Source organism: Chryseobacterium takakiae (assembly GCF_900129385.1).
GTDB classification, from domain to species: domain Bacteria; phylum Bacteroidota; class Bacteroidia; order Flavobacteriales; family Weeksellaceae; genus Chryseobacterium; species Chryseobacterium takakiae.
Genome location: NZ_FQVO01000004.1, coordinates 1 through 57,671, shown reverse-complemented (window position 1 = coordinate 57,671; position 57,671 = coordinate 1). Strand labels below are relative to the sequence as shown.

At 36.5% G+C, this 57,671-nt stretch carries 46 protein-coding genes (1 of these 46 running past the window's edge); 30 read left to right on the top strand and 16 right to left on the bottom strand.

All coding sequences use genetic code 11. The features are described from left to right. Together recF and BUA76_RS06900 are read right to left on the bottom strand one after the other, a co-directional pair. Positions 1–1,040, bottom strand: partial view of a DNA replication/repair protein RecF gene (gene recF, locus BUA76_RS06905; protein ID WP_072884069.1) — the 5' portion only. The gene continues 40 nt to the left of window position 1, outside the view; 1,040 of the gene's 1,080 nt are visible here — the first part of the coding sequence; the start codon lies at positions 1,038–1,040; its stop codon lies off the left edge, out of view. A gap of 3 nt (positions 1,041–1,043) precedes the next feature. Beyond that, a complete protein-coding gene (locus BUA76_RS06900; protein WP_072884068.1) occupies positions 1,044–1,799 on the bottom strand; it encodes a UbiA prenyltransferase family protein in 756 nt (251 codons plus the stop codon). An 18-nt stretch (positions 1,800–1,817) separates the two neighbouring features. Between BUA76_RS06900 and BUA76_RS06895 the strand changes: the two genes are divergently transcribed. Then, positions 1,818–7,730, top strand: coding sequence for an alpha-2-macroglobulin family protein (locus tag BUA76_RS06895; RefSeq protein WP_072884067.1), 5,913 nt, complete (start codon positions 1,818–1,820; stop codon positions 7,728–7,730). 78 nt (positions 7,731–7,808) lie between these two features. On the opposite strand, the gene BUA76_RS06890 is transcribed toward BUA76_RS06895, so the two are convergent. Then, a complete protein-coding gene (locus BUA76_RS06890) occupies positions 7,809–9,662 on the bottom strand; it encodes a T9SS type A sorting domain-containing protein (protein ID WP_072884066.1) in 1,854 nt (617 codons plus the stop codon). A 258-nt stretch (positions 9,663–9,920) separates the two neighbouring features. Between BUA76_RS06890 and BUA76_RS06885 the strand changes: the two genes are divergently transcribed. From BUA76_RS06885 to BUA76_RS06825, 13 genes are all read left to right on the top strand, one after another. Continuing rightward, the gene (locus BUA76_RS06885) at positions 9,921–10,376 is read left to right on the top strand and encodes a DinB family protein (protein ID WP_072884065.1); all 456 of its coding nucleotides are present in this window, start codon (positions 9,921–9,923) and stop codon (positions 10,374–10,376) included. A 20-nt stretch (positions 10,377–10,396) separates the two neighbouring features. Continuing rightward, positions 10,397–10,867 (top strand): hypothetical protein, encoded by a 471-nt coding sequence (locus tag BUA76_RS06880; RefSeq protein WP_072884064.1) that lies wholly within the window; start codon positions 10,397–10,399, stop codon positions 10,865–10,867. Positions 10,868–10,871: 4 nt separating this feature from the next. After that, the gene (locus BUA76_RS06875) at positions 10,872–11,063 is read left to right on the top strand and encodes a hypothetical protein (RefSeq protein ID WP_072884063.1); all 192 of its coding nucleotides are present in this window, start codon (positions 10,872–10,874) and stop codon (positions 11,061–11,063) included. A 5-nt stretch (positions 11,064–11,068) separates the two neighbouring features. Then, entirely contained in the window at positions 11,069–11,272 is a 204-nt protein-coding gene (locus BUA76_RS06870; RefSeq protein WP_072884062.1) for a hypothetical protein, read from the top strand. Then, positions 11,269–11,640: a VOC family protein gene (locus BUA76_RS06865; protein ID WP_072884061.1), complete on the top strand. Its 372-nt coding sequence runs from the start codon at positions 11,269–11,271 to the stop codon at positions 11,638–11,640. Before BUA76_RS06870 ends, BUA76_RS06865 begins: the two co-directional genes overlap by 4 nt. Before the next feature lie 21 nt (positions 11,641–11,661). Then, the gene (locus tag BUA76_RS06860) at positions 11,662–12,111 is read left to right on the top strand and encodes a VOC family protein (protein ID WP_072884060.1); all 450 of its coding nucleotides are present in this window, start codon (positions 11,662–11,664) and stop codon (positions 12,109–12,111) included. A gap of 150 nt (positions 12,112–12,261) precedes the next feature. Then, positions 12,262–12,933, top strand: coding sequence for a DUF2490 domain-containing protein (locus BUA76_RS06855; RefSeq protein WP_072884059.1), 672 nt, complete (start codon positions 12,262–12,264; stop codon positions 12,931–12,933). Between the two features lie 109 nt (positions 12,934–13,042). Beyond that, positions 13,043–13,468, top strand: coding sequence for an SRPBCC family protein (locus tag BUA76_RS06850; protein WP_072884058.1), 426 nt, complete (start codon positions 13,043–13,045; stop codon positions 13,466–13,468). Positions 13,469–13,564: 96 nt separating this feature from the next. Further along, entirely contained in the window at positions 13,565–14,587 is a 1,023-nt protein-coding gene (locus tag BUA76_RS06845; protein WP_072884057.1) for a glutaminyl-peptide cyclotransferase, read from the top strand. A 16-nt stretch (positions 14,588–14,603) separates the two neighbouring features. Then, the gene (locus tag BUA76_RS06840; RefSeq protein WP_072884056.1) at positions 14,604–15,629 is read left to right on the top strand and encodes a glutaminyl-peptide cyclotransferase; all 1,026 of its coding nucleotides are present in this window, start codon (positions 14,604–14,606) and stop codon (positions 15,627–15,629) included. 112 nt (positions 15,630–15,741) lie between these two features. After that, entirely contained in the window at positions 15,742–16,719 is a 978-nt protein-coding gene (locus tag BUA76_RS06835; RefSeq protein WP_072884055.1) for a hypothetical protein, read from the top strand. A 32-nt stretch (positions 16,720–16,751) separates the two neighbouring features. Further along, positions 16,752–17,366 carry a deoxynucleoside kinase gene (locus BUA76_RS06830; protein ID WP_072884054.1) on the top strand — a complete coding sequence of 205 codons (615 nt, stop codon included), beginning with the start codon at positions 16,752–16,754 and terminating at the stop codon, positions 17,364–17,366. Between the two features lie 83 nt (positions 17,367–17,449). Further along, on the top strand, positions 17,450–17,800 hold the full coding sequence (locus BUA76_RS06825; RefSeq protein ID WP_072884053.1) for an ArsC/Spx/MgsR family protein: 351 nt from the start codon (positions 17,450–17,452) through the stop codon (positions 17,798–17,800). Positions 17,801–17,835: 35 nt separating this feature from the next. On the opposite strand, the gene BUA76_RS06820 is transcribed toward BUA76_RS06825, so the two are convergent. Both BUA76_RS06820 and BUA76_RS06815 read right to left on the bottom strand, forming a co-directional pair. After that, positions 17,836–18,141: a DUF493 family protein gene (locus BUA76_RS06820; RefSeq protein ID WP_072884052.1), complete on the bottom strand. Its 306-nt coding sequence runs from the start codon at positions 18,139–18,141 to the stop codon at positions 17,836–17,838. A gap of 40 nt (positions 18,142–18,181) precedes the next feature. Then, positions 18,182–18,859, bottom strand: coding sequence for a DUF4197 family protein (locus tag BUA76_RS06815; RefSeq protein ID WP_072884051.1), 678 nt, complete (start codon positions 18,857–18,859; stop codon positions 18,182–18,184). 431 nt (positions 18,860–19,290) lie between these two features. On the opposite strand from BUA76_RS06815, the gene BUA76_RS06810 reads away from it, so the two are divergent. The 5 genes from BUA76_RS06810 to bglX all read left to right on the top strand — a co-directional run bounded on the left by BUA76_RS06810 (position 19,291) and on the right by bglX (position 28,385). Beyond that, a complete protein-coding gene (locus tag BUA76_RS06810) occupies positions 19,291–22,101 on the top strand; it encodes a SusC/RagA family TonB-linked outer membrane protein (RefSeq protein WP_178337310.1) in 2,811 nt (936 codons plus the stop codon). 10 nt (positions 22,102–22,111) lie between these two features. Further along, on the top strand, positions 22,112–23,530 hold the full coding sequence (locus BUA76_RS06805) for a RagB/SusD family nutrient uptake outer membrane protein (protein ID WP_072884049.1): 1,419 nt from the start codon (positions 22,112–22,114) through the stop codon (positions 23,528–23,530). A 75-nt stretch (positions 23,531–23,605) separates the two neighbouring features. Continuing rightward, entirely contained in the window at positions 23,606–24,991 is a 1,386-nt protein-coding gene (locus BUA76_RS06800; RefSeq protein ID WP_072884048.1) for a glucoamylase family protein, read from the top strand. Positions 24,992–25,149: 158 nt separating this feature from the next. Beyond that, positions 25,150–25,851, top strand: a complete 702-nt coding sequence (locus tag BUA76_RS06795; RefSeq protein WP_072884047.1) for a carboxylesterase family protein — start codon at positions 25,150–25,152, stop codon at positions 25,849–25,851. Between the two features lie 203 nt (positions 25,852–26,054). Then, positions 26,055–28,385 carry a beta-glucosidase BglX gene (gene bglX, locus BUA76_RS06790; RefSeq protein ID WP_072884046.1) on the top strand — a complete coding sequence of 777 codons (2,331 nt, stop codon included), beginning with the start codon at positions 26,055–26,057 and terminating at the stop codon, positions 28,383–28,385. A 68-nt stretch (positions 28,386–28,453) separates the two neighbouring features. Here the strand turns inward: bglX and BUA76_RS06785 are convergent, their stop codons facing one another. The 3 genes from BUA76_RS06785 to BUA76_RS06775 all read right to left on the bottom strand — a co-directional run bounded on the left by BUA76_RS06785 (position 28,454) and on the right by BUA76_RS06775 (position 33,658). Further along, the gene (locus BUA76_RS06785) at positions 28,454–30,895 is read right to left on the bottom strand and encodes a DUF7619 domain-containing protein (protein ID WP_072884045.1); all 2,442 of its coding nucleotides are present in this window, start codon (positions 30,893–30,895) and stop codon (positions 28,454–28,456) included. Positions 30,896–30,975: 80 nt separating this feature from the next. Further along, positions 30,976–31,737: a LytR/AlgR family response regulator transcription factor gene (locus BUA76_RS06780; protein ID WP_083573178.1), complete on the bottom strand. Its 762-nt coding sequence runs from the start codon at positions 31,735–31,737 to the stop codon at positions 30,976–30,978. 1 nt (position 31,738) lies between these two features. Beyond that, positions 31,739–33,658 carry a histidine kinase gene (locus BUA76_RS06775; protein WP_072884043.1) on the bottom strand — a complete coding sequence of 640 codons (1,920 nt, stop codon included), beginning with the start codon at positions 33,656–33,658 and terminating at the stop codon, positions 31,739–31,741. Positions 33,659–33,855: 197 nt separating this feature from the next. On the opposite strand from BUA76_RS06775, the gene purB reads away from it, so the two are divergent. The 6 genes from purB (at position 33,856) to BUA76_RS06745 (ending at position 41,813) form a co-directional block, all read left to right on the top strand. Continuing rightward, positions 33,856–35,283, top strand: coding sequence for an adenylosuccinate lyase (purB, locus tag BUA76_RS06770; protein WP_072884042.1), 1,428 nt, complete (start codon positions 33,856–33,858; stop codon positions 35,281–35,283). Positions 35,284–35,403: 120 nt separating this feature from the next. After that, complete coding sequence (locus BUA76_RS06765; RefSeq protein WP_072884041.1) at positions 35,404–36,363, top strand: WG repeat-containing protein; 960 nt, start codon at positions 35,404–35,406, stop codon at positions 36,361–36,363. A gap of 109 nt (positions 36,364–36,472) precedes the next feature. Then, the gene (locus BUA76_RS06760) at positions 36,473–36,946 is read left to right on the top strand and encodes a transposase (RefSeq protein WP_072884040.1); all 474 of its coding nucleotides are present in this window, start codon (positions 36,473–36,475) and stop codon (positions 36,944–36,946) included. A 274-nt stretch (positions 36,947–37,220) separates the two neighbouring features. Further along, positions 37,221–40,925, top strand: coding sequence for a phosphoribosylformylglycinamidine synthase (locus BUA76_RS06755; RefSeq protein WP_072884039.1), 3,705 nt, complete (start codon positions 37,221–37,223; stop codon positions 40,923–40,925). Positions 40,926–40,974: 49 nt separating this feature from the next. Continuing rightward, positions 40,975–41,355: a barstar family protein gene (locus tag BUA76_RS06750; protein WP_072884038.1), complete on the top strand. Its 381-nt coding sequence runs from the start codon at positions 40,975–40,977 to the stop codon at positions 41,353–41,355. A gap of 125 nt (positions 41,356–41,480) precedes the next feature. Beyond that, complete coding sequence (locus tag BUA76_RS06745; RefSeq protein WP_072884037.1) at positions 41,481–41,813, top strand: gamma-glutamylcyclotransferase family protein; 333 nt, start codon at positions 41,481–41,483, stop codon at positions 41,811–41,813. A 74-nt stretch (positions 41,814–41,887) separates the two neighbouring features. Here the strand turns inward: BUA76_RS06745 and BUA76_RS06740 are convergent, their stop codons facing one another. After that, complete coding sequence (locus BUA76_RS06740) at positions 41,888–42,238, bottom strand: diacylglycerol kinase family protein (RefSeq protein WP_072884036.1); 351 nt, start codon at positions 42,236–42,238, stop codon at positions 41,888–41,890. Positions 42,239–42,437: 199 nt separating this feature from the next. On the opposite strand from BUA76_RS06740, the gene dnaN reads away from it, so the two are divergent. The 4 genes from dnaN to BUA76_RS06715 all read left to right on the top strand — a co-directional run bounded on the left by dnaN (position 42,438) and on the right by BUA76_RS06715 (position 47,767). After that, positions 42,438–43,568, top strand: a complete 1,131-nt coding sequence (gene dnaN, locus BUA76_RS06735) for a DNA polymerase III subunit beta (protein WP_066441437.1) — start codon at positions 42,438–42,440, stop codon at positions 43,566–43,568. 80 nt (positions 43,569–43,648) lie between these two features. Further along, complete coding sequence (locus BUA76_RS06730) at positions 43,649–44,479, top strand: M23 family metallopeptidase (RefSeq protein WP_072884255.1); 831 nt, start codon at positions 43,649–43,651, stop codon at positions 44,477–44,479. A 187-nt stretch (positions 44,480–44,666) separates the two neighbouring features. Then, entirely contained in the window at positions 44,667–47,069 is a 2,403-nt protein-coding gene (gene pheT, locus BUA76_RS06725) for a phenylalanine--tRNA ligase subunit beta (protein WP_072884035.1), read from the top strand. Between the two features lie 290 nt (positions 47,070–47,359). After that, positions 47,360–47,767 (top strand): META domain-containing protein, encoded by a 408-nt coding sequence (locus BUA76_RS06715; protein ID WP_072884254.1) that lies wholly within the window; start codon positions 47,360–47,362, stop codon positions 47,765–47,767. 54 nt (positions 47,768–47,821) lie between these two features. Here the strand turns inward: BUA76_RS06715 and BUA76_RS06710 are convergent, their stop codons facing one another. The 7 genes from BUA76_RS06710 to rplS all read right to left on the bottom strand — a co-directional run bounded on the left by BUA76_RS06710 (position 47,822) and on the right by rplS (position 54,384). After that, positions 47,822–48,061 (bottom strand): hypothetical protein, encoded by a 240-nt coding sequence (locus tag BUA76_RS06710; protein WP_002977986.1) that lies wholly within the window; start codon positions 48,059–48,061, stop codon positions 47,822–47,824. A gap of 38 nt (positions 48,062–48,099) precedes the next feature. Next, positions 48,100–49,416 carry a hypothetical protein gene (locus tag BUA76_RS06705; protein ID WP_072884033.1) on the bottom strand — a complete coding sequence of 439 codons (1,317 nt, stop codon included), beginning with the start codon at positions 49,414–49,416 and terminating at the stop codon, positions 48,100–48,102. Between the two features lie 73 nt (positions 49,417–49,489). Further along, positions 49,490–50,380 carry a 3-hydroxybutyryl-CoA dehydrogenase gene (locus BUA76_RS06700; protein ID WP_178337317.1) on the bottom strand — a complete coding sequence of 297 codons (891 nt, stop codon included), beginning with the start codon at positions 50,378–50,380 and terminating at the stop codon, positions 49,490–49,492. Between the two features lie 28 nt (positions 50,381–50,408). Then, entirely contained in the window at positions 50,409–50,816 is a 408-nt protein-coding gene (locus tag BUA76_RS06695; protein WP_072884031.1) for a hypothetical protein, read from the bottom strand. A 30-nt stretch (positions 50,817–50,846) separates the two neighbouring features. Continuing rightward, the gene (gene bla-A / locus BUA76_RS06690; protein WP_072884030.1) at positions 50,847–51,725 is read right to left on the bottom strand and encodes a CGA/CIA family class A beta-lactamase; all 879 of its coding nucleotides are present in this window, start codon (positions 51,723–51,725) and stop codon (positions 50,847–50,849) included. Between the two features lie 404 nt (positions 51,726–52,129). Continuing rightward, entirely contained in the window at positions 52,130–53,851 is a 1,722-nt protein-coding gene (locus BUA76_RS06685) for a cellulase family glycosylhydrolase (protein ID WP_072884029.1), read from the bottom strand. Positions 53,852–54,027: 176 nt separating this feature from the next. After that, positions 54,028–54,384, bottom strand: a complete 357-nt coding sequence (rplS, locus tag BUA76_RS06680; RefSeq protein ID WP_034709455.1) for a 50S ribosomal protein L19 — start codon at positions 54,382–54,384, stop codon at positions 54,028–54,030. Between the two features lie 276 nt (positions 54,385–54,660). On the opposite strand from rplS, the gene BUA76_RS06675 reads away from it, so the two are divergent. Continuing rightward, positions 54,661–57,399: a fibronectin type III domain-containing protein gene (locus BUA76_RS06675; protein ID WP_072884028.1), complete on the top strand. Its 2,739-nt coding sequence runs from the start codon at positions 54,661–54,663 to the stop codon at positions 57,397–57,399. Positions 57,400–57,671 lie beyond the last annotated feature (272 nt).

Below are 57,671 nucleotides of genomic sequence, written 5' to 3'. Positions count from 1 at the left end.
ACCACATTTTCCGTACGTTCCCGATGGGTATCCGTAATAAAAATCTGTCCGAAATTTTCCTGGTTTACCAGCTCAATCAACTGCGAAACCCTGTTGTCATCAAGCTTATCAAAAATATCATCCAGCAGCAGAATCGGCGTTTTTTTAGTGAGTTCTTTTACGAGGCTCATCTGTGCCAGTTTTAAAGAAATAAGAAAAGATTTTTGCTGTCCCTGAGAACCGATTTTTTTGATTAAAACTGAATCCATTTCAAAAAGAAGATCGTCTTTATGAATACCTTTGGAAGTATAGGTAAGCATTCTGTCACGCTCCAGGCTTTCTTTTAACAAATCTTCAAACGAATTTTCCAAAAGATGGGATTCATAAATCACCGAAACCTGTTCCATTCCTCCTGAAATAATCTGATAAAAACTCTGAACGATAGGATTGAGCTTTTCAACAAAATCCCTGCGTTTTATGAAAATCTTGGTTCCGGTTCTGGTAATGGGATCATCATAGATTTCCAGGGAATCTTTATCCCAAATCCTGTTTTTAGCGAAATATTTTAACAACGCATTTCTTTGCTGAATGGCTTTCTGGTATTGGATGAGATCAAACAGATATTCGGAATCAGTCTGTGAAATCATGGAATCCAGAAATCTCCTTCTGCTCTCTCCGGAATCTGAAATCAGGTTGGAATCGTAAGGTGAAATCATGACACTGGGCAGATAACCGATATGATCCGCAAGCCGGTCATAGCTTTTGTCGTTCTTTTTGATGATCTTTTTGGCTTCTTTCGGTTGTGAAATTTTAATGACGTCTTCACTGTCTTCATTCATGATTTCGGCATCGATGGTGAAAAAATTTTCCTCGTGTCTGATGTTATTGAGATCAGTATTTCCTAAAAAGCTTTTTCCTACAGAAAGATAGTGGAGTGCATCCAGAATATTAGTTTTTCCCACACCGTTGTTTCCCACAAAACAATTGATCTGCGGTGAAAACTCAAATTTTTTTTCAGAATGGTTCTTAAAATTATACAGCGAAAGTTTCTTGATAATCATTCTTCAAAAATACTTCATTATTACTGAAAATAAAAAAGGAAGTGCAGAGCAGGTCTCCACTCCGAAAGAAAAATAGACATCATCTCTTTCGTTCTCAGAGAAATAAATAAAAACAAACGTAATAATACCCGAAAGAAAAAAAGAAACTGCATAATTGAAAGTAAGATATTGTGAAGCAATAATAATACTTAAAAATATTAAAATATAAGCACTGTATTTGGTGTTCTGAACGCCTATAAGTGAAGGAAATGTTTTTACCTTATCTACCTTCATATCCCGGATATCAAAGGGAAGAACCAGCGCTGTAATGAATAAAAAACTGATCAGGAAGATCGGGATATTAAATTCCGGAAGGGTAAGCCAGCAGTTCATCAATGCCCACACAATACCCACATAAAAAACTTTCAGCAGAGGGATTTTACGGATATAAACATCCAGGAAAAAACTGTTGTATAGTAAACCTAATATAACGATGATGAACCATTTTATCAACCGTACTTCATTATGATTATGAATGATTAAAAGTGAGCAGATAATTCCGGCAACGGCATTTAGTACTAAAATTTTAAAAAAATGTTTGGTTTTCTGATATTTGGTGTAAAGATAACCGCTGAAGTAGGTGATGAAAATCAGGAAAACCGTAGGATAACGGAATGTGTTTTGCTCCAGCATGAAAAATACTGCAAAAAGAGTCCCCATTAAAGAAACATATAATTGACTGTCTATAACGGATTTTTTCAGTATTTTTAAAAAATTCATTTATCAAAAATAACATATATGAAAAGATTTTCCAAGATTTTTATGCTTTTGCTTCTCCTGCTGAATTTTTCAGCGGTCTTTGCTCAGAAATATTATGATGAGCAGTGGAAAAAAGTAGCTGCAAATTCTCAGAAAGGAGCTTATAAATCGAATCTTCCCATTATTTCAGATCTACAAAAACAAGCGATGAGAGATAATAATATCGTACAGCTGATTCAATCTTTAAAGGCAGAATTCAGCATTATCAACCGTACTCAGGATGATGAAAAAAACGATACGGCAAGTCAGTTCTTCAGAAAACTTACGGATGTTGAAAAACAGCTGAAAGGTGATGATCAAATCTTATTTGAGGTTTTGCTGAATGGTTTTTTCCTTGATTATTACATTGAACATTCATGGCAGATAAGAGAGCGTACCAATATCAATTCGCAGGATCTTTCACAGATAGAAACCTGGAGCAGGCTGGATTTTAAAAATTATTTAAATAAAAAATATCAGACTCTTGATCTGCAAAAAGAAAAATTGATAAAAATTTCGCTAAAAAAATATGAGAAGGCTTTTTCATACAGCGATTATATTTCCTATTTCCCTACATTATGGGACTGGTATTCCGCCAAAAAGATCGATTTTCTTTCCAATAATGATTTTTTCACCAAAAATGAACTCGAAGAAAACCTTATTAAAATTAATGCAAATTATGATGAATTAATTGCACAGAATACCGGCAATTCCAAACTGTATTTTATGCACAAAAAGTTGCAGCAAAACTGTAATTTCAATCAGTGCAAAGACCGGCTGGCTCAGCTTCAGGGTCTCCTGAAATCAGAGGGGGAAGCTGATTATAAAGTCCTTATTATTGAAGATGTAATGAATCAGCTGATTTCTGAAAAAAAGGAAAAAGAAGCGCTGGAAATGGCTGCTCAGGCTAAAAAACAATATCCGAAATCTCCTTTCATCGAGAATATTAAAAATATAGAAAACCAGATTGTAAATCCGTTTCTGAATATTAAATATGAACAACAGACCCAAAGCAATAAACCGATTCATTTAGTTGCAGAATATAAAAATGTAAGGTCTTTTTCCATCAACATTTATGAAGTAAAGGAAGATCTGACCTCATTTTTAAAGTATGCCAAAAACCCTTATGCCAATACATTCAGCAGTGTTAAAAAAAATCTTGCTAGAAAAGAGGCATATCAGCTTGAAGATCCTAAAGATTTCCGGAGTCACAAAACATCTCTGGAAATACAACCTTTACCTTCCGGAATTTATCTTGCAGAATATACTGTTCACGGTATCAGCGACAAAGATGCCGATGCTGAAAAAGATTTTTATTTTCTGGTTTCGGACAACAGAATTATTTACCAGTCAAAGACAGACAGAGATCATTTATCAAACGAATTAAAATTGGTGAACAGCGAAAACGGGCAACCTGTTACCAATGAAAATCTTACTTTTTATGAATTTGTTTCTAATAAAAATCTTAATACAGTAGAAGGTAAAACAGACAATAAAGGAAGTTTTAAATTTCCTGCGACAACCAATAAGGAGTATTACAGGACGTTCCTTATTCAGCAGCCGAAAACAAAGAGTTTTCAGTTGATGGATGTGTACGGAGGCAGAGTTCAGAATATCGATCAGAACAAAGAAACGAAACGCAGCAAAGCCCAGGTTTTTACGGACAGAGGAATCTACAGGCCGGGACAGACCGTTTATTTTAAAGTAATCAACACACAAAGTAACAAAGAAATTGAATCGGTTATTGCGGGATTACAGCAAAAGATCACATTAACGGATGCAAACGGTCAGGAAGTTTCATCTCAAACATTTACGACCAATGAATTCGGTTCCTATCACGGAAGTTTTATGCTCCCTAAAGGCAAATTAAACGGCGTTTTTTATTTAAGGACTGATACTAATGAAGGGTATAAAGATTTCAGCGTTGAAGAATATAAAAGACCAAAATTTGAAGTAACCTTTGATCCTGTAAAAGACGAATATAAATACGGACAAGCCATCGAGCTGAAAGGGAAGGCCATGATGTTTTCAGGAGTTGCTTTAAGCAATACAACGGTACAGTATGAAATAAAAAAACGCAATATCCGCTGGAGGTATTTTTCATGGTATCCGCAGGATGATGATAACGAGAATTCGGTTTTAGGAGAGGCAAAAACCAATGAGAAAGGAGAATTTATCATTAAACTTGATCTTAAAAAAGATGAAAATATAGAAGGAATTCAGATTGATAATTACGAAATCAATGCTTCCGTTACGGATATCAACGGAGAAACGCAGACTGCGGATACCCAATTGAAGGTAGCTTCAGTTTCTCACTACATCCAGGCAGAAGAAATTAACAATATTTTTTCCGACGAAAACGTAAAGCTGAAAGTTGAAACCAAAAATTACAATGAACAGAACCTTAAAAAGTCATATCAGGTAACATTATCAAGGCTGGAGGCACCAGACAGGATTTTCAGGAATAATTTCAAATCTGAAGTTCAGGATTTGCCGAAATACTCAAAAGCAGAGTTTATCAGCAAATTTCCGCATGACCTGTATGACAAAAATGATGAAAAGAAAAACTGGAAAACAGCTTCTGTTATAGTTAATGATGTAAAAAGGAATGAAGAATCCCTTGATCTTGGAAAACTGGAAGCCGGAGATTATAAACTTGAGCTCTACAATATTGAAGGAAAAGACACCATAAAAACCATTCAGAATTTCAGTGTCTGGGATAAAAAATCCTTAAAACTTCATCAGAAAACCTTCCTTACGGTTTTACAGCCTAAAAAAGAATTTGCCAGAGGCGAGAAGGCTGCGTTTACCGTTTATTCTTCAGTGCCTGATGCTTTACTGAATATTTTTGTCCAGGACGGATCAGGAAAAACAGTTTCGGAAGTCCGCCCATTTAGGAACGGAATCGTGGAGTACACAGCAGACATTCCGAAAGATAAAAATGTACAGATGCTCAATCTGCAGTTCCAGGTGGTTGCATTTAATGATGTTCAGACGGAATCGGTCAATCTCGCAATAAAAAATGCTGAACAGCCTTTAAGAATTGAAACCGTTACGTTCAGAGATAAAATTCAGCCCAATTCAAAAGAAAAATGGTCGGTAAAAGTATCAGGAAATGAAAAAGAGAAAATCAATGCGGAAGTATTGGCCAATATGTACGATATGTCTCTGGATCAGTTTGTGATGCATACATTCAATTGGTACAGTTTATATACTCCGGTTTCTATTGTTACTTCTTATGACATCAGAAAATATCTTAAGCAGCAATACTATCAGAAAAGACAGGAATATTTTCAGGAAAAACAGGTTGATATTCCTGCTTTTAACTGGTTCGACGAAAGCATATTATGGATGAGCGGAGATCTTGTAAATGTTGAAGGCGTAAAAGCTGCGGCATATACACCACCGCCTCCGCCACCTTCTGCAGGAAATATACAGATGAAACTGGTAAGTGTAAGAGTTGATGATAAGACAACGGAGATACTTAATTCAGGCAGACAATTAACGGAACAGGAGAAAAAAGAATTAACAGATATTGGTTATGAGGGAGTTCTTGATAAAGATGACAATCCTTTGGAAAATATTCCTGTTCGCCAGAACCTTAATGAAACTGCTTTCTTTTATCCTGATTTAAAGACCGATTCCGAAGGAAATGTAAGCTTTGAGTTTACTTCTCCGGAAGCCTTGACGAAATGGAAGTTAATGTTCCTTGCGCACACAAAAGATGCCAGAGCAGCAACATTGCAAAAAGAAGTAGTAACCCAAAAAGAATTTTCGGTAACCCCAAATTACCCAAGATTTTTACGGGAAGGTGATGAGCTGAATCTACAGTCAAAACTATCCAATTTAACAAACAAAAAATTGAATGGTTCTGCAAGCTTACAAATCCTGGATGCTTTCACCAATGAAGATATTTCTTCTCAATTCGGATTACAGTCAAGTGCTCAGAATTTTGATCTGAATGAAAATGGAAATTCAGCGTTAACCTGGAAAGTAAAGGTTCCGAAAAATGTTTCTTCGATTATTTTAAAAGTGGTTGCCAAAGCTGGTCAGTTTTCCGATGGCGAGCAAAAGGCAGTAGCTGTTCTCCCAAACAGAATGCTCGTAACCGAGGCGGTTCCGGTTTTTGTAAAAGAAGGTGAAACCAAAACATTTATCCTGGACAATCTGAAAAATACAACATCAACAACAGTTTCCAATGTTTCCAATACGCTGGAATTAACGACCAATCCGATCTGGGAAATTATGTTTGCGCTTCCAAGCCTTAAAAATGACCAGAATAATTCTGCCGATGTTATATTTAACAAATGGTTTGCCGATGTTTTGGCTTCCGAAATTTTCAGGGCCAATCCGAAAATAAAAGCTGTTTTTGAAGAATACCAGAATAAAGGATTATTAAACTCAAACCTTGAGAAAAACCAGGAATTAAAACAATTGTTACTGGAAGAAACGCCGTGGGTTCTGGAAAGCAATAATGAAAAAGAGCAAATGGCTAAACTGACCTTGTTGTTTGATGTCAATACAATGAAAAATTCAATCAACCAAGATTGGGATGATCTTAAAAAACTACAGAATCCTGACGGCGGATTCTCCTGGTATCCGGGATATCCGAGTTCATATTCCACTTCGTTGTATATCCTGAAAAATTTAGGAAAAATCAATTCATGGCTGAAAGATCATGTAAGTGATTATCAAAATTCAGGACAAAATGAACTGATGACAAAGCTGGTTCAGTATGTTGATAAAGAAGTTGCAAAATACGATACCTCAGCTTCACTCAAATCAAATAAAGAAAACATCCTGAACAACTGGGCGCTGGAGTATCTTGATGCCCGGAATTACTGGGAAAAGCAATATCCTTTAAAAGGAAAAGGTGAAACCATCAAATCACTCGTAAAACAAAAAGCAAAAACAGCAAAAATCACTGATTTCACCTTCTTCGGACTGCATCGTACCGCTTTGCTGATGAATGATTTCGGATTGAAAGAGGTTTCGGATAAACTGATGAATTATTTAAAGGAAACTTCTACAGACTCAAAAAATCAGGGCGTTTACTGGAAACAGAATCTTGACGACTGGGGCTGGTTCAGCTCAAAAGTGGTAAACCATGCCGGAGCTTTGGAAGCATTTAATAGATTAAAACCTAACGATCAGAAATTTATAGAAGATTTGAAAATCTGGCTGATCACACAGAAGGAAGTCAATTCCTGGGGAAGCTCCAGAGGAACCGCGGAAGTCATTTTCACCATTTTAAACTCAGGGAAATCATGGACGAGTCCTGAAAGCGATAAAGCAACCATCATTTGGGGCGGAAAAGAACTGAAGCCGGAGACTCAGGTGACAGGTTATGTGAAATCTGCAATAAAAACGGATGTTCTTAATAAAAATCTTGCTGAGGTTACCGTTACCAAGCCGGGACCGGGAATTGTTCAGGGAGGTTTGTTCTGGCAGTATTATGAAGATCTGGATAAAATAAAATCTTCTGAAAATTATCTTTCCATAACGAAAGAACTGTACAGAAAAATCAAAACGGTCAACGGTGAAGAATTACAGAAAATCACACCGGAAACTCCATTGAAAGTAGGAGATAAAGTTACGGTACGAATGATTTTAAATACAGACCGTGCGATGGAATTTATTCATATCAAAGACATGAGAGCCGCAGGTTTTGAGCCTATTGACGTATTGTCCGGGTATCAGTGGAAAAATAATTTAGGATACTATCAGTCGACCAAAGATGCTTCCACCAATTTCTATATTCAATACATGCCGAAAGGAAAATATGTATTTGAATATGATTATGTAGCCAATGCTTCCGGAACATTTTCGAACGGAATTACGACCATCCAGAATTATTATGCCCCGCAGATGAATGCGCATACGAAAGGAAGCAATGTTAGTATTTCTGAATAAATTAATTTAAATCATAACATAAAAAACTCCGCAAATCAACAGATATGCGGAGTTTTAAATTTTAAATCTATAAACACATTAGTGTACAGTCATCTTAAATGTTTTTAATGATTTTTGATGAGCAGAAATTTCAATAATATAATTTCCTTTTCTCAGCAAATTCTGCATTTCAAAGTATTGAGAATTTTCATTGTTCAATTTTCTTGAGATGATCATTCTTCCGGACATATCATAAATTTTCATGATGCAATCTGTTGTTGCAAGAACTTTTCCGCGGAGTGTGAAATTACCATTATTAGGATTGTTGAATAAAACAAGATCTGATAAAACTTCATTTTCAGATATTGACAGATTTTTGTTGTCGAATCTTGCAATAAAGCAGGTAAGATCATTGGTATTGGCCGGATTAGGCAGCTGCAGCCATGCCCCTTCCATACTGTAACCGTTGTGTGAATTTGTGCTTCCGTACAGATAGAGGGTATTATTATTAAAAGCTACGTTAATAGGTACAACTATTTGTGCTAAAATCGTAGAGCCTCCATAATAAGAGCTCCAAACAAGATTGCCTGAAGAATTGAATTTTGCAAAATAAAAGTTATAGTAATTGGCGGCATTTATTTCGGGTGTTTCCTGGTAAGCTCCGGGCGTTGCAATATTATTCCCTATGCCATATGTATTTCCAGTAATGTAGATGTCATTTCCGTTTACCGCAATCACCTTATCGAATTCATTCATATCTTCCGCTGAAGATCCGAAATAAGTACTCCATTCCCGATCTCCGGACAAAGAAAATTTGGAGAGAAAGATATCCGAACCTCCGGTCACATACTGCTTATAGCTTGATGGGGTCCCAAAGAAGCTTGTGCCGTCATAATTATAATCTGTGCCGGCAATATAAACGCCTGTTTCATTAACATCCAGATCTACAAGAACAGCCAACCCTGTAGATGAGGCAGGCCCATAATAGGTTCCCCATTGCTTTGTTCCGTTAGCTGCATTCATTTTTGTAATAGAGTTTGATGAAGGAGAACCTTGGAATGCTCCCGGAGTAGCCATTGTATTCAGTGCAGGATTGGTGTTTGATCCGGAAATCATATATAAAGAACCATTATGATACTTCATAGCCGTTGCCACGCCGGAAGGCATATAGGTTGCCCATATTCTTTGTCCGCCCGGAGAGATTTTCAGCAAATAACCATTTGCAGCAAACTGCCCGGTAGGAGTAGGTATAAAATCATAATCTTCCTGCAACACACCTGGTGTAGACAGATTAGTGCTTAAGGTGGTTGTACCGGAAATATAAAGATTATCGGCCTCGTCAATTTCAATATTGATGTCCGTTTCGGTTGAAGGCAGATAACTTGCCCAGAGAAGTGTTCCCGAAGGGGAATATTTGGCGAGGATAATTTTGGAAGGTGAAGAAGGTTGTGGGTCGTTACTCAGATATACTCCTGCTGTTGCCTGAATAGCAGGAGAAACACCGTGTGAAATATAATATCGGTTGTCTTGGCTGTCGATTTTTTCCAAAAGTGTTGAAGACTGATGATCGGAATATCCGTAATATGATAGCATTCCCCCAGGTGTAATTCGGGTTTCAAAAAGATGTATGCCCGGGTGGGTTACATATGAATTTCCACCTCCTACCAAAAACTGATTGAAATATGCATTTCCGTAATTGGAAATATTCCATATGTTGCCTCTTATATGCATATTCCTTTGAGAGTCGAACAGAATTCCTTTGTTTGTATATACACCTGCGGTCTGACCGCCGTTTGCTCCAAAATAAGTTCCCCATGTTCTTGAATATTCAAAATTGTTTTGAGAAAAAAACTGACTGGAAAACAGCGTAAAAATTATAAAAGTATAGATTTTCATATCATAGTTATTAGCCTGCCTGGCGTTTACATTTGATGATTGAATAATATAGTACATATTATTTGTGGATGAAAATATGAAAATAAATTAATATTTTATTCAATATTTGTGAAAAAAATAAAGTATTAATCTATTTTAAGGTATAAAATTTAATTTAAATGAAATTTTTCTAGTATATATTCTGAAACAAAAAATCAATATTGTAAGCCACAGCATGGTTTTATTTTAGATAATTAATTCTTTGATGCTTTTTGTTATTTATGAAAACTGATCAGAAAAAAACTGATATATTTGTTCTTTAACATTCATTAAACTATGGAAAACATTTTTGATGTAAAGGTGGTACAGAATTACATTGACAGGATCAATACGCTTACTCCTGAAACACAGCCGTTATGGGGTAAAATGTCGGTAGACCAGATGCTCGCTCATTGTAATGTTTCTTATGAAATGGTCTACGAACCGGAAAAACACAGAAAGCCGGGATCTATTGCAAAATTTATTTTAAAAACATTCGTGAAATCCAAAGTTGTAGGTGAAAAAGGATATCCCAGAAACAGCCCTACAGCTCCTCAGTTTATTATTGCCGACAGGAAAAATTTCGAAGAGGAAAAGAAAAGACTGATCGGTTTTATCCAGAAAACACAGCAGCTGGGAGAAACAGCTTTCGACGGTAAAGAATCCTTCTCATTCGGTAAGCTGAACGCTCAGGAATGGAACAATATGTTTGCCAAGCACCTGAATCATCATCTGGCGCAATTCGGAGTATAATTAAAATTAAACTAAAACACATGAAAAAATTATTACTATTTCTCGTTCTCATTTCCAATGTCCTGTTCTCACAAATGCCCGATATCTCCAACGTCTGGCTAAATAATGGTAAAGTTTACACAGGAACAATCGGCAACAAAGGCCAACAGATTAATCTTAAAATCGAAATTTCCGAACAGGACAGAAAAAATGATCAGGAATATTTTGTCTCAGGGTATACGCAGGTGGATAACAATTACACCAAACTCGAAGGCAAGCTTAAAATAAAAAAATACAAAGACTCCGGTAAAAAAGGAACTGTGTATGGAGAATATGAATTAGCCGAAGAATACAAAGGAAAACATTCCGGGATGTTCAGAGGAAAATTTGTATATACGTTCCGGTGGAATAGAAAAAGCGAGAAAATCGAGGCGCAGAATATTGAACTAAAAGGAGACTGGAAAAGTTATGATGGTACACTGAATTATAAAACAGCAATTAAAAATCAATAATCATATGAGAAGAATCTTAGCGGTAATAGCGGGGATGATTTTAGGATCAATAGGAGTCTGGCTGATGGAAAGACTCGGTCATAGCTTATATCCTTTTCCGTCAGGCTTAAGGCCTGATGACCTGGAAAGCTTCAAATCCTATGTTGAAAACCTGCCGTTTATGGGAAATTCATTGTTATTCTCGGCTACGCTTTAGGTGCCTTGCTTGCAGGTTTTGTATCCACCAAGGTTGCCAATAATGGGAAACCGACTGCTGCCATCATTTGTGGCGTTATTTTTACCATTTTTACCATTTACAATATGGTCATGCTGCCTACTCCGATCTGGTTCTGGGTGTTGGGAATTGCCGTTTGGGGATTGGTTCTGATAGGATACAGACTGGCTTTAAATAAAAACAACATATGAAATTAGGAGCTTTTTCAATCAGTTTAAGTGTAAAAGATCTTCAGAAGTCTAAAGATTTTTACGAAAAATTAGGATTCAGCCAGATGGGAGGAAACATGGAGCATAATTATGTGATCCTGAAAAACGGAGATCACATTATTGGTCTTTTTCAGGCGATGTTTGATGGAAATATGCTTACGTTCAATCCCGGATGGGATCAGAATGCCCAAAACCTTGAAACGTTTGATGATGTCCGCGAAATCCAGAAACGTTTAAAAGAACAGGGGGTCGAATTGCAGAAAGAAGCCGACGAAAATACTTCCGGCCCGGAACATATTTACCTCAAGGATCCCGATGGAAATATGATCCTGATTGATCAGCACAGATAAAAACTAAAAAGATATAATATTATGGCTACAGTAAATGTTTATTTAACATTCAACGGAAACTGCATGCAGGCTTTCGATTTTTATAAATCTGTTTTCGGGGGAGAATTTCCCTATGTAGGAACTTTTGGCGAAATGCCTCCAATGGAAGGTAAAGAAACTCCTGAAGAAGACAAGGATAAAATTATGCACATCAGCCTTCCGATTTCCCGGGAAACAATCCTAATGGGAAGCGATACGGGAGGAGAATGGGCTTCCCATTACAAAGAAGGAAATAATTTTTCGATTTCCATCAACGCAGAATCCAAAGAAGAAGCAGACAAGCTATTCAACGGACTTTCTGAGGGTGGAAAAGTAACCATGCCGATGTCTGATACTTTCTGGGGAGCGTATTTCGGAATGTTTACTGATAAATTCGGAATCAGCTGGATGGTCAATTATGACGATCCTGCCAAAACACAGCAGCATCCGTAAATAGTAAAGAATACCGGCATCAATAGCCGGTTTTTTTATTTTAAATTAAACCAGATATAAATCATTTCATAAACTGATTATTTTGCTTATTATTGATAAATAATATTAAACTTCAAATTTTTAATAGATTTTAGTAATAAACAATAAAGAATGAAAATTTTAAGATCACTTGCAGCAGGGCTCATTATATTTGGAATTTCTTCATTTCATGCACAAAAAAGCGATCTCGGTGCATGGTATATGTATTTTGGAAATAATAAAATCAGCAAAAAATTAAATTGGCATAATGAAATTCAGTACCGGAATTTTGATGCAGGCGGAGACCTGGAACAGCTTCTGATCCGTACGGGAATTGGGTATGACCTTGCCGAAAACAACAACAATATTTTATTAGGATACGGATTTATTTTAAGTCAGCCTTATGCTAACGGTGAAAAAACTGAAAATATTGAGCACCGCATCTTCCAGCAATATATCACGAAACAAAAATTCGGAAGATTTTACCTGCAGCACCGTTATCGTCTGGAACAACGGTTTCTGGAAGATGACTTCAGGATGAGGTTCCGGTATTTTTTGGGATTGAATATTCCCATCAACAACAAAGAGCTTGTCCCGAAAACCTTTTATGCATCTGCATACAACGAAATCTTTCTGCATTTTGACAGTCCGGTTTTTGACAGGAACAGGGTGTACGGAGCATTAGGATATGTCATTAATAAAAATATGAGAATTGAAGCCGGATATATGAACCAGATTCAGGAAAACAGGAATCGAGGGCAAATTCAAATAGGTTTTTACAACAATATTCCTTTCACAAAATAATTTAAAGCTTATCATTTTTTCTTGAAAAAAGCATTACATTTAATGTTGAATAGAATGGAGAAAGATAAAAATGTCAGGAAAGTTGCATTAAAATCAATAAACAAAATATATGAGCCATCCGATCATCATAGAACAGAAAGTGAATGCGTCTGCAGAAAAGATCTGGAAAGCATTAACGGACATAAATGAAATGAAAATATGGTATTTTGATATCCCTGATTTTATCCCTGAAGAAGGGGCTGTTTTTAATTTTTATGAGCCCGGAGATGAAAAGAAATACCATCATCAGGCAGAAATTCTGGAGATTATTCCGGAAAAAAAACTGAAACACACCTGGTTTTATCCCGAATTTTCAGATCAGAAAACAATCGTAACATGGGAACTTGAACCCCAAGGCGAAAGCACTTGGATCCGACTGACTCATGAAAATATCGACGGTTTTAATGATCTTGGCGAAAATTTTTCTGAAAAAGCTTTCAAGGAAGGTTGGACACAACTCACAGAACAAAGCCTGAAAAGGTATCTTGAAAGTTAATCTTATATTTTATTATATTACAATTTGGTGAACCTGATAACTAAATTAGCAGGGTGCCATAAATTTTGCTAATTTTGAAAAAATTTTTAGAAATCAATGAAGAAAAATATTATAGCCGGTCTTGCGGCAATCTTATTGTTGTCAGCTTGTAAGGATGATCGAAAAGTGTTGGATGCACTGGCAGATTACAACAATTCCATGGAGCAGAAAGGATATCACTTCGGAGAAAAACTTATCCTCCCTAATGAAGTTACCGATGAGGCCGAAAGCATATCCATTAGTTTCGGGGATAAAGAAACATCCAGCTTAACAATTGATCCGAAATTTTTCACATTGGGCGATAATCCGGTTACCTTTAATATCAAAACCAAAAGCGGAGAAACGCTTACTCAGGATGCAACCATTAATGTTTTTGCTAAAAATCCCGAAGAAAAAATGTCTTATGAAATCGTAGCAGAATATCCTCACGATTCGAAGAATTTCGTTCAGGGATTCCAGATTGAAGGAAACACCGTTTATGAAAGTGATGGACAAAACGGTTCTTCACAGATTTTAAAATACACCCTGGGAACTACAACACCACTGGCTTCTACAAAGCAGCCACAGGAAGATTTTTCAGAAGGAAGCACAATTGTAGGAGATAAAGTATACCAGCTTACATGGCAAAGTAAAAAAGGATATATTTACGATAAAAATTCCCTGAAGTTATTATCTGAATTTGCTTATCCGAACGTTCTGGGTGAAGGTTGGGGACTTACTTATGACGGTAAGAACCTTATTGCATCAGACGGAAGCAAACTTCTCTATTTCCTTGATCCTGCCAATCCTTCAAAGCTGGTAAAATATATCGCCGTTGCAGGAAGCGCACAGGCATACGATCAGCTGAACGAGCTGGAATACCACAACGGATTTATCTACGCCAATGTCTGGCAGAAACCGATTGTTTTAAAGATTAATCCTCAGAATGGAGAAGTTGTAGGAACATTCGATTTTACGGATATTGCAAAACAAAATACCAAAGGAAGTGATGATGTACTGAACGGAATTGCTTTTAAAGGTGAAAATATGCTGGTAACAGGTAAAAACTGGCCGAAAATTTATGAAGTGGCAATTAAGTAATTAAGATCTGAATACATTGAAGAAAAGACTAATTTCCGTTCTTTCATTATTGTTTGTGCTGACTTCATGCAGGAATGATCAAAAAATGCTTGATGTTCTGGCTAATTACAATCATTCAATGGAAGAAAAAGGCTATCGTTTCGGTGATCGTATTAATCTTCCGGAAGAGGTTATGGATAATGCAGATGCTGTAACGATCAGTTTCGGAGATAAGGAAACTTCGAATATGACTGTTGATCCGAAATTCTTTGAATACGGAGAAAATAAAATAACATTCAGTATCAAAACAAAAAATGGTGAAACCCTCAATCAGGATGCAACTATCAATGTCTTTTCAAAAAATAGGGAACAAAATATTTCTTACGAAATTGTAGCAGAATATCCGCATGATCCGAATAATTTTCTGGAAGGATTTCTGCTCGAAGGAAATATGGTCTATGAAAGTGACGGCCTTAAAAACTCTTCACAACTTATCAAATATACTTTAGGAAGCATAACCCCGATTATCACAGAAAAGCAGCCTGCACATATTTTTTCAGAAGGATGTGCTATTGCAGGTGATAAAATTTATCAGCTTACCTATCAGAATAAACTGGGATTTATTTATGATAAAAATACATTGAAAAAGCTTTCTGAATTTCCTTTGCCCAACGAAATCGGTGAAGGATGGGGACTTACTTTTGATGGTAAAAACCTGGTTGCTACAGATGGCTCCAACAAATTGTATTTTCTTGATGTTAACAATCCCTCCAAAGTAGTCCGTGAACTTGCGGTAGGAGGTTATAATGATATTCATACCCAGCTTAACGAACTGGAATATCACAACGGTTTTATTTATTCAAATATCTGGCATCAGCCTTATATTCTTAAAATTAATCCGAAAACTGGGGAAGCAGTAGGTAAGCTTGACTTTACAAAAATTACGGAAGAAAATACAAAAGATGATAAAGAGCACGTACTGAACGGAATTGCTTTTAAAGGTGAAAATATGCTGGTAACAGGTAAAAACTGGCCGAAAATTTATGAAGTGGCAATTAAGTAATAATTTGATATAAAAACCGTCACAGTTAAAATTTAAGGTAATTATTTAAAATAATAGAATAAAATAGTAAATTGGTAGCGTTCCTTTTGGGGCGCTACTTCAGTAAAAAAATTTGAGAATATTATATGTAATATTGGTGTTCATCTTCTGTCCTTTTTCAGCGCAGAAATCTCTTCCTTTGGATACCCTGAAACTGAAGGAAGCTAAAGATATGCTTGCCGATGATTACGGAAACCTTTATATCTACAAAAACAAAGATTTCAGTCTCACCAAATATGATTCGCTGGGAAAACAGATAGGTCAGATGATGCTTACGGTACCGTTCAAAGTTCAGAATGTACAAAATCCGCTGAGTGTACCGCTTTTCTCTGAAAATGCACAGGAACTTAAATTTGTTGATCAGAATATGAATGAGATCCAGCGCGTGGATTTTAAACAAAAATTCGGGTTTATTAAAATGGCCTATGCAGAAGACCTTCAGCAGCTCTGGCTGTTGGATGAAAGTACCAAAAGACTTATCCAGTATAATTTCAGAAACGAAACGATTATTAATTCTTATCCTTTTGATGCAAGTTTCGATGATCTTATGGATCTTCTGGTGTATGAAAATAAGATTTACATATTAACAAGACAGGCTTTTCGGGTTTATACTTTTAAGTTTGAAAAAATCTTTGAAGCACCGGTAGAAAACGGAAAGCGTTTCAGAAGGGAAAATGAAAATATTTTAGTAATTACCAATAACATTATTTTAAAATATATTCAGGAAAAAGAAATGGTTAAAATTTTTCAGGATCCCGAAGCGCGGATTGTGGATAAAAATACCCTTTCTTATTTTGAAATCAAGGCCAACAAACTTTATCTTTACAGCCTCGAAAAAAACAAAAAGGCAGAGCCGCAGAAGGAACCTGATGAGAAGCAGAAAGAACCGGAACAGGAGGTAAAACAGCCTGAAGAAAAACCGGCAGAATCCGGAAGTCCGGAAGAAAAACTAGAGAAAAAAACTCAGGAAATTGAAGATAAAAATCCTTCCGAAAGCTCTTTGCAAAAGTTGATAGAAGATATCTCAACGCTGGAATCAGGCGGTAATTAATCGGGTAAAATCAAAAATATTAAGGAGAAAATATGCATATTGCAGTTACAGGAAATATCGGAGCAGGTAAAACTACTTTAACAACCATGCTTTCTAAACATTATGGATGGGATGCCCAGTTTGAAGATGTAGATCACAATCCATACCTTGAAGATTTCTATGCGGACATGAGCAAGTGGAGTTTTGCGCTGCAGATCTATTTTTTAGGAAGTCGTTTTCAGCAGGTGAAAGAAATAAGGGAAAGTGGGAAAAATATCATTCAGGATCGTACGATTTATGAAGATGCCCATATTTTTGCAGAAAACCTGAACGATATGAATTTACTTTCGGATAGGGATTTTAATAATTATTCATCTTTATTTAATCTGATGAAATCTTTTGTTTCTGCACCCGATCTTTTAATTTACCTAAAATCTGATGTACCTAATCTGGTAAAAAAGATTTATAAGAGAGGAAGGGAGTACGAAGCATCAATCAGTATAGAATATCTTTCAAAGCTCAACCAGAAATACGAAAAATGGATTTCCAATTATACGGAAGGAAAGCTGCTTATTATTGAAGTAGATGATCTTGATTTCGTAGAAAAGCCTGAAGACTTCGGATTTATTCTTGAGAAAATTGAAGCGGAACTTTATGGGCTTTTTTAGCAAAGATTTTATTATCAATAACATGGTTCTGGTAGTATTCTTGCTACACTCATTATATCCAGAATATATTTAAATCCATTAATATGGTAGTGAAAGTTTTACATAACGGAAATTGCTCAAAATCCAATGCGGTTTTGGAGTATCTTGATGAAAATGGGGTTCCGTTTGAAATGATTAATATTGTTGAGGAACCACTGAGTGTGCAGGAAATTAAGACCGTTCTTAAAAAGCTCAACCAAAGTGTCTTTCATATCATCAGAAAAAATGAAAAGCTTTATCTTGAAAAATATGCCGGGAAAAATCTTTCAGAAGAAGAGTGGATACAGATTTTATCCGAAAACCCTTCTCTCATTCAGAGACCTATTTTGATTAAAGGATCTGTAGCCATGTTGGGAAGGCCTGTTGAAAATGTAAAATACTTTATAGACAAATAAACTAAAAAGTCAGCTCAAAAAGCTGACTTTAATTTTTATAGCAGAATAACGCCTTCTATCTTGGCTACTTCCTTATAAATAGTAACTACCTGATTGGCGTCCAGCACAAATGCATTGATGTTGCAGGCTGTATATTTTCCGTTTTTACTTTCCCTGTTTCCTAAAGTAAATTTAATCCCGTCAAAAACCCGGTAAATTTCGGTAAGTTTTGCCTGATCTGTCGGAATAATAAATTTGAATAAATAATCTTCCGGAAAATCATGATGATCTTCCAGTTTTGTCCTTAATGAATTATAAAAATCATCCGGGCTTGCATGTTGATTTCCTTGTAAAATATCCATCTCCAATTATAAATAATATATAAAGATACCGAAAATTCTTCTATTTTCCAAGCGGCCCTAAAAGCGATCTGGAATTCTGAACCTCGTAATCTTCAATGATATTAAACAGACCATTTACCAGTTGTTCAGAAGCCAGCTGACTCAGTCCTCCGGAATTTACCGTAGTTTTGCTTCCTCCAAGCAGGCCATTCAGAAGATTGCTCCCTGATAGAGCTGTATTGATGCTTCTTGTAATACCGTATTGATTCAATTGCTCTTCAACTTTCGGTGTAATGGCAGCAATGAGCTGTTGGGATGTTTTTTCTTTCAGGATCAGTGTAGCAGTTCCTTTTTCTCCCTGGATGATTCTCGTGACATCCTGGGCATTGAGGCTGTTTACAGCATTTACCAGAATAGGTTTTGAAATATTCACGGTATAAACGGCAGCATCTGCAATATATTCTCTCTCCTTTGCTACAAGAGATGGGGCTACTTTTTCCAGCATGGAATTGATTTCTCTCAGCTGTTTCGGAAGAGCCTTGTCTACCATATTATTTTGTAAAAAGGCCTCTCTGTTACTGTAAATATTCACCCCTTTATCTATTCCGTTCAGAAGTAATCTTTTAATAACCGACAAGCCGAGGTCTGATGTTGCCAATGTAGTGCAAGATTGTAGGCTTGTATTGATGACAGCTCCTGTTGCAATAACAAAGGCAGCAGCGATAATGTATTTTTTCATTGTAATGATTAAAAAAAAATGTGCTCAAATAATAAACCAAATTTAAATACAAATATTGTTTTAACAAATTTTATAATAATAATGGATAATCAGAATGTTAAAAAATGTGTATTAAGTATAAATATCTTGATCGGGTCTAAAATATTAAAAATAAATTTTTTTTGTTAAAAATAGATTCTGTACTTAAAGGTAATAGCTGTTTTGAGCCAAAAATTGAATATCTTTTTCAAAATATAAATATTAACTCTATTTTATACAAATTCAAGATTTAACTAAAATATAAAAACATTAAGTAAAATTAACATTGTTCAAGATATTTTTATAATTTTGACTAATGTCTTTTTGTGAGAATATGCAATATTTTCATGATAAGCAGGAAAAAATCAGGCATTTTTTCCATCATTATGATTGTACGAATAAAAAATAACTATATGAAACAACGTGATTTAAAGTATTCATGTCTCATTGCTGTTTTATACTTCGGTATGAATGTCAATGCACAAACCACACCAAACGATACTGTTTCCAAAGAACAGAAGATTGAGGAAGTGGTGATGATTGGGTATGGATCTCAGAAAAAAGAAAATGTTACAGGGAGTATTGGTATAATTTCTGCAAAAGATCTTGCTGACAGGCCGAATGCCAATCCCTTAAGTTCTGTGCAGGGAAAGGCTTCTGGTGTTCAGATTTTTAACTCTGCTACTCCAGGAAGTTCTCCAAGAGTGGATATACGTGGTATCGGTTCTCTTACAGGAAATACAGTTTATATTGTTGACGGTTCAATTACTACCGACATATCTTATCTTAATCCACAGGATATAGAATCGATGAGTATTTTGAAAGATCCTGCGAGTTTAGCGATCTTTGGTGCACAGGCAGGAAACGGTGCTGTTATTATCAAGACAAAAAGCGGGAGAGGTAAAAAGCCTACTTTTAATGTAAGCTCATATTTAGGAATAAAAACAGTTACTAATGTTCCTAAAATGGTTAATTCCGATCAATATATCGAACTATATAATGAAAAGTTAATCAATGATAACGGATCTTCAGCGGGATCTATATCTAGAACTAATTTTCCAGCAGACACCAATTGGTTTAAAGAGGTTTTAAGACCAAGTACAATTAATTCTAATGATTTTTCAGCTTCAGGTTCTTTAGGGAAACTTTCTTATTATGGCAGTGTAGGATATATTGAAGATGAAGGTAATTTAGATGCAGGAAAAGGAATTAATTCAGGAAGTAATTTTAAAAGATTTACTGCTAAAGCAAATCTGAGTTATAAAATTACAGATAATATTACAATTGGAGATAATTTCACATTCTCCAAGATGCTTACCAATATTGCAAGTAATCCACTTCTAAATGCTTATAATGCACCACCCGTATATTTTCCAATAAATCCGTCAACTGGTGATTATCAGTATTTTACTTTGGTTACGGTAAACAATCCAAGAGCGCAGCTTGATTTATTCAGATCGCAAAACAGACAGCAAAGAATGCTTAATAATGTTTGGGCGGAAGTTAAGTTTTTAAATGATTTTACTTTCAGAAGTAGCTTAACAAATGATAATCTTAATACCAGTCTTTATGAATATACACCGGTAATGCAATATGTGCCTCAGCCGGGTAAGTCTTCTTTAGTGACAAGAGATTCCCGTAATAGAGATTATGTGTGGGATAATACTTTGACATGGAAAAAAACTTTTGGTAGTCATAACTTAGACATACTAGGAGGTTTTTCCAGAACTCAGAATTATTATACACAATCGTATTGGAATGCTACCAATGTAATGTATAACGGATCAAATAGTTCGCTGGAAATTGCTAATGGCACAGATGTTTTCGGATATGAGTATAGACCCAGTTTAAATGTTGTCCCTTATAAAAACAGGATTGAATCTTTCTTTGGAAGAGTTAATTATGATTATGCGGGAAAATATTTAGTGAATGCTTCTATTCGTAGAGATGGATCTTCTAACTTTTCTTCTGATGACAGAGTCGAAATATTCCCTTCAGTAAGTGCAGGTTGGGTAATCTCGAAAGAAGGGTTTATGAGTAACCAGAACATTTTTGATCTGTTAAAGTTAAGGGGAAGTTGGGGGAGAACAGGTAATCCGAATGTGGTAAGGTCTTATGATAATATCACAAGTATACTGGGTTCAGGAGCATATTATGGAAATACCGGATATCCTGGGCAAACGATAGACTTGCTTATTGACCCTACAATTGGATGGGAGATTACCACCGGAAAAGATGTTGGGCTTGAAATGGCATTTCTCAATAATAAACTAAAGGTTGAAGCTACCTATTTTGATAAAGATACAAAAGATGTTGTATACGGAATTGTACAAGGAACTGTTTCAGGAGCAAGCAACTGGAATAATTATGTTACCAATGCATTTTCATTCAATAACAGGGGTCTGGAATTTTCTGTAAATTATGACACAAAATTATCAGAAAAAGTAAGAATAGGATTCTATGGTAATTTTACTTCATTAAAAAATGAAATTACTTCAGTGTACGGAAATTCTTACCTAAATACAGGAGCAAGTTTATTCGGAAATTCAATTGTTAGGTTACAGGCAGGTCAAGCGGTTGGTTCATATTACGGTTATGAAGTTGCAGGGGTATTCCAGACCAACGCTGAAGCTGCAGCTTCTGGTCAGACTGGTGCAAAAGCCGGCTGGTTTAAATTTGTAGATCAGGATGGAAACGGAGTAATCGATGAAAGAGATAAAACATTTTTGGGAAGCCCTGTACCTAAAGGAACTTATGGTTTCGGCTTTAATATGAATGTATCCAATTTTGATTTTGCAATAGACTTCCAGGGAGTGTTTGGTAATAAAATATACAATTACAATCGTGAACAGAGATTTGGTAATGAAAGCTGGGATTTAGATTTTTATGAAAATAGATGGAACGGAGCCGGTACCTCTAATTCATATTCTATGGTTACTAATAACCAATCAGTTATTTTACCAAGTAGTTTCTATGTAGAAAATGGTGGTTATTTCAGAATCAGAAATATTCAGATAGGATATACATTACCAAAAGGTTTTGCAAAATTGCCAAACTTCAATAGAGTAAGAATTTACTTAAGTGCACAGAACCCTTGGACTACATTTAAATACCACGGTTTCTCACCTGAAATCAACAATACCGATAGAGTGCAGATGGGTATTGATAACAACATTTATCCGTTGTCTGCAATTTATACATTCGGTACAAACATAACTTTTTAATTAGAAAATCATGAAAAAAATACTTATATCAGCCGTTTTATTTTCCTTGGTCGTTAGTTGTAAAGACGATTATTTAGATACGGAAAGAGTAGGGGCAACAGATGCTTCCTCATTTTTCAAAACTCAGGAAGATGCCATGCAGGCTACGAATGCAATTTATGTTGCATTAAGAAGCTGGGAAAATTCTGCATTTCCTGCTCAATATGTTTTTGGAGTTCCTGCAGATGATGTTGAAAAAGGATCAAATCCAGGAGATGCTTCTTTTATTAATGCTTATGATCAGTTCACTTATACTGCAAGTGATTCTGGTGTAGAGGGGTATTGGATTGGCCAATGGCAATTCGTAAACAGATGTAATCAGGTGATTACAAACGTTCCGAATATTGATATGGATGCAACACTTAAAAACCGACTAGTGGCTGAAGCTAAAATGCTAAGAGCATATTTTTATTTCAATCTGGTGAGGATTTATGGTGGAGTTCCTATTTTTGATGGAGTACAAAACAATTATAATATTCCACGAAACTCTGTTGATGAGGTATATAATTTCATTATCTCAGATCTCACAAGCGCTGCAGCCGTTTTACCTCAATCTTATCCTGCTTCAGATTTGGGCAGAATGACCAAAGGAGGAGCACTTGGACTTTTATCAAAAGTATATTTATACAAAAAAGACTGGCAAAAAGCGTATGATGCTTCTAATCAGGTTATTGCCATGGGGTATAATCTGGATCCTGATTTTAATCACTTATTCCGTCCTGCAGGAGAATTCGGACCGGAATCGGTTATTGAAGTAAACTGTCAATGTTCTACAGAATTTGGAGGAAGCCAGTATGCGGAAGTTCAAGGTGTTAGAAATCAATTTGGATGGGGCTTTTTCACACCGACAGCAGCTTTGGAATCAGCGTTTGAAGCTGGAGATATTCGTAAAGAATTAACAATTTTAAGAAATGGTGAGATCACTCCTGAAGGAGATTTGATACAAAAAGGAGACCCGCAGGCAGGAAATGTTTGGAATCAAAAAGTATATGTACCAAAATCTCTGAATAATAATGCTTGTGGATATGGATCTATACAAAACATCAGAATCTTGAGATTTGCAGAAGTTCTGTTAATCAATGCTGAAGCAGCTAATGAATTAGGAAATACTACAGCCGCGATCACCAATCTTAACAAAGTGAGAACAAGAGCGCAATTAGCTGGAACTACTGCTACTACGCAGTCGGCTTTAAGGACAGCTATTTGGCGTGAACGAAGAGTAGAGCTGGCTATGGAAGGAGATCGTTTTGTGGACTTAGTGAGAACGGGACAGGCAACAACTGTTCTAGCTTCATACGGTTATAAGGCTGGTAAAAATGAAGTTTTCCCAATTCCATTGAATTCAATCAATCAGAGTAATGGTGTCTTAACCCAAAACCCTGGTTATTAAAATTTAAATATAAACTTAAGAGGAGAATGAAAGTTCTCCTCTTCTTTTAGTATATATAACCCTTAACTTTAATAAATGAAAAGGATAGCATCAATCGCTTTAATAGCTCTATTCACGGTTTCATGTAAAAATTCGCAGTCGCCGCAAAAGCAATCTGCGAAACCTCAAATCGTGAAAAATGATATCACAGATGAACAATTAATGGACAGGGTGCAGAAAGATGCATTAAAATATTTCTGGGATTACGCAGAACCCAACTCTAAACTGGGACGCGAGCGGTATCATGAAGACAATATTTACCCCGATAATGACAAACATGTCATTACCACCGGTGGTTCGGGATTTGGTCTGGCTACCGTTTTGGTGGGAGTTGAAAGAGGTTTTGTCCCAAGAAAGGAAGCAGTGAAAAGACTAACTGTAATGATGGATTTTCTCAAAAAAGCAGATCGCCACAAAGGAGCATGGTCGCATTGGATCAATGGGGAAACCGGGAAAACCGTCCCTTTTGGAAAAAAAGACAATGGCGGAGACTTGGTAGAAACGGCGTTTTTAACTTCAGGGATTTTAATGGTGCGCGAGTATTTTAAAAACGGAAATGCCGAAGAAAAAGCGCTGGCTCAAAAATGTGATGAACTCTGGAAAGGAATCCAGTGGAATTGGTATACTAAAGGCGGAGAGAAGGTATTGTATTGGCATTGGTCGCCCAATTACGGCTGGGAAATGAATTTTCCGCTGGAAGGCTATAACGAATGTCTGATTACTTATATTTTAGCAGCATCATCCCCAACGTATCCCATTGATGCCGAAACCTACTACAAAGGCTGGACAAGAAACGGAACCTATCTTTCAGATAAAACAAAATACGGACTTCCCTTATATGTAAAGCACAACGGTGCCGAAGAATATGGAGGCCCTTTATTCTGGGCACATTATTCCTATATCGGGTTAGATCCTACCAATCTTTCAGATAAATTAATCAACAATTATTTTGACTTAAACAAAAATCAGGTACTGATTGATTATAAATATTGCGTTGAAAATCCTAAAAACTGGAAAGGTTACGGGCCGAACTATTGGGGACTGACCGCAAGTTACTCCAGAAACAGCGACGGAACAACAGGATATGACGCTCACTTCCCAAAAAATGACAGAGGAGTGATTACGCCTACCGCAGCATTGAGCAGCTTTCCGTACACGCCAAAAGAATCTATGGATTTTTTGAGATTTATCTATACACAAAAGCCTGAATTTATTGGCGCTGCAGGACCTTACGATGCGACCTCCATCAATTATGATAATTGGTTTACTCCAAGATATCTTGCCATCGACCAGGGAACCATCGCTCCAATGATTGAAAATTACAGAACCGGATTTTTATGGAAATTATTCATGAATGCTCCTGAAATTCAACAGGGATTAAAGAAATTAAGCTTCAAGTCAGAAAAATATAATATTAAATAATTCTTAGGAGCTTTTTCCCGCTTTCCGCACTCGCTATTTTTTTGGATTCTGCGCGGCGAAGCCGCGCAGAATCCAAAAAAATGAGCTCAAACAAATGCTTCAATCGGGGCTAATTAAAAAAGAATAGTTAAATTGAAGGACCAAAATAGAAATTTCAGATGAAATGTAAATTAAAATACGCTTTATTACTGCCGTTTTTATTTTCTACAAAAGCAAATGCTCAGGAAATCAAGGCAGAATTAAATAAAGAAATTAAAAGACAGGAAAAAATTTCCTACATTCTTGATTATCCCCAGAAAATAAAAGGAAATGTTCCGCTAATTGTATTTTTACATGGGTCCGGCGAAAGAGGCAATGACCTGGAAAAAGTAAAAGCGCACAGTCCGTTCACCTACAAAAACCTGATCAAGGAACCGGTAGCAATCTTAGCTCCTCAATGTCCTGAAAACACATGGTGGGATACGGTTACCCTTTATGCTTTGATCAAAGAAATTCAGGCAAAATATAAGGTCGATTCCTCCAGAATTTATCTTACCGGACTTTCCATGGGTGGCTGGGGAACACTGAAATTAGCAATGGAGCATCCCGAAATATTTGCAGCAGTAGTTTCCGTTTGTGCACCTACCGACAGGGTGATGTATGCCAACATCCAGCAGTACAAAAATTTAAATATGAAAATATTTCATGGCGGAATGGATGATGTGGTATTACCGGAAAATGCATTTAATTTTTACCAAAAACTCCACCCGGTAAATCCATCTGCAGAATTAACCATCTTTCCGAATGATAACCATAATTCTTGGGATTCAACTTATTCAAATCCTAAGTTGTATGAGTGGATGCTGTCAAAAAGAAAATAAATATTGATACATGGGCAGCTATCATTTGCTGAGTGAATAGCTTATGCTAAGCTCTTCAAAGTGTCCTTGCATCTTAAAATTATGACGTTGTAAAAACAATTCTGTGCCTTGGTTTAACTAACAAAAGTAAAAAGAAACTATAATAAAGAAGATAGACTTATGAAATCGAAGATTCACGAATTCCTTAAAATAATGAAGAAGTTATGAGAAAAAAGTTAATTGTAATCGCCATGTTGGCCCTGGCTCCGGTATTTTCTGCACAGGAAATGATATCGCAGCCTGTCCAGTCTTATCAGACGGCTCAGTATCAGGCTAAAAAGAAAGCTTTCGTAGACAATCTTTTGTCGAAAATGACCCTGGATGAAAAAATCGGACAGCTTAATTTGCCAAGTTCAGGTGATTTTACCACAGGTCTGGCGAAAAGCTCGGATATCGGTAAGAAAATCGAGCAGGGATTGGTCGGAGGACTATTCAATATTAAAGGAGCGGATAAAATCAAAGCTGTTCAGAAAGTAGCCGTTGAAAACAGCCGACTTAAAATTCCTTTGATCTTCGGAATGGATGTAATCCACGGTTATGAAACTACGTTCCCGATTCCTTTAGGACTTGCCTCTTCATGGGATATGAACCTCGTTCAGCAATCTGCAAGAGTTGCAGCGAAAGAAGCTTCATCAGACGGAATCAACTGGACATTCTCTCCAATGGTGGATATTTCCCGCGAACCGAGATGGGGAAGAGTATCCGAAGGTTCAGGAGAAGATCCGTATTTAGGAAGCGAAATTGCTAAAAATATGGTGTACGGATATCAGGGAAAAGATCTTGCTAGTGGAAATACAATTTTGGCCTGTGTAAAGCACTTCGCATTATATGGAGCCGGAGAAGCGGGAAGAGATTACAATACCGTTGATATGAGCCACGTTAGAATGTTCAACGAATATTTTCCGCCTTACAAAGCAGCAGTAGATGCAGGAGTAGCTTCTGTAATGGCTTCTTTCAATGAAGTGGATGGTGTGCCGGCCACAGGAAACAGATGGCTTCAGACGGAAGTATTGAGAAATCAGTGGAAATTCAAAGGTTTTGTGGTAACCGACTACACCGGGATCAACGAAATGGTGGATCACGGAATGGGAGATCTTCAACAGGTTTCTGCGCTGGCTCTGAAAGCGGGTGTAGATATGGATATGGTAGGGGAAGGGTTTTTAACGACACTTAAAAAGTCTTTGTCTGAAGGAAAAGTTACCCAGTCAGAAATCGATATGGCAGCCAGAAGAGTTCTTGAATCTAAATATGATCTCGGATTGTTCGATAATCCTTATAAACATGGAGATGCGAAATTAGCAGCTAAGGAAGTGTTTAGTCAGGAAAACAGAAATATTGCAAGAAATGCTGCCGCTCAGTCTATGGTTTTATTAAAAAATGAAAACCAGACACTGCCTTTAAAGGCGACAGGAACCGTTGCGGTAATTGGACCGCTGGTGAATAACGCCATTAATATGACCGGAACATGGAGTGTGGCAGCAAAACATGACAAGTCGGTTAATCTCGTGCAGGGACTTCAGGCGAACTATGGTAAGAATGTAAAATTCATTTCTGCAAAAGGAGCCAATATTGATGAGGATGCCAAACTGGAAGAAATCTATGCAGCCCACGGAAAAAAAACAGACAGGGACAGCCGTTCGAAAGAAGCTCTTTTGAAAGAAGCGGTTGACGTAGCCAACAAGGCAGATGTTATTGTTCTTGCCATCGGAGAATCCGCTGAAATGAGCGGAGAATCTTCTTCAAGAACGGAAATTACCATTCCGCAGTCTCAGGTAGATTTATTAAACGAATTGAAAAAAACGGGAAAACCGATCGCTATGGTATTGTTCACAGGTCGTCCGTTGGCACTTACCAATGTTAAAGACGCTCCGGACGCTATTCTTAATGCGTGGTTCCCGGGTTCTGAAGCCGGAAATGCTATCGCAGACGTTCTTTTCGGAAAAGTAAATCCTTCAGGAAAACTGCCGATGACTTTCCCGAGAAGCTTAGGACAGGTGCCAATTTATTATAATGCAAAAAATACGGGAAGACCTTTGGATCAGAAACTTGTTGATAAATGCGAATACCAGAGATTCCGTTCCAATTATATGGATGAGTGTAATACGCCTCTTTATCCGTTTGGATATGGTTTAAGCTATACCAAATTCAACTATTCTGATGTTACGGTATCCAACGCCAATCCAAAAGGAAATCAAACCATTCAGGCTTCGGTAACGGTAACGAATTCCGGAAATTATGATGGAGCAGAAGTTGTACAGCTTTACATCAGAGACATGGTGGGAAGTATCACAAGACCTGTAAAGGAACTGAAAGGCTTCCAGAAAGTAATGCTTAAAAAAGGAGAATCTAAAAAGGTTACCTTCAGCATTACTCCTGAAAACCTTAAATTCTATAACGGAGATCTTAAATACGACTGGGAACCGGGAGAATTTGATATCATGATCGGAACCAGTTCCGAAGACGTGAAACATTCAAAAATCAACTGGACAAAATAAATAACAAGAGGCTGTTTCAAAATGAGACAGCCTCTTTATTTTAAGAACCGGTATTGTTTAAAGCAACCTTAATTTTTAATCACTTTTTTCACCATACTACCTTTATCGGTAACTATTTTAAGATAAAATACTCCCGTGTTTTCATTACGGATAGTAAGTGTCGTTTTACGGGCGTTGATTCCGATCTGCTTTTGGATAATTCTTCCGGCATTGTCATATACCTCCACCGCCTTGATTTCTGATTCAGCGTTGATATTCACTTCCCCTTTTGTAGGATTTGGATATACTTCTGTGGATGTGGTATTTAGATTCTCTTCAACCTTCAAAACCCCTGCAATATTGGTTATGGCATCATTGGTTTTGATCGGGAAGTTGTAATCAAAATAAATATTGGCTTTATTCATAAGCTGATCTCCAGGATTCAGAGTACCTTTTGATTTCATTTTCAGGAGGATATTTCCGTGTCCGCCGCTTCCGAGGTTTGCAGATTTCATCATAAACTCGGCTTTATTTCCGGTAACTTTTGTATACACCTGATGGGAAGCATTCTGAAGCTGCAAAGAAGAAATATCAAAATCGGCAGGATTTATATCCATTTCAACCACAATATTGGTGGCAGGAGCAGTCCCCAAATTTTCGAAATTGACAACATAATGCAGGTAGTTCCCGATCATTACCGCAGGAATTGTATTTCCCTGAAGGCACACAATATCATTGGGGTCGAATGAATTGATGACGGTTTGCTGATAATTAAAAGTATTATCGGCAGGATTGATATCTCCCGGCACAACACCTAACGAAGCTACGAAATTAAGCTGGTCTCCCGCATTGGCCGGATTGGTAGGATGAGTCGGAGGATGGATATTGAATGTCACCTCCGAAGCAGTATTGGCATACGGTTTAAGATTGGTAAAATTAAAAGTAATCTGGTTTCCTGAAACAGCAGACGGCAACGCCGAAGACACAAAATCCATTTTAGAAGCATTAAAAGTAAAGGTTACATTGCCGGAAAGGATAGTATTCCCTTTATTTCTCCACATCACTTTATATTTCGCATCAAATCCGGGAACGGCATTGGTTAGAGGAGCGATCACCACTTCCAAGTCGTTGGCGTTTCCGTTTTTCGTGACACAGAGATCCTGGGTGAAAATATTATTGTTATTATTCGGGAAACTCGTGCTGAATGTTGCCGGTGTTACGGTAAAAAGCGCAGGATTTTCGGGTTCAGCAGTCACCGTAAAGTTTCCTGCCTGGGTATAAAAATCGTACTTTCCATTGTTTTTCACGAAGGTTTCCCCGGTTGTTCCGTCGCTGATCTTTAGCTTCATATGCTCAAAAATTTCATCATTAGTATCGCAGCCGTTGTTATTTTCATCAAAACGTACCAGGCCGGTGATGGTGTTGTAGCTTCCGCCGGGAACGAAGGAACAATAGGTGTTGATGTTTACGTTGGTTAGACCCTGTGATGCTAATGAACTCTGTATCGCCGGAATCTGCGAATCATCTGCGCAAACATACTGTAAGGAAGGATTATTATTGAAATCTACAATTTCACCAGATCCATTTTTTAAAAATAATGAACTAAGTTGGTTATTCATACACCATAAATTTTGAAGAGCAATACATCCTTCTACATTCAGCGAGGTAAGCTGATTATTATGACAACCTAAATATTTTAAAGCAATACATCCTTGTGTATTCAATGAATTAATTTGATTTTCATCGCAATACAATTCTACAAGATTTGTTAATCCTTGTACATTCAATGAGGTCAGCTGATTACCATTACAATATAATTTTAAAAGATTTATACATCCTTGTACATTCAATGAGGTAAGTTGATTACCCATGCCAAAGAGCACTTGAAGATTTGTAATTCCCTGTAAATTTAATGAGGTAAGTTGATTAGAATGACAACCCAACAATTGAAGATTTGTAAGTCCCTGTATATTTAATGAAGTAAGTTGATTATCATTACACAATAATTCTACAAGATTTGTACTCTGTACATTCAATGAAGTAAGTTGATTGCCTTCACAATCTAAAAATTGAAGATTCGTAAGCCCTTGTGCATTCAGTGAGGTAAGTTGATTATACGGACAGTATAAATATAGTAGATTTGTAAGTCCCTGTACATTTAATAAAGTAAGTTGATTACCGGTACAATCTAAGAATTGGAGGTTAATCAGCCCGTGTACATCCAATGAAGAAAGCAGATTTGAGGAGCAAGACAAATATTGAAGATTTATAAAACTTATTATACCTATTAAAGAGTAAATATTTGAAGAGAATATGTCAAGATATTTTACTTGTTCAGCTTCCGTTTGCTGTATCTCACCATCACCATTGGCATCAATGGCAAAATAGTTTCCGGATAAATTTTTCGCTACCGTATTGGCAGGCGAAGAAGAGAGCAGCTTGGCCTTAAAGTTGGCATCGGGAATATTAATAATCTGTGCTTTTGTCACAATGGCCAGCAACAGAAAAAGTAAGGATAATTTTTTTTTCATAAGGGTATTTTTTATAAAGATAGGTACAGGATCGGGGGTAACTCCTGCTGATTTAGAATTTGTCTGTTATTATTTAGAATTTAAAGGTTATTAATTAATTCCTGCAGTCGCTCCTTTTTCCGCTGGGATACGGGCAGCTGCGAAGCATCCGACATAATCACGAAACCGCCGTCCTTTTTTATATATGACTTCAGTTCATTAAGATTGATTAGATGGGATTGATGAATACGCTCAAAACCATGTTCTGTAAGCAATTCTTCATATTCTTTCAGTGTTTTTGAAATAACAACGGGCTTGTGGTTTTTAATGTAAAACATCGTATAATTGTCCTCACTTTCACAGCGGATAATATCTTTTATTTCAAACAGATGAATTCCTTCGGAAGTAGAAAGGGCTATTTTTTTGAAATTTTCCGTTTGTCTGCTAATATTATCCAGAAGCAGTTCGATATGTTTATAGTTATTATTTTGGTGCTGTATAGCTTTTATTTTAACAATGACGTTTTTCAGTTCATCAGGGTCTACCGGTTTTAATAAAAAATCTAATGCGCTAAATCTGAATGCTTTGATCGCAAACTTCTCATGTGCTGTGATGAAAATAATATGCGCAGAAATTTTTCCGTACTTTTGGTTCAGGCGTTCAAGAATGTCAAAACCTGTTCCGTCATTCATTAAAATATCAAGAAATATAATCTCGGGATTTAGCTTTTCTATAAGTTCTATACCGGTTACCACACTTTCCGCTTCTCCTGCAATACGGATTTCGGGAGCATACATCGTCAGCATGGCTTTCATTCCCTCGCGAAGGTTGCTGTCGTCATCTATTATTACTGAGTTTATCATATCAATCTTTTATATATTTTAATGGAAGTTCCAGGGTTACTTTCGTGCCCTCTGAACCGTTTGTTTCAGTCTTAATTTCCTCTATCCTAAGGTGAATCTTCTTCTTTATAAGCTCTTCCAGGGTTTCCAGTCTTTTTTTTGAAATTTCCAGCGCCATGGATTTATGAATCTTTACCGAGTTTTCTTTTAATTTTCTGGATGTTTCTATTCCCACACCATTATCTTCTATTTCACAAACCAAAACATCATCTGTCTGTCTGAATGTTATCTTGATAAATCCCTTTCCGGTTGTTGGAACAACGCCGTGTATCACCGCATTTTCCACATAAGGTTGCAGCAGAAGAGAAGGCAGGGCAGTATCGTCTTCTATCAGAGGATCTTTAATAATCTCAAAATCAAATTTTTTATTGAATCTTAATTGCTCGAGTTCCAGATAATTTTTCAGCGCTTCTATTTCTTTATCAATCGTAATAAGCGATTCCTTGGAAAAGTCTAAAGTAAGACGCATCAGTTTTGAAAACTTGGCTAAATATCTCACAGCATCCTCTTTATCATTCTGCATAATAAATGAAGAAATTGCTGCAAGACAGTTGAAAACAAAATGAGGATTCATCTGTAAATGAAGTGCTTTATGCTGAAACTCCGTAAGCTGTTTCTGCAGCAGAATCGTTTTCTCCTTTTCCCGGTTCCGGTAAAAGAAAAATATGCCTGTTAAAATAAATCCCAGAAGCGAAAAACCCAAAAACCATTTCAGTCTTTCGTTATCGGCTTTTTCTTTTTGCTCCATTTGCTGTTTTTCAGATTCGAAATGCAACTCGGTTTTTATGCGCTCTTTGGCATTTTCTATTTTGGCGAGTTTATCTTTGCCTAAGTTGTAATTTTTTAGATGGATAAGAGCATTCTCTTTATCACCTTTCTGATCAAAAATCCTTGAAAGCAATGCCTCGGATTTCATATACGTTTCCGGAAGATCCAGTTTTTTTGATATTTCCAGACTTTTTTTGACAGCCTTAAAAGATTTGTCAGGATTATTTTCATTGAAATAAATTTCGGCCAGATACAAATAAGTGTCAGACAGACCAAACTGATCATCAATGCTTTTAAAAGATTCCTCTGCTTTATGAAGGTACACCTTAGCTGTCACAGGCTGTTTCTGTGCAATATAATATTGTGAAATATTATTATAAAGCTCACCAAGATCCCTTGCATTGGGATTTTTTTCAAATTCCTTTAAACCCTCATCGAAGAATTTTTTTGCTTTTTCAGGGGCATTTTGTTTTAAATAAATTAATCCGATATTAGAGCAGGTAGCACCAAGAGAAGGAGATTGTAATTTTTTCTGAAGCCTGTAGGATTTTATAAAATAGGATAATGCTTTGTCCTGGTCGTCAATCGAACGATAAATTACACCTATATTATTATAAATTTTAGATAAAGGTATTTCTCTGTTATACTTTTCATAAATTTTTAAGGCTTTAAAATCATGAGCCAGAGCCAGCGCATATTTGTTTTGCTCGGAAAATACAATTCCTTTACTGCCCAGTGTTTTGGCCAAGACTTCCTGAATTTCGCTGTTGTTACTGTTAAGATTTAGAAGTTTTTTTTCACCGAAATTAAAATACCTCAGCGCCTGATCATAATTGCCCAATATAATTTCCGAAGTACCTAAATTTTGATAGGCAATTGCTTCTTCCTTTACATTATTGTTTTTTTTCGCCAGCTGCAAAGCCTGTTTAGCAAAATTTTGCATAGCATAAGGATCTGAAGATTTATAAGACTCAGATAACTGGTTGAGTAATGACGTTTGTTTGGCAATATCGCTCGTACGGCGCAATAACAGATGCAATGAATCCTGTGTTATATTCTGGGAATAAATAAAACACAGGAACATTAAAAAGACAAGGCAATAATTTTTTTTCATCAGTTGTGTGTTGATGCAAATGTAATACAAACCTTAAAATGATACTACTCCAAATGAGTGAAATCTAATTTTCAATGAGAATTTGAAAATGAATAATATAAAAACGAATTGAAGATTAATTGAAATATGCCATTTAAACAATTTTCATCTCTCGCCGGAAAATCGTATTTTTGCATAGCTAAAAAGTAAAAGAAAGAATGAATTCCTACAAAAATCCATTGGAAGAGCGCTACTCCAGTGAAGAAATGTTATTTAACTTCTCACATAATAACAAATTCCGCACCTGGAGAAAACTTTGGATCGCGCTTGCTGAAATCGAAAAAGACTTAGGCCTTGAAATCAGTGATGAACAAATTGCAGAACTGAAAGCCAATGCCGAAAATATTGATTATGATAAAGCAACAGAATATGAAAAAAAGTTCCGTCATGATGTAATGGCGCACGTTCATACCTATGGAGACGTGGCTCCTTCAGCCAAAGGAATCATTCACCTCGGAGCAACTTCAGCATTTGTAGGAGATAATACGGATTTGATTCAGATCCGCGACGGACTTTTAATTTTGAAGAAAAAACTCGTTAACGTTATCAAAAATTTAGCGGATTTTGCTATTGAATATAAAGATCTTCCAACTTTAGGTTTTACACACTTCCAGCCGGCCCAATTAACAACTGTCGGGAAGAGAGCAACCCTTTGGTTACAAAGTTTAGTATTGGATATTGAAGAGCTTGATTTCTTCCTGGAAACACTAAGATTCAGAGGAGTGAAAGGAACCACCGGAACAGCAGCAAGTTTCCTGGAGCTTTTCAACGGAGATTATTCTAAAGTTAAAAACTTGGATAAAGAATTATCCAAAAGATTCGGATTCGAAAAAGTTTTCGGGGTTTCCGGACAGACCTACGACAGAAAAATAGATGCTAAAGTGGTTGCTTTATTAGGAAATATTGCGCAATCTGCCCATAAATTCACCAACGATTTACGTTTGCTTCAAAATCTGAAAGAAATTGAAGAACCGTTTGAGAAAAACCAGATCGGTTCATCGGCAATGGCTTACAAGCGTAACCCAATGAGAAGTGAAAGAATCGGAGCATTGGCAAAATATGTAATGTCTTTAACGACAAGTTCTGCAATGGTTGCTTCAACACAGTGGTTTGAAAGAACTTTGGATGATTCTGCCAATAAGAGATTAACAATTCCCCAAGCTTTCTTGGCGGTTGATGCAATCCTGTTGATATGGAATAATATCATGAACGGAATCGTAGTATACCCGAATAGAATCAACAAGCATATTATGGAAGAGCTTCCTTTCATGGCGACGGAATACATCATCATGGAAGAGGTGAAAGCAGGTGGAGACCGTCAGGAAATTCATGAAGTAATCAGGGTTCATTCCATGGAAGCTTCCAAGCAGGTGAAAGTGGAAGGGAAAGAAAACGATCTTATCGAAAGAATTTTGAATGATCATTCATTAAAGCTGGATAAATCCAAACTGAAAGAAGTGCTCGATCCTAAGAACTTCATCGGTTTTGCCCCGATCCAGACGGAAGAATTTATCAAAAACGAAGTACAGCCGATTATCGATCAGAACAAAGATCTGATCGGGCTCGAGGCTGATCTTAAAGTATAACACAGTATGCAGTCTTTTGGGCTGCATATTTACTTTGTCAAAGTTTCAATCTTTGACAAAGTTTAAAAAAATAACCCATAACTATAATGATTTAGGAAAGAATCCAGGATTTCAGCTTAAATGAAAAAAATACTTTTAATCATATCATTGATTCCAATAATTTCTTTTTCGCAGGAGAATGAAATTTTAAAGTATTTCAAATCAAACGATTCATTGTTTGGAGTAAAGAACAACGAAGGTAAGATTATCGTTCCGGCACAATTTAAGATTTTCTCTTACATAAAAGACGGTGATTTAGTAGAAGGAGAAACCATTTATTTTGATGGTCCCAAACAGAATGAAACTGCTGAAAAAAATGCATGGGGATATGTCTATGACAGAAAAGGAAATTTCTTGTACAGACCATTCTTTTATGACAACGGAGCTGATTATTTCTCGGAAGGCACAAGGAGATTTGTTAAAAATGGAAAAGTTGGCTTTGCAGACAGAAACGGAGCCATCGTTATCAAACCGGAACATGATTTCGCATCATCTTTTCATTACGGATATAGCGCTTATTGCGATAGCTGCGACTGGGAAAAAACAGAAGAAGAACATAAAGCAATCGTAGGCGGAACCTGGGGTGTCATGAATTTTAAAGGAGAAACTGTTCAGCCTGTTGCAAAATCGGATACTACTATTGAAATCAACGGGAACTATTATCCCTATCCTTTTTCATATAATAAAAAGGAAAAGAATATTCTCGGATTTTTCGAGAAACAAAATAAAATGCTTTCGGAGATATATTATGTTAACCATTACAATACATTGTCTAAAGACGAAAAGAAACTTTTCTTTGAAATTGTAGAAAGACCAAAAGGAAATTTTCCTTTTTATCAGGTAAATGCCTATGACTACAGGAAAGCGGAAGCAGGATTGTCAGGATATAAATTCCTGGTTTCAGAGGACGGTAAAAAAGTTTTAACACTGGAATTTGATGATGAAAAAATTCCTTTTGAAAAATGGCTGAAAGAAGAAAGAAAAAATGCTGAAAAGTTTCAGAAAGAACATCCGGATAACCCGAATAAACTGAGTAAATGAAAATAGTGAAAATGATTATTCCGTAGGAATACAATCTGTGTAGGAATACAATTAAATAATGCACGCATTCCGTAGGAATGCTATCTTTGCAAAATGATGAAAATAAAATATGCCGAATACCTACACACAGATTTATATTCAGGTAGTTGTTGCAACAAAAGGAAGAGATATTAAAATCAGATCTGAAGCAAGAGCTGAAATTGAGAAATATATTTGCGGAATATTTAGTAATAAAAAACAAAAGGTTTTAGCGATTTATGCAAATCCTGATCATCTTCATATTTTCTTTAGCTATAAGAATTTGCAGATAACGATTCCGGAATTAATTAAAACGGTTAAAATTGAATCTACAAATTTTATTAATGAAAAGAAGTTGTGTTTTGGTAAATTTTCCTGGCAAGAAGGGTACGGAGCTTTTTCTTATGCAAAAAGTCAGAAGGACAAAGTTGTAAATTATGTGCTAAATCAAGAGAAACATCATTCAAAAAAGAGTTTCAGAGAAGAGTATATGGAAATGCTGAATGCTTTTGAAATTGAATTTAGGAATGAATATTTGTTTGAATTCTATGATGATGAAAAATAATATTTTGATTGCCCTATCATTTCTTGCAATTTTAATGAAAATAAAATAGCAGTCCTACAGACTGCGCCTTTAATCCAAGCAGGCTCCTTCTACACAGCTATGATTCCTACGGAATCACCATTAGAAAAATAACATTCCGGAGGAATAACATCTGTGTAGAAATATGATGTAAATACAACATGCATTCCGTAGGAATGCTATCTTTGCAAGGCAAAAAGGCAGTGCAGCCAAATAAATTTAAAATAAAAATAAATCTAATAAAATCTGACATCTAATGTCTCAAAACAAAAGAATTTTCGTAGAAAAAAGAGGAATTTTCGATGTGGAAAGTCCAAAAATTTTTGATGAAGTAAAAGCGATTGTGCCCGCAGTACAGCAGATAAAAGTGTACAATGTGTACGATATCTTCGGATTGAATGACGGAGAATTTGAAAAAGTAGTCAACAGTACCTTCGTAGATCCGGTTACAGATATCCTGCACGAAGAAAATCCTGCAAAAGGAGTTTATTTCGGAATGGAATTTTTACCTGGTCAATACGATCAGCGTGCAGATTCTGCACAGCAGTGTATTGCTTTGCTAACGGAGAATGAAAAGTCTAAAGTAAGAAGCGGTAAATTAATAGAATTTGAAGGAATTTCAGAATCGGATTTGGTTAAAATTAAAGAACTTCTGATTAATAAGGTTGAATCACAGGAAAAAGATTTAACCATTTTAGATATTCCTGCGGAAGAAACACCGTCAAAAGTAATTATTCACGAAAATTTTATCAATTTCGATGATGCGCAACTGGAAGCGTTCTATAATAATCACGGATTTGCATTGGGGCTGGACGATTTAAAATTTATTCAGGAATATTTTAAATCAGAACAAAGAAACCCTACGGAAACTGAACTGAAGGTTTTAGATACCTATTGGAGCGACCACTGCCGTCACACAACTTTTGAAACCGAACTTTCCAATATCGAATTTGAAGGACAGTTTAAACATACCCTGGAAGCTATTTTCAACGATTATATCGAAAAAAGAAAATTCCTGGGACGCGAACTGAAGCCAATTTCCTTGATGGATCTCGCTACTGTTTGCGCAAGATATTTCCATAAAACCGGGAATCTGGAAAACTTAGTGGTTTCCGATGAAATCAACGCCTGTACGATTCAGATTGAAGCGGAATATGACGGTAAAAAAGAACCGTGGTATCTGTTATTCAAAAATGAAACCCATAATCACCCGACGGAAATTGAACCTTTTGGTGGAGCCTCAACCTGTTTGGGCGGTGCTATCAGAGATCCTTTGTCCGGACGTTCTTTTGTTTTCCAGGCAATGAGATTAACAGGTGCAGCGGATGTATTGGAACCTGTGGATAAAACCTTGCCGGGAAAACTGCCTCAGAAAACCATCACGAAGCAGGCAGCGAACGGATATTCTTCATACGGTAACCAGATCGGTCTGGCAACAACCATGGTTTCGGAAATTTATGATGAAGGCTATAAAGCCAAAAGAATGGAAGTAGGCTTTGTTGCCGGTGCGGTTCCTGTGGATTGGGTAAGACGTGAAAAACCTGAAGCAGGAGACTCTGTCATTATTTTAGGAGGCGCAACAGGCCGTGACGGAGTAGGAGGAGCCAGCGGAAGTTCAAAAGAACAGGACGAAACGTCTATCCACACAATGAGTTCTGAAGTTCAGAAAGGAAATGCCGTTGAAGAACGTAAAATCCAGAGATTATTCAGAAATCCCGAGGTAACGAAATTGATCAAAAAATCGAATGACTTCGGAGCCGGAGGTGTTTCGGTTGCAATAGGCGAAATTGCTGATTCTTTGGAAGTTAATTTGGATGTTTTACCTTTGAAATATGAAGGATTAAACGGAACCGAACTTGCTATTTCTGAATCTCAGGAGAGAATGGCGGTTGTTGTTGAACCAAAAGATAAAGAAAAATTCATCAGGTTCTGTGAAGCTGAAAATATTGTTGCTGTGGAGGTTGCAAAAGTGACAGATTCCGGAAGAATGCAGATGTTCTGGAAAGGTGATAAAATTGTTGATCTTTCAAGAGCATTTCTTGATACGAACGGCTGTTCAAAAAGTCAGGAAGTTAAAATTGCTCATCTTAATGAAGTAAAGGAAGACACTCAGACATTCAATGAAGAGAATTTCTTAAAAATATTAGGCGACAAGAATGTAGCTTCTCAAAAAGGATTGCTGGAAATGTTCGACTCATCAATTGGTGCGACTACGGTAGCGATGCCTTTAGGTGGGAAATATCAGCAGACTTTAATGGAAGGAAGTGTTCAGACGTTGCCAATTATCGGAGCAAAAGATATCGAAACAGTTTCTTTGGCAAGCTGGGGATTTGATGCTGAAATTTCAAAACAAAATTCTTTATTGGGAGCGTCTTACGCAGTAGTGGAAAGTGTGGCGAAAATCGTTGCCATGGGTGGCGATTATAAAAATATCAGATTAAGTTTCCAGGAATATTTTGAAAAATTAGGACAAAATCCTGAAAAATGGGGCAAGCCGCTGGCTTCTTTATTGGGAGCTTATGATGCACAGATGAACCTCGGTTTGGCAGCAATTGGAGGCAAAGATTCCATGAGCGGAACGTATCAGGATCTTAATGTACCGCCAACGTTGATTTCTTTTGCTTGCGCCAACGGAGAAAAGAAAAATATTATTTCCCCTGAATTTAAAAGCGCAGGAAATAAAATATACTTCTTCAATCATGTTGCTCAGGAAAACGGATTGCCGGATTATGATGCTTTAAAAGCTATTTATGAATTCATTTTTGAAAACATTAAAGCAGGAAAAATTGTTTCTGTAAAAACGGTAAAAGAAGGCGGAGTGGCTGTTGCTTTGGCAAAGATGAGCTTCGGAAACAGATTGGGTGCCGACATTTCGACTCCGCTCAATGTGACAAATTCTTTATTAGCTAAAAATATCGGAAGCTTAATCATCGAATCTAAAGAAGAATTAGGCTCTGTAAACCTCCATTTAATCGGAGAAGTTAAAGATTCAAATGTTATTAAAATTAACGATGCTGAATTTGCGATTGAGAAATTATTAGCAGCTAATACCAATACATTTGAAAATCTTTTTCCAACGATTGAAAAAGGAAAAATTACGGTTGAACTGGATGAAAAATTAAATTCAGTCAATCCAAGAAATATCATCATTAAAAAGCACGGAATCGCTCAGCCAAAAGTATTCGCACCGGTTTTCCCGGGAACCAACTGTGAATATGATACGCTGAATGCTTTCGCTAAAGAAGGAGCAGCAATCAGCAGTTTACCTTTAATCAATATCAATCACCAGTTATTGGATGAAAGCATTGATGCCTGGGTGGAGGAAATCAAAACGTCTCAGATTCTGGCTTTCTCAGGAGGTTTCTCTGCGGGTGACGAGCCGGACGGTTCTGCAAAATTCATAGTGAATGTTTTGAAAAACGAGAAAATGAGAAACGCCGTTCATGAACTGTTAGACAGAGACGGAATGATTATCGGAATCTGTAACGGTTTCCAGGCGTTGGTTAAATCGGGATTACTGCCTTACGGAAGAATCAAGGATCTGGATGAGAATTCGCCGACATTGGCTCACAATGCCATCAGAAGACATATTTCCCAGATGGTGAACGTAAAAGTAGTGAATGACGAATCGCCTTGGTTAAAAGGAATGAAAGATCAGATCTTTACCATCCCGATTTCTCATGGTGAAGGTAGATTTATGGCTTCAGAGGAGGAAATTCAGAAGTTATATGAAAATGGACAGATTGCTACTCAATATTTAGATTTAGAAGGAAATATCGCACACGGAATGCCATTCAATCCAAACAATTCACTCTTCGGAATTGAAGGAATAACAAGTCCGGACGGGAAAATTTTCGGAAGAATGGGGCACCCGGAACGTTTTGCAGAAGGCCTGATGAAGAATATTCCTACCGCGAATTATCACAACATCTTTAAAAATGGAGTGGAATATTTTAAGTAGGCTGCTGGCTTTTAGCAATTAGCTTTTGGCTTTAAAATGTTAAAAATAAATGAATAATAATTCAAATAAACAAATGACTGTCATCAATGGCAGTCATTTTTCAAATCTGGAAGGTTTCTATGAAGAGATTTCCCAGCTTTTTATGAAGGATGAAGATTGGAAGGTCGGGACGTTGGATGGTTTTGATGACATTTTATACGGATTTCAGGGTGCAATTACCTGGAAAGATTCTCAAAAATCAAAAGAAGACTTAGGCTTTGAGGCAACTATTAAATTTTACGAAAATAAAATCTTACAAGGAAAGCCGTTCAATATTAAACTGCTTCAGCAAAAATTAGATGAATTGACCGTCGGAAACGGGCAGACCTTATTTGAAATTTTAATTGAAATCATCAAGTCACACAAAAATATTCAGCTTATTTTGAATTAATACACGGTTAAATTTTATAATTTTGATACATAGTATTAGCGCTGTCATGCTGAGCCTGTCGAAGCATTTTCACAATTAGTCTGCTATATAAAAAACCTTAATAGTTCAAAATTTTATTCATTCTCATGCCCAAGCTATTTTCTTACGGAACCCTGCAAAACGAAAAAGTTCAGATTGAAACTTTCGGTAGAATTTTGCAAGGACAAAAAGACATTCTCACAGGCTATAAGCTTAAAATGCTGGAAATTAAAGATCCTGAAGTTTTACGGAAAAGCAACCAGAAATATCATCCGATTCTGGAATTTTCAGGAAATCCGGAAGATGAAGTGGAAGGGGTATTATTTGCAGTTACCGATGAAGAAATTCTACAAGCCGATAAATATGAAGTGGATGATTATAAAAGGGTAGAAGGTGTTTTTAAATCCGGAAAATCCGGCTTCATTTATGTCGGAAAATAATCTTTTTACAACAATAATAAAAACAACCTCTGAGTAAATCTGTTATAAAAGAGATGTTAATTAAAAAGTAGAGGTTAAATGTATTTCCAGTAAATTAAAATTCCTATGATGACCGATGCCACGGCCAGCAGAAGTACTGCTCCGGCAGAAATATCTTTGATAAAACCGATTCTCCTGTCAAATTCAGGCTGAATCATATCGCAAATCCTTTCAATAGCCGTATTAAAAATTTCAGCAGCTAAAACAGCCGAAGAAATAATGATAACCATAACCGCGTCAGTTGTAGTAAGTTTTAGGTAAAAAATCAAAAAAAGATTAATAAAAAATGCAGCGGTTTCTATTTGGAAATTCCTTTCGCTTTTCAACATCATCAAAACGCCGCGGAAAGCATTAAAAAAACTTTTATAGAGAAGCGGTTTTCGCATAGTGAAAAAGATATTTACAAATATAATTATTTGCGTCAAGAAAATGCTTATCTTTAGTCATTATCAATTTGATAGTGTTGACTTCGGAAAATGAAGCAGAAACAATCTGAATCTTTTGATGGTTGTTAATAACTCTCAGGATTATTCTTTTCCATCTGTTTTCTATTTATTATATTTGTAAAAATTTATTTTTGAATCTATGAAATTTATTATTTCAAGTGGTGAACTGCAGAAAGCTTTGCAAACTGTAAGTGGCGTAATATCAAGCTCTCAGTCGAGACCGATTTTAGAAAATTATCTTTTTGAATTAGACGGAACTCAGGTTACCATTACAGCATCCGATGGGGAGACAACTCTTGTTACCTCTCTGGAAGTGAAGTCTGACGATACCGGTAAATTTGCCGTTCCTGCAAAGATTTTTCAGGATTTTATCAAGACTTACGGAGAACAGCCATTAACGCTTGTTGTAAAAGATAATGCTGAAGGTACCGGAAGTCAGCTTGAGATTTTAGATGAAAAAGATAACTTTGCCGTAGCATTGGATAATGCAGACGACTATCCGGAGCTTCCGGAATTTGATGCCGCACAAAGCGTTACCATGTCTGCAGGCGTTTTATCTGAAGCACTTACCAACACGCTTTTTGCTACCAGTAATGACTCTCTTCGTCCGGTGATGACGGGAGTTTTATTCCAGTTCGGGGAAAATGAAACCAACTTTGTTTCCACCGATTCTCACAGACTGGTCGTATACAAAAGAAATGACCTGATGAACGCCGAACCTATGGAATTCATCATGCCGAAAAAACCGCTGAACATTTTCAAAAATATTCTTGCAAGCTCAAATGAAGATGTAACAATCGATTTCAATGAAAATATGGCAAGATTCACCTTCGGAAAACACACATGGATCTGTAGACTGATCGATGGGAAATACCCTAACTATACAGCGGTAATTCCGAAAGAAAACCCGAATGTATTAACCATCAACAGAAATCTCTTGTTAGGAGCCATCAAAAGAGCTTCCATCATGTCAAACAAATCGACCAACCAGGTGCGATTCAAATTGTCTGCAAACATTCTTCACCTTCATGCGGAAGATACCGAGTATGCAAATAAGGCAGACATGCAGATTCCTTGCGATTATAACGGTGAAGATATCAATATCGGGTTCAGCTCAAAATTCTTAACTGAAATGTTAACGATTCTGGGATCAGACGATATCACCATGAAAATGTCCCAGCCTAACAGACCGGGAATCATCGAGCCTCTTGATGGTCTCGAAGAAAACGAAAGTATCTTAATGTTATCAATGCCGGTAATCGGGTTGTAGTATTAATTTAAATAAAATATAAGAGGTTTTGAATTTTTTCAAAACCTCTTTTTTAGTGAATGAATAATCAATTTTTAACCATGAAAAACATTTTAACAATAATCTTTTTATTACAGTTTATTATCGCATTTTCGCAAAATATTAAAATTTACCATCAGAAAAAAGGAGACACCATCACGTATTACACAGATAATCAGGAGATCTATCCTGTATCATTTGTTTTTGTTCACCAACCGGAAGTAGAAAATATGAAAAGTCCTGAACCTTTTAAAATGACTCAGGTTTTTCCTCCAAAATCAGTTAAAAATAAAGTGGCAAGTTTTATTATAATTGATGATTCCAAAAAATGGAGTATAAAAAAGATGCCCGGATACATGACGTATATTGGAGATGTAACCATTAAAAATTTTGATTCAGACTATCAGTATGATCTTCCTTTTAAGACCGGTAAATCTTTTACGGTTTATCAGGGATATAATGGCTCATTTTCTCACCAGAATGAAAATTCTTTGGATTTTACCATGCCTGAGGGAACAGAAATTGTAGCAGCACGGGAAGGAATAGTAGTAGATTTGGTAAGCAATAACAATTTTTCCTGTCCTACGAGAAGCTGTGCAGATAAAGCCAATTATATAACGATTTTGCATCCGGACGGAACATTTGCCCAGTATTATCACTTAAAACAAAATGGAGTGAAAGTCAATATAGGAGATCAGGTAAAGAAGGGCAGCGTGATTGGTTTGAGCGGAAATACGGGATGGAGTAAAGGACCGCATTTACATTTTGTAACTTATCTTTCCAGCACTACCGCTGATAAGCTTATGAAAACCGTAAAAACTCTTTTTAAAACAGGTAATGGAACGAAGGCAGAATATCTTGCAGAAAAAAAGACCTATTCAAAAAACTACTGATAAACTTGGATAATATTTCGCAGGCACATTAAAATTTGTATAGAAATTATACCTTTAAAGTTTGTTATAAATTTCCCTGTTTCTCAAAAAAACACGACATTTGTAAACTTAAATTCAACTCAATTTTCAAATATATCAGATGAAATCGTAAGGTTGCATCTGGCTTAGAAAAAATAAAAATTATCAGATGAAAATATCGAATAACTGGCTTAAAGACTTTATCAAAACGGAATTGAAAACTGAAAGAATCGGTGAGTTCCTTACAGATATCGGTCTTGAAGTTGAAGGGATAGAAAAATTTGAAAGTATTAAAGGCAGCCTGGAAGGAATTGTTGTAGGTAAAGTATTAACCTGCGAAAAGCACCCAAATGCAGATAAGCTCAAAAAAACAACGGTAGACGTTGGGAACGGGAAAATATTAAATATTGTTTGCGGTGCTCCGAATGTGGAAGCCGGACAAACGGTTCCAGTAGCAGTAGTCGGAACAAAAATTTATGATAAATCCGGAAACTTTTTTGAAATTAAAGAAGCGAAAATTCGTGGAGAAGTTTCCCAAGGCATGATCTGTGCGGAAGATGAATTGGGATTAAGCGATGACCACGGAGGCATTATGGTTCTTAATGAAGAAAAGTTTGAAGTAGGAAAAAAATTCGCTGATTATTTTGAAATAACTAATGACGAAGTTCTGGAAATTGGTTTAACGCCAAACAGAACCGATGCTATGTCTCATTATGGCGTAGCAAGGGACCTTCACGCTTATCTTTCTACAAACAAACAAAAATCTGATTTTGAAAAAGTTTCTTCTGTTGTACTTAGCAATGAGGGGACTCACGATTTTAAACTGGTAGTGGAAGATGCGGAATTATGTCCGAGATATATCGGAGCAGTGATTGAAGGCGTAAACGTAGCAGAATCTCCGGCATGGCTGAAAGACAGACTCAAAGCCATCGGACTAAGCCCGATCAACAATGTGGTGGATATTACCAACTATATTCTTCACGGGTTCGGTCAGCCGCTTCACGCTTTCGATGCTGATAAAATTGCTGATAAAACCGTAAAAGTAGGAACCGTAAAAGAAGGAACGAAATTCACAACTTTAGATGGTGTGGAAAGAACTTTGAATGGCTCTGAAATCATGATCAAAGATGGAAAAGACAACCCGATGTGTATTGCCGGAGTTTTCGGTGGTGCAGAATCAGGAGTTTCCGCTGATACAAAAACCATTTTCCTGGAAAGTGCTTATTTCAATCCTGTAGCAGTAAGAAAAGGAGCAAAATTCCACGGACTGAATACGGATGCTTCTTTCAGGTTTGAAAGAGGAGTAGATCCTAATATTACCAGAACAGCCATCACCCATGCTGTTAAATTGATTCAGGAATTAGCGGAAGGAAAATTAGTTGGCGATTTGCTGGAAGAATATCCTAAGAAAATCGAAGACAATTATGTCATTATCAGGTTTTCAAAAATTGAGCAGATTTTAGGAACAAAAATTCACCGTGAAAAAGTAAAAGAAATTTTAAAGGCACTTGATATTCAGGTTTTAAATGAAATTCAGAACGGTTATGAGATTTCCGTACCGGCTTACAGAGCAGATGTGACGAGAGAAATTGACGTTATCGAAGAGATTTTAAGAATTTACGGGTACAATAAAATTGATGCTCCTCAAAAAATATCTTTTACACCGGTGAAACTCCATGCAAAAGATCAGGATGAGTTGGAAAACAGTTGGGCAAGAACTTTGCAAAGCCTTGGCTTCAACGAAGTGATGAACAATTCACTCACTTCCGTAAAAGATGAAACACACGCTGTAAAACTATTAAATCCTTTGAGCAGTGATCTTGCATTCATGAGAAAGTCTTTACTGGAAGGTCTTTTACAGAACGCGATCTACAATATCAACAGGAAAAATCAGGATATTAAATTCTTCGAATTTGGGAAAATCTATCATAAAAGAGACAAATACGAAGAAAGAAAGCAGCTTGGAATTCTTGTTTCAGGAAGGGAAGTTGCGGAAAACTGGCTTCAGCCAAAATCTGCAACCAGTTTCTATAATTTAAAAGCGTATGTTAAAGTTTTATTAGAAAAATTAGCAATTGATTATAAAGAAGTTGCGCTTTCAGATGAAAGATTTTCCGATGCTTTAGCTTATGAAGTTGATGGTAAAGCTTTGGTAAGAATAGGAAAGGTTTCCACTCAGATGCTGAAAGATTTTGATATCGATCAGGAATGTTTCTACGCAGAAATCGAGTTGGAATTTGCTCAGAAACTGCGCACCGGAAATGATTTGAAATTTAAGGATATTCCTAAGTTCAACAAGATCCGAAGAGATTTGGCTTTACTGATTGATAAAAGTGTGAATTACGAAGATCTTTATCAGACCGCTAAAAAGAATAAATCTCCATATATCAAAAATATCAATCTGTTTGATGTATATGAGGGGAAAAATCTTCCGGAAGGCAAAAAATCCTATGCCCTGAGTTTTGAGCTTCTGAATGAGGAAAAAACGCTGGAAGACAAAGAAATTACGGCAGTAATGGATTCCTTAATTAAATCTTTCCAGAAAGAATTCAATGCGGAATTGAGAGGGTAATTTTTTTGCACTAATAGAAAAATCAAATATTATTTAATAGAGCGGGCTAAGCCCGCTTTTTTGATGACCATATCAGATTGGCTTTAGCCAAAACTTAAACAAAAACATCAATATTTTTCAGGAATAAAAAGAGATTTTTTACTGGGGGTCCGACACACAGGAACGAAATTTTAAGTCTGTTTTCTAAAAAAAATTCACTAAAAACAGCCGTTAAAAGAATAATAAAATCCATGTGATACCATTTAAATAATAATATTTCCGTAAATTTGATTTCAATCAAAAAGAAAAAAATGAAAAATCTTTTTTTAAGTTTATGTACTGCAGTGGTTTTGGTTTCCTGCGGAGCAATGGCGGGATCAGCTTCAAAAGTAGGGAAAGCTCAGCCTTCACTTTCCGGCACGAAATGGGCTTTGGCTGACAATGTGAAGGGGAAAACTCCTACCCTGAATATTGACGGTGAAAAGATCAATGGAAATACGGGATGCAACAACTATTTCGGAACCGCTAAAGTAGAGCCTTCCACAGGCAATTTCTCTGCCGGGCAAATGGGTTCTACCAAAATGGCTTGTGAAAATATGAGCGTAGAAAAGAATTTTATGGATATGATGTCAAAAGCCAATAAATATGTCATCACAGGAAATGTTCTCGAACTGTATCAGGATAATCTCCTTCTGTTAAAATTCAATAAAGCTGAATAATAGATAAAAAGAAAAGGAACTCGTCTGAGTTCCTTTTTTATGTTTAGATTGTTATTAATCTTCCTCTTCTTCGTCGTACTTAGCCAACTCTTCATCACACCATTTAAACGCAGCTTCTACCACTTTTGTAGCTTCATCTGCCATAGTCTCCTCATCATCGCCTTCAAGATCATCCAGCCATTCCACTTCTTCCTCCTCAACATTCAGGATGAATCTCGGATATTCTGTATGAACTACGAACAAATCTTCTGGAAATTCCGAATTATCTGCTAATAAAAACTTTGGTAATTTCATTTTTTTAATGTTTTAACTTTAAACCAAAGATAATAAAATTATTGGTATTTGTTCTTGTCTATCTTTATTTTTTGCAAAACTTTATACCTCGTTAATGTGGTTTTACTCAAAGTGTCTTTCGGCTTAAAACTAAGCGTAATATTCGGATTTACGGTGCTGATCAGTTCGGCTACCTGTATCTTGTCCAAATCTTCAGCCGTTTCCAGATAGAATTTCAAAGGTACTTTATCCAGTTTTTCTGATTGCAAAAACTGTTTCATTTCTTTTCTGTTTTCGAGGTAGTTTCCTTTGGATAGCCATGTGAACAGCATCCCTGAAGCAATACTCAAAAAGCCGATTGCATATACTTTGAGGTCAAACAGCAGGAAAAGTTTTCTGAAATACACCAGCCATACCGGAAAGCTGAACGGAGCCATTAGACGGTAGTCGATAGGATTAACAGAATAAAAATATTGTATAAAAAAAGAACAGAAAATTCCCGAAATACTGATGAATATAAAGAAAAATTCTGTTTCGGAAAGTTTATATCTGATAAATAACCAGCAGATCAAAAGAATATTCAGAAGTCCGATCCCATAGATTGCATAATTGATGATTCCTCCTCCCGGATTTGCAATATGAATGAAAGGATTGAAAGTGGTACACAATCCCTGAAACAGTTCAGCCAAAAGCTTTGATGTAGGATGAAGCCCGATTTCCAGAAATTCATTCACATAGTTTTCATTAAAATAATCAATGAACAAAAATTTATACAGAACAACGAAAATTCCACCAATTAACCCTGAAAGGATAAAAGGTTTTGAATACTTTCTTTTCAGAAAAATCAAGCCGAAAAGCCCGGTTCCGGCCATAATGAAAAGTGAGCTGTACCGAATATTATAGAGTGCAATGAGTGATAACGAAAGATAAAAAACAGCTTTTCCTTTTTCCAGTTTGCCTTCAATAATTAATGAACAGGTGTAAAGAAATAACAGTACGAAAGGTAATATCAGCGCCTCACTCATCGTATAGGAGTAAATCGATAAAAAACTGAACAGTGCACACAGAACCACAGATTCTTTAAAGAAAAATTTCTTTTTCCAGGTGAAAAAAAGAATGAACAGAAATGATGAAATTCCTACAATTTTACTGCTCCAGAATTCATCCGGCCCAAAAAATGTAAAAAATTTAATGCTCAAAGGATAACCCAATGGAGTAGTGGTATTATCAACAGTAGGGAAAACATGGGCAAATCTCATGTAGCGGATAGAATCCGGGTTGGTTCTGCCTTTTTCGTTGAGTAAAAAACGCAAAATGATCATCATAAAGGTAATGATGATCATTGTTATCTGAATATTTCGTTCTTTAAATTTCATGGATGGTGAAATTAATCAATTTTAGAAAGAAAATCAATTAAAATTCATAGTGAATATTCACCATTTATATTTCTTATTTCGAAAACATTTTTGCTACTTTTTCTGCCTTCTTGCTTTCAGAGTAATCATAGAAACCTTCTCCGGATTTTACGCCTAATTTTCCTGCCATCACCATATTTACCAATAATGGATTCGGTGCATATTTAGGATTTTTAAAGCCGTCGTACATTACGTTTAAGATGGCAAGACAAACGTCCAGACCTATGAAATCTGCCAGCTGAAGTGGTCCCATTGGATGAGCCATTCCTAATTTCATCACCGTATCAATTTCCTCAACTCCGGCAACACCGTTGTACAATGTTTCAATAGATTCGTTGATCATCGGCATTAAAATTCTGTTGGCCACAAAACCGGGATAATCGTTTACTTCTACAGGAACTTTCCCTAACGTTTTGCTCATTTCGTAGATCGCATCGAAAGTCTCTTTAGAAGTAGAATATCCTTTGATAATCTCCACAAGTTTCATAATAGGAACCGGATTCATAAAGTGCATTCCGATCACTTTATCTGCTCTTTTGGTAGCAGCCGCAATTTTCGTGATGGAAATAGAGGAAGTATTGGTTGCCAGAATGCAGTTTTCCGGTGCAAATTCATCCATCTGGCCGAAAATTTTCAGTTTTAATTCCTGATTTTCCGTAGCAGCTTCTACAACAAGGTCTGCTGAGGTTACCGCATCCTGAAGCGCAGTAAAGGTGGTGATATTTCCTAACGTTTCTGCTTTTTGTTCTTCCGTAAGGTTTCCCTTTGCAATTATTCTGTCGAGATTGGTGGTAATGGTTTTCAGTCCTCTGTCCAAAGCTTCCTGGGATACGTCTACCAGATTTACTTTAAAACCGCTTTGTGCAAAAGTGTGTGCAATACCATTTCCCATGGTTCCGGCTCCGATAACGACAATGTTTCTGATCATTTTTCCTTATTTAGTTAAATTATTTTTATTTGATTAGGGTTAAATTTCTCGCATTTGAAAGATCCGCTTTTTTTATGATTTCAGTCTCGTTAAAGCTTACATCTCCGTCTCTGTTAGGTTTTTTCATTCTGTTCTGAGCCTCAATTACTGCTTTCAGGCCATTTACAAACTGGGTTTTCTGGGTTTTGGAAAATGTATCGGTTCCTATATACAGATTGAATTCACCTTCTCTTCCCAAACCGTTTTGTCGGTACACCTCGAAATTTTTTATTTTGTTTTTTGTTCTGAATGTATTGATAAAGTCCATCACCGGCTTATCGGAAGGGGTACCGCAGCAAATGCTGTGATAACCTACCACAAAATAATTTTCATTTTTTTGGGCAAAGAATAAAACGGTGCTGAATAGCCCTATTGTTAATAATATCTTTTTCATTTTAATGGTTTTAAAATTAAGCTTAAATTTTTACTTATTAAAATAATCCCAGACCGACTTTGATATATCCGAAATCATTTTGCAGTTGACCACATCCGTTTCCGTTGAGTTACTGACAAATACAGCGAGTGCATAATGTTTGCCATTCGGTAAAGTAATGATGGCAATTTCATTTTCAGCACCTGTTAAGCCCGCATTATTCTTTCCGGAAGCTCCCGTTTTTCTTGCTGCGGGCGTATTTTCGGGAAGCTGTTCAATCAGTTTGTTTTTTCCGGTGGAAGTAGAGAGCATTACTTTCATCAGATAATCCGTCGACTTTTTGGAAAGCAATTTTCCGTCATAGAATTTTTTCAGGACATCTGTTGCAGAAACGGCCGTGCTGTAGTTCTCATACTGCGCGTTCCAGTCTTTATGCATTTCTTCTTCATTGAATTTGATCTGGAAGCCTTTCACACCTTTAGAATTCATAAATTTTTGTACGGTTTGCGTTCCTCCTATTAATGTAAGAAGAATATCACAACCGTTGTTGTCGCTTTTGGCAACCGTATATTCAAGGATTTCACTTAAAGGAACTTTCACATTTCCCTGCGGATATTTGTCGCGAAGCGGCGACCATGTATTTTCATGTAAATTGGTTTTGTCTAAAAGAATTTTCTGATCCAAAGACAATTTTCCCTTATCAACATAATCCAGAACAGCTGCAGCAATATGAAACTTGAAAACACTCTGCATTGGAAGTTTCTTGTCGGCGTTTTTATTGTATTTAAAACCATTTTCAAAACCCAGAACGGAAATTCCTACCGTAGCATTTTTATCTTTAATAATTGAATTGATTTTCTGTTCTAAAGCAGATTGCTGCCCAAAAACAAATGCCGAAATCAAAAGAAATAATAACCCGATTTTTTTCATAATATTTTGTTTGCTGTTTACCGCAAAAGAAGCAAAAGATTGTTTATAATGTTAATAAAGTCTACAAAATAATAAATTTAGGAATTTTAGCTAGTGTATTCTTTTTTTTGTATTAAAGTTTAAACTTCAGATAACTAACAATAATTATTATTTAATTTAAATTTTTATGATTAAGAAGTTAAGATGGCTGTCTTAAAAAACTTAATAAAATCAATTTATTGATTCTTAATTTGTATTACTTAATCTACTAAAATTCTTAATGTTAAAAAGAAATAAACAAAGTTTATTTTAGTTTAGAGAATTAAGTAAATCTGTGTAAAATAAATAAATTTCTTTGGTTAAATTAAATTCAAAAATAAATCCCTCTTAGAAACTAAAAGGGATTTGCAATTTAAGATTTTTTCTTATTTCAGATCAAAATAATTCAGGTTTACACCGTCATTCTCGAAATAAATCCGGATTTTATTGTCTCCTTTTTTAAGGCTGATGCCTTTCACAGAAACAGTTTTCCAGTTTTCATTACCACCCGTAGAAGCGAGTGAAACGGTGGATAACTGTTTTCCCGAAGCATCTTCAATCCTGATTTTTGCTGGATTGTTGCTTGCATAATTGATGTCAAAAGTATAGGCTTTATCCGCTTTCGCGTTAATCGTATACTGAAGCCATTCTCCGCTTTCCGTCTTTCCGACGTAATATTGATTGCTCTTGGTTTTGTAAATATCAACACCGTCGTTTCTCAGCTGATTCCCGGAATTCCATTCGGATCTTTTCGCCGGATCGCTTACCCAAAGATTCACGTAGTCTTTATCTAAATATGCAGAACCCATTCTTCCCAGATCATAATCGGTGGCAAAGATTTTACCGGGAGCCTGAAGGTTTTTAAAAGGTTTTGTAGAAGCATCGGTAGTCTGTCTGAACATGGCATCAATCACGTCATTTTTAATTTCAACATTACTGAATTTATAGTTTTCAGCAATCTGCATCAGCGCTTTTCGGGCAAATTCTTTGGAGGGCTTTTCGCCGCCGTTTTGCCAGTAATCTAATAGTTTCTGATATTCCGGAGTAATCTTTACATTGGTAACCCCTGCGATATTGTCGATTTTTTTCATCGGCCAGAACGCATAGCCGATATTATGTTTATCCAAAAGCTGAATCAGCTCCGTAAACCATACATTGGAGTTTTCTCCGGTTTCTCCCAGCCAGATCGGGATATTATGCTTTTCACGAAGATCCAGGGCAAATTTAATGGTAGCATCATCCGTGTAATTCCAGTATTTATGGAAGCTGAAAGCCATATTATTGTCCCAAAGCGGCGTAAGTCCATTGTAATTATTTCCCCAGCCGTTTCCTTCAATAATAATGATGTGTTTTTTATCAACCGAACGGATGGCTTCCGTAATGTCTTTCTGCAGTTTCCAGAGCGGTGCATTCGACATTTCATCGGTTCCGTTCGGATTTTTTCCGGTAAAATTGATATTGGGTTCATTGATTAAATCATATCCTCCAATCCACGGTTCATCCTTATATCGTTCTGCCAGTTTTTTCCACAGTGCAATGGTCTTCTTCTGATTTTCTTCGCTTTCCCAAAGTGACGGCTTCGATTTGTCGTTATCGGAAATATTAACATCATTTCCCTGTCCGCCCGGAGCAGCATGAAGATCCAGGATCAGGTACATTTTATTGTCGGCACACCATTTTAATAGATCATCGGTCATTTTAAAGCCTTCTTCCAGCCAGGTATTTTGTCCTTTTTTAGGTTCTTTTTCAATAGGCAAAGTGTAGAGATTGTAATGCATCGGAAGCCTGATCGAGTTGAATCCTGCTTTTTTCAGAAAATCAATATCCTGTTTTGTAATACCGTTTTTAAGGTATGCTTTATAAAAATCATTCATCCCATTTTCTCCAATCAGTTCGGCAATTTTTTCTTTGATTTTGTATTGAGGCCCGGCAAAATCTGCAGTTTTCAGCATGTATCCTTCCTGAAGCATCCATCCTCCAATACCCAAACCTCTCAGTTGTATGTTTTCACCTTTGTCGTTAACGATTTTCTGACCGTTGGTTTTTAAAAGCTGCGATGTCCCAAATTGAGACAATAAAAAAGCGGATAATAGAAGGGCTCGTTTCATAGTTGTTTTAATTATTAAATATTATGGGGTATTTTTAAGAATGATTATTTGATCATCACAAATATATTTAAATTTATTGAATAAAAACCAAATAGCTCTGCAATATGAGATTCAGACTTAAATAAAAAGAGACCGCTAAAATTAGCAGTCTCTTTTCGTATGTATTGTTGTCTGAATTATTTCTTCTTGTAAGCAGCGTCTTTAATTCTCGCTTTTTTACCTCTAAGGTCTCTGAAGTAGTAGATTCTTGATCTTCTAACTCTACCTCTTCTGTCAACTTCAATTTTTTGAAGAGCAGGCATGTTGATTGGGAATACTCTTTCTACACCTACATCACCAGACATTTTTCTGATCGTAAACGTTTTTGTAGAACCGGTACCTCTTAATTGGATAACTGTTCCTTTAAAGAACTGAGTTCTTGTTTTCTGACCTTCTTTAATCTCGTAATACACAGTGATCGTATCACCCGCTTTGAATTCAGGGAATTCTTTTTTTGTAATGTACTTGTCTTGTACGTACTTTAATAAATCCATTATTAATAAAATAAAATGTTAAAGCTAAGCAACTTACACGGACTTCGTCAGAGGTTGAATAACAGGTGGCAAATATACAAATCTTTTTTCAAATATTCCAAACAGATTTCTATTAAAATATAATGAAATTTTTAAAAAAATTCTTCGCTAAAATTAATATTTCCTTGAAGTTGGCATCAGCTACAGTTTACATGTGTATTTTACTTTTGCCCGATGATAAAAAGGTCTTTCAGGCTTTATCATCAGCGTAATTTTTAAAACATGATATACACTCACATGAAACAATTGCTATTCTTTTTATGTTTTGCCGTCCAGATGGCTTTTGGACAGGCGCTGTATCCTTATTTACAGAACCCTACGCCGACATCGATGATTGTTAGCTGGAAAACATCATCAAATAATGAAACAACCGTTTTTTACGGAACAAACCCGTCCAATCTTAATGTTACCTTTACCGGAACCACCAATATTTTTTCGGATACGGGATACAATAATAATTACTATTATCACACGGCCAAGATTACCAATCTGCAGCCGAACACCAAATATTATTATAAAATTAAAACCGGAAACAGCGAATCTGCGGTTTATAATTTCAGAACTCTGCCTTTGCCGGGACAGGCCGCTACTGCCAACGGAAAAATACGTTTCCTGATCATGGGAGACAACCAGATCAAGGCAGAACCGAGATACGATACCTTAACGCTGAATGCCTATAAAAAATTAAAGGAAAAGTTTGGCCCCAATTCAGATCCTTCCGATAATGTTGCGCTCACTTTCATGGTCGGAGACCAGGTGGACGTAGGAACATTAGATCATTACGAAAATGTACATTTTAAAAAGAATATTAATTTATCGCCTTATCTTCCGATCCAAACTACGGTGGGAAATCATGAGACCTACGGAAGTTTAGGAATGAATTCTTATTACGCCCACTTTTATATTGATGAAATAAAATATAAAAACATCTCATCCGGAAATGAAAATTATTATGCCCAACAGGCCGGAAACGTTTTATTCATCAGCTTAAGCTCTGAGCACACAGGTTCTGCACAGATGACCTGGCTTCAGCAGATTCTTAACGAAGCCAATAATGATTCTACCGTAGACTGGATCATTTCTCTAAGCCACAGACCTTATCAGGCAGAGCAATATGTGGGCGACATTTCCACCTGGGTAAGAAATAGTGCCGTTCCGCTTTTAACGACTTCTTCAAAATATCTGATGCATGTTGGAGCACACCATCATTTATACCACAGAGGACAGCTTAAAAATACACCTAATTACCAGATTATTTCCGGTGGTGTGGCATGGGACCAATATTGGGGAATGTCTACCGAACAGGATTTTGATGATGTGCAGAAGACCCTTACGGACTGGACGTACCAGATCGTAGAAGTGGATGTAAACTCAGGAAAAGTGGATGTGGAATCTTATTCCATCGGAGGGGTTTATCATAAAAAATACAATGAATTAATTGATACTTTCCACCGCTATAAAAATCAGCCGAAACCGGCCAAACCTTCTATTTCAAATATATTTACCACACCGGTTACTTTACCGATAACTTTAAATGGCTCTGCTTTGTCAAGTTCGAACGGAGAATTGCTGAACACAACTCAGTTTCTAATCAGTAAAGCTGCCGACTTTTCCATTATTGAAAAAGAATTTTACAGAGATTATGAAAATTGGTTCGGAAAAGATGGAAACGGAACTCCTGATATTACGAAAAACCTGAATGCGGGTATTGATATTACAAAAGCCACCATTACCGCAAACTCCATCACCAACGGAAATTATTATGTAAAAGTTCGTTATAGAGACCGAAATATGGAATGGAGCGATTGGAGCGATGTGAAACAATTTACGGTAACCGGAAGTGTAGTTTCTAATCCTACGTTTACTTTAAACAAAACCGAATATCTTCAAAACGAACCGATCATTGCTAATTTTACAGATGGTCCCGGAAATAACCAGGACTGGGTGGGTATTTATAAAAAAGGACAGAACCCTTCTGCCGTAACTTCACAAGCTTACGTTTATACCAACGGACAAACCGCAGGAACAGCTAATTTTCCAAACGGAATTGCTACCAAAGGCCAGTATTTCGCAGCCTTTTTTGCCAATAATGGCTACACGGAAATTACCCCGAGAAAAAATTTCTATGTGGGTCCGAAAGTTAATTTAAGCACAACTTCAGATATCTATCCGGTTGGTGGAACGGTAACCGTTAATTTCTCCAATGGACCGAATTTAACTAAAGACTGGATTGGGATCTACAAAATGGGACACACTCCGGGAAATATAAATTCTACCCAATGGAGCTATGTTACAACGGCTTCAGGAACTCTTAATTTTACAGGTCTTGCCAAAGGATATTATTACGCACAGTATTTCCTGGAAGATGGTTATACGACGGTAGGAGAAAAAGTTTTCTTTAAAGTTGGGGATATTGTAACCGAGCTGTGGACGAACAAACCGGTTTATACATTAGGTGAAAGTATCACTGCTTCATGGACGGATTCCCCCGGAATCATCAAAGACTGGCTGGGAATTTATCCGCAGAGTGTTTCGGTTCCGGATGATAATTTTATTTCTTATACTTATTTCGACGGAATAACGCAGGGTACAAAAACTATTCAGGGAACGGCAGTTCCGGCAACACCCGGAAATTATTATATGGTGATGTTTACCAATGATTCTTATACCGAAGTATCCAACAGGGTACAGTTTCAGGTGACCGGCCCAACTTTGGGAATGGGAGAAGCAAAAAGTACTGAGAAAAATGTAATCTTGTATCCGAATCCTACAAAACCGGGAGAACCTACCTTTATAAAGAGTGATTATCCCATAGAAAAAATAGAATTGCTTTCAGCAAACGGAGACCTTCTTTACGAATCAAAGAATATCAACAACCAGCGCTTCTCTTTAGTAAATGAAAATCTTCCGAAAGGCGTCTATTTCGTAAAAGTACATACAAGAAAACTGTTTACTTTAAAATTAATCATTCAGTAAAGAGTCCCGAAGGGACGACCTAAACCAGCATTGGACGTAAGTCCAATGAAAATAATGTTAAAACATAATATCCAATAAAGAGTCCCGAAGGGACTACCTAGAACAGCATTGGATGCAAATCCAATGAAAACCAACATTGGACGCAAATCCAATGAATAAAAAATAAATCAATTTCAAAAAAAGAAGCCGTCTCACAACTGAGGCGGTTTTTTTTATTAAAAAAAGTTGTAATATTAGCGAGTATTTTGTATATTTATCTGGTAATCAGTCAT

Bases quoted from the DNA above. Each gene is read 5' to 3' on its own strand.
- BUA76_RS06875 (WP_072884063.1), top strand. From the start codon at position 10,872: ATGAGAAGAATCTTAGCGGTAATAGCGGGGATGATTTTAGGATCAATA.
- BUA76_RS06750 (WP_072884038.1), top strand. From the start codon at position 40,975: ATGAATAATAATTCAAATAAACAAATGACTGTCATCAATGGCAGTCAT.
- BUA76_RS06855 (WP_072884059.1), top strand. From the start codon at position 12,262: ATGAAAATTTTAAGATCACTTGCAGCAGGGCTCATTATATTTGGAATT.
- BUA76_RS06715 (WP_072884254.1), top strand. From the start codon at position 47,360: ATGAAAAATCTTTTTTTAAGTTTATGTACTGCAGTGGTTTTGGTTTCC.
- BUA76_RS06880 (WP_072884064.1), top strand. From the start codon at position 10,397: ATGAAAAAATTATTACTATTTCTCGTTCTCATTTCCAATGTCCTGTTC.
- BUA76_RS06765 (WP_072884041.1), top strand. From the start codon at position 35,404: ATGAAAAAAATACTTTTAATCATATCATTGATTCCAATAATTTCTTTT.
- BUA76_RS06780 (WP_083573178.1), bottom strand. From the start codon at position 31,737: ATGATAAACTCAGTAATAATAGATGACGACAGCAACCTTCGCGAGGGA.
- BUA76_RS06865 (WP_072884061.1), top strand. From the start codon at position 11,269: ATGAAATTAGGAGCTTTTTCAATCAGTTTAAGTGTAAAAGATCTTCAG.
- BUA76_RS06810 (WP_178337310.1), top strand. From the start codon at position 19,291: ATGAAACAACGTGATTTAAAGTATTCATGTCTCATTGCTGTTTTATAC.
- BUA76_RS06695 (WP_072884031.1), bottom strand. From the start codon at position 50,816: ATGAAAAAGATATTATTAACAATAGGGCTATTCAGCACCGTTTTATTC.
- BUA76_RS06860 (WP_072884060.1), top strand. From the start codon at position 11,662: ATGGCTACAGTAAATGTTTATTTAACATTCAACGGAAACTGCATGCAG.
- rplS (WP_034709455.1), bottom strand. From the start codon at position 54,384: ATGGATTTATTAAAGTACGTACAAGACAAGTACATTACAAAAAAAGAA.
- BUA76_RS06705 (WP_072884033.1), bottom strand. From the start codon at position 49,416: ATGAAATTTAAAGAACGAAATATTCAGATAACAATGATCATCATTACC.
- BUA76_RS06815 (WP_072884051.1), bottom strand. From the start codon at position 18,859: ATGAAAAAATACATTATCGCTGCTGCCTTTGTTATTGCAACAGGAGCT.
- BUA76_RS06775 (WP_072884043.1), bottom strand. From the start codon at position 33,658: ATGAAAAAAAATTATTGCCTTGTCTTTTTAATGTTCCTGTGTTTTATT.
- BUA76_RS06825 (WP_072884053.1), top strand. From the start codon at position 17,450: ATGGTAGTGAAAGTTTTACATAACGGAAATTGCTCAAAATCCAATGCG.
- BUA76_RS06785 (WP_072884045.1), bottom strand. From the start codon at position 30,895: ATGAAAAAAAAATTATCCTTACTTTTTCTGTTGCTGGCCATTGTGACA.
- BUA76_RS06820 (WP_072884052.1), bottom strand. From the start codon at position 18,141: ATGGATATTTTACAAGGAAATCAACATGCAAGCCCGGATGATTTTTAT.
- BUA76_RS06740 (WP_072884036.1), bottom strand. From the start codon at position 42,238: ATGCGAAAACCGCTTCTCTATAAAAGTTTTTTTAATGCTTTCCGCGGC.
- BUA76_RS06800 (WP_072884048.1), top strand. From the start codon at position 23,606: ATGAAAAGGATAGCATCAATCGCTTTAATAGCTCTATTCACGGTTTCA.
- BUA76_RS06760 (WP_072884040.1), top strand. From the start codon at position 36,473: ATGCCGAATACCTACACACAGATTTATATTCAGGTAGTTGTTGCAACA.
- BUA76_RS06895 (WP_072884067.1), top strand. From the start codon at position 1,818: ATGAAAAGATTTTCCAAGATTTTTATGCTTTTGCTTCTCCTGCTGAAT.
- BUA76_RS06685 (WP_072884029.1), bottom strand. From the start codon at position 53,851: ATGAAACGAGCCCTTCTATTATCCGCTTTTTTATTGTCTCAATTTGGG.
- BUA76_RS06710 (WP_002977986.1), bottom strand. From the start codon at position 48,061: ATGAAATTACCAAAGTTTTTATTAGCAGATAATTCGGAATTTCCAGAA.
- pheT (WP_072884035.1), top strand. From the start codon at position 44,667: ATGAAAATATCGAATAACTGGCTTAAAGACTTTATCAAAACGGAATTG.
- BUA76_RS06845 (WP_072884057.1), top strand. From the start codon at position 13,565: ATGAAGAAAAATATTATAGCCGGTCTTGCGGCAATCTTATTGTTGTCA.
- BUA76_RS06885 (WP_072884065.1), top strand. From the start codon at position 9,921: ATGGAAAACATTTTTGATGTAAAGGTGGTACAGAATTACATTGACAGG.
- BUA76_RS06850 (WP_072884058.1), top strand. From the start codon at position 13,043: ATGAGCCATCCGATCATCATAGAACAGAAAGTGAATGCGTCTGCAGAA.
- dnaN (WP_066441437.1), top strand. From the start codon at position 42,438: ATGAAATTTATTATTTCAAGTGGTGAACTGCAGAAAGCTTTGCAAACT.
- BUA76_RS06730 (WP_072884255.1), top strand. From the start codon at position 43,649: ATGAAAAACATTTTAACAATAATCTTTTTATTACAGTTTATTATCGCA.
- bglX (WP_072884046.1), top strand. From the start codon at position 26,055: ATGAGAAAAAAGTTAATTGTAATCGCCATGTTGGCCCTGGCTCCGGTA.
- purB (WP_072884042.1), top strand. From the start codon at position 33,856: ATGAATTCCTACAAAAATCCATTGGAAGAGCGCTACTCCAGTGAAGAA.
- BUA76_RS06745 (WP_072884037.1), top strand. From the start codon at position 41,481: ATGCCCAAGCTATTTTCTTACGGAACCCTGCAAAACGAAAAAGTTCAG.
- BUA76_RS06805 (WP_072884049.1), top strand. From the start codon at position 22,112: ATGAAAAAAATACTTATATCAGCCGTTTTATTTTCCTTGGTCGTTAGT.
- BUA76_RS06755 (WP_072884039.1), top strand. From the start codon at position 37,221: ATGTCTCAAAACAAAAGAATTTTCGTAGAAAAAAGAGGAATTTTCGAT.
- BUA76_RS06675 (WP_072884028.1), top strand. From the start codon at position 54,661: ATGAAACAATTGCTATTCTTTTTATGTTTTGCCGTCCAGATGGCTTTT.
- BUA76_RS06900 (WP_072884068.1), bottom strand. From the start codon at position 1,799: ATGAATTTTTTAAAAATACTGAAAAAATCCGTTATAGACAGTCAATTA.
- bla-A (WP_072884030.1), bottom strand. From the start codon at position 51,725: ATGAAAAAAATCGGGTTATTATTTCTTTTGATTTCGGCATTTGTTTTT.
- BUA76_RS06830 (WP_072884054.1), top strand. From the start codon at position 16,752: ATGCATATTGCAGTTACAGGAAATATCGGAGCAGGTAAAACTACTTTA.
- BUA76_RS06890 (WP_072884066.1), bottom strand. From the start codon at position 9,662: ATGTACTATATTATTCAATCATCAAATGTAAACGCCAGGCAGGCTAAT.
- BUA76_RS06795 (WP_072884047.1), top strand. From the start codon at position 25,150: ATGAAATGTAAATTAAAATACGCTTTATTACTGCCGTTTTTATTTTCT.